At 67.1% G+C, this 57369-nt stretch carries 54 protein-coding genes and 2 pseudogenes (2 of these 56 only partly in view); 30 read left to right on the top strand and 26 right to left on the bottom strand.

Features of this window, described 5'->3' with window-relative positions:
• From ABI214_RS15210 to ABI214_RS15200, 3 genes are all read left to right on the top strand, one after another.
• Positions 1 to 11, top strand: the final stretch of a protein-coding gene (locus ABI214_RS15210) for a protein kinase domain-containing protein (RefSeq protein ID WP_348603360.1). Its footprint begins 3265 nt before the window's first position; 11 of the gene's 3276 nt are visible here — the last part of the coding sequence; its start codon lies beyond the left edge, outside the window; it ends in the stop codon at positions 9 to 11.
• 646 nt (positions 12 to 657) lie between these two features.
• Positions 658 to 1869 (top strand): glycosyltransferase 87 family protein, encoded by a 1212-nt coding sequence (locus ABI214_RS15205; protein ID WP_348603359.1) that lies wholly within the window; start codon positions 658 to 660, stop codon positions 1867 to 1869.
• Positions 1870 to 2008: 139 nt separating this feature from the next.
• Entirely contained in the window at positions 2009 to 2623 is a 615-nt protein-coding gene (locus tag ABI214_RS15200) for a lipocalin family protein (RefSeq protein WP_348603358.1), read from the top strand.
• A 4-nt stretch (positions 2624 to 2627) separates the two neighbouring features.
• Here ABI214_RS15200 and ABI214_RS15195 read toward each other — a convergent pair whose 3' ends face one another.
• A complete protein-coding gene (locus tag ABI214_RS15195) occupies positions 2628 to 3275 on the bottom strand; it encodes a TetR/AcrR family transcriptional regulator (RefSeq protein WP_348603357.1) in 648 nt (215 codons plus the stop codon).
• A gap of 309 nt (positions 3276 to 3584) precedes the next feature.
• Between ABI214_RS15195 and ABI214_RS15190 the strand changes: the two genes are divergently transcribed.
• Positions 3585 to 4778, top strand: a complete 1194-nt coding sequence (locus ABI214_RS15190) for an LLM class flavin-dependent oxidoreductase (protein WP_348603356.1) — start codon at positions 3585 to 3587, stop codon at positions 4776 to 4778.
• Positions 4775 to 5854, top strand: a complete 1080-nt coding sequence (locus tag ABI214_RS15185; RefSeq protein ID WP_348603355.1) for an alcohol dehydrogenase catalytic domain-containing protein — start codon at positions 4775 to 4777, stop codon at positions 5852 to 5854. The genes ABI214_RS15190 and ABI214_RS15185 overlap by 4 nt, the downstream gene beginning before the upstream one ends.
• Before the next feature lie 61 nt (positions 5855 to 5915).
• Here ABI214_RS15185 and ABI214_RS15180 read toward each other — a convergent pair whose 3' ends face one another.
• Complete coding sequence (locus ABI214_RS15180; protein ID WP_348603354.1) at positions 5916 to 7397, bottom strand: SDR family oxidoreductase; 1482 nt, start codon at positions 7395 to 7397, stop codon at positions 5916 to 5918.
• A 24-nt stretch (positions 7398 to 7421) separates the two neighbouring features.
• Here ABI214_RS15180 and ABI214_RS15175 point away from each other — a divergent pair, with 24 nt between their 5' ends.
• Positions 7422 to 8075 carry an alpha/beta hydrolase family protein gene (locus ABI214_RS15175; RefSeq protein WP_348603353.1) on the top strand — a complete coding sequence of 218 codons (654 nt, stop codon included), beginning with the start codon at positions 7422 to 7424 and terminating at the stop codon, positions 8073 to 8075.
• Here ABI214_RS15175 and ABI214_RS15170 read toward each other — a convergent pair.
• On the bottom strand, positions 8065 to 9531 hold the full coding sequence (locus tag ABI214_RS15170) for a DUF4185 domain-containing protein (RefSeq protein WP_348603352.1): 1467 nt from the start codon (positions 9529 to 9531) through the stop codon (positions 8065 to 8067). The two genes, ABI214_RS15175 and ABI214_RS15170, sit on opposite strands and share 11 nt — an antisense overlap.
• A gap of 116 nt (positions 9532 to 9647) precedes the next feature.
• Positions 9648 to 10481, bottom strand: a complete 834-nt coding sequence (locus tag ABI214_RS15165; RefSeq protein WP_348603351.1) for a mycofactocin-coupled SDR family oxidoreductase — start codon at positions 10479 to 10481, stop codon at positions 9648 to 9650.
• 185 nt (positions 10482 to 10666) lie between these two features.
• Between ABI214_RS15165 and ABI214_RS15160 the strand changes: the two genes are divergently transcribed.
• The gene (locus ABI214_RS15160; RefSeq protein ID WP_348603350.1) at positions 10667 to 11785 is read left to right on the top strand and encodes a hypothetical protein; all 1119 of its coding nucleotides are present in this window, start codon (positions 10667 to 10669) and stop codon (positions 11783 to 11785) included.
• 13 nt (positions 11786 to 11798) lie between these two features.
• On the opposite strand, the gene ABI214_RS15155 is transcribed toward ABI214_RS15160, so the two are convergent.
• Positions 11799 to 12542, bottom strand: coding sequence for a Clp protease N-terminal domain-containing protein (locus ABI214_RS15155; protein WP_348603349.1), 744 nt, complete (start codon positions 12540 to 12542; stop codon positions 11799 to 11801).
• Positions 12543 to 13017: 475 nt separating this feature from the next.
• Entirely contained in the window at positions 13018 to 13932 is a 915-nt protein-coding gene (locus tag ABI214_RS15150; protein ID WP_348603348.1) for an alpha/beta fold hydrolase, read from the bottom strand.
• A 255-nt stretch (positions 13933 to 14187) separates the two neighbouring features.
• On the opposite strand from ABI214_RS15150, the gene ABI214_RS15145 reads away from it, so the two are divergent.
• Positions 14188 to 14370 carry a hypothetical protein gene (locus ABI214_RS15145; RefSeq protein WP_348603347.1) on the top strand — a complete coding sequence of 61 codons (183 nt, stop codon included), beginning with the start codon at positions 14188 to 14190 and terminating at the stop codon, positions 14368 to 14370.
• 247 nt (positions 14371 to 14617) lie between these two features.
• Here the strand turns inward: ABI214_RS15145 and ABI214_RS15140 are convergent, their stop codons facing one another.
• Positions 14618 to 15208: a hypothetical protein gene (locus ABI214_RS15140; RefSeq protein ID WP_348603346.1), complete on the bottom strand. Its 591-nt coding sequence runs from the start codon at positions 15206 to 15208 to the stop codon at positions 14618 to 14620.
• An 81-nt stretch (positions 15209 to 15289) separates the two neighbouring features.
• Positions 15290 to 16180: a TauD/TfdA dioxygenase family protein gene (locus tag ABI214_RS15135; RefSeq protein ID WP_348603345.1), complete on the bottom strand. Its 891-nt coding sequence runs from the start codon at positions 16178 to 16180 to the stop codon at positions 15290 to 15292.
• 502 nt (positions 16181 to 16682) lie between these two features.
• Here ABI214_RS15135 and ABI214_RS15130 point away from each other — a divergent pair.
• The 4 genes from ABI214_RS15130 (at position 16683) to ABI214_RS15115 (ending at position 23207) form a co-directional block, all read left to right on the top strand.
• Entirely contained in the window at positions 16683 to 17678 is a 996-nt protein-coding gene (locus tag ABI214_RS15130) for an AraC family transcriptional regulator (protein ID WP_348603344.1), read from the top strand.
• Between the two features lie 310 nt (positions 17679 to 17988).
• Positions 17989 to 19080 carry an IS110 family transposase gene (locus tag ABI214_RS15125; RefSeq protein WP_348603343.1) on the top strand — a complete coding sequence of 364 codons (1092 nt, stop codon included), beginning with the start codon at positions 17989 to 17991 and terminating at the stop codon, positions 19078 to 19080.
• A 950-nt stretch (positions 19081 to 20030) separates the two neighbouring features.
• On the top strand, positions 20031 to 21584 hold the full coding sequence (locus ABI214_RS15120) for a long-chain-fatty-acid--CoA ligase (RefSeq protein ID WP_348603342.1): 1554 nt from the start codon (positions 20031 to 20033) through the stop codon (positions 21582 to 21584).
• Positions 21585 to 21854: 270 nt separating this feature from the next.
• Positions 21855 to 23207: an MFS transporter gene (locus tag ABI214_RS15115; RefSeq protein ID WP_408587035.1), complete on the top strand. Its 1353-nt coding sequence runs from the start codon at positions 21855 to 21857 to the stop codon at positions 23205 to 23207.
• A 211-nt stretch (positions 23208 to 23418) separates the two neighbouring features.
• On the opposite strand, the pseudogene ABI214_RS15110 reads toward ABI214_RS15115, so the two are convergent.
• Positions 23419 to 23622: pseudogene (locus ABI214_RS15110) on the bottom strand (transposase); the annotation flags it as partial.
• 115 nt (positions 23623 to 23737) lie between these two features.
• Between ABI214_RS15110 and ABI214_RS15105 the strand changes: the two are divergent.
• Positions 23738 to 25131 (top strand): annotated as a pseudogene (locus tag ABI214_RS15105) (IS1380 family transposase).
• Positions 25132 to 25336: 205 nt separating this feature from the next.
• Positions 25337 to 26191: an LLM class flavin-dependent oxidoreductase gene (locus ABI214_RS15100; protein ID WP_348603340.1), complete on the top strand. Its 855-nt coding sequence runs from the start codon at positions 25337 to 25339 to the stop codon at positions 26189 to 26191.
• Between the two features lie 16 nt (positions 26192 to 26207).
• On the opposite strand, the gene ABI214_RS15095 is transcribed toward ABI214_RS15100, so the two are convergent.
• From ABI214_RS15095 to ABI214_RS15080, 4 genes are read right to left on the bottom strand one after another with little or no spacing between them, the layout of a single operon-like run.
• Complete coding sequence (locus tag ABI214_RS15095) at positions 26208 to 27194, bottom strand: glycine betaine ABC transporter substrate-binding protein (RefSeq protein ID WP_348603339.1); 987 nt, start codon at positions 27192 to 27194, stop codon at positions 26208 to 26210.
• 1 nt (position 27195) lies between these two features.
• Positions 27196 to 27957 (bottom strand): ABC transporter permease, encoded by a 762-nt coding sequence (locus ABI214_RS15090; RefSeq protein ID WP_348603338.1) that lies wholly within the window; start codon positions 27955 to 27957, stop codon positions 27196 to 27198.
• Complete coding sequence (locus ABI214_RS15085; RefSeq protein WP_348603337.1) at positions 27954 to 29168, bottom strand: ABC transporter ATP-binding protein; 1215 nt, start codon at positions 29166 to 29168, stop codon at positions 27954 to 27956. Before ABI214_RS15085 ends, ABI214_RS15090 begins: the two co-directional genes overlap by 4 nt.
• On the bottom strand, positions 29161 to 29817 hold the full coding sequence (locus ABI214_RS15080; protein ID WP_348603336.1) for an ABC transporter permease: 657 nt from the start codon (positions 29815 to 29817) through the stop codon (positions 29161 to 29163). The genes ABI214_RS15085 and ABI214_RS15080 overlap by 8 nt, the downstream gene beginning before the upstream one ends.
• Before the next feature lie 260 nt (positions 29818 to 30077).
• On the opposite strand from ABI214_RS15080, the gene ABI214_RS15075 reads away from it, so the two are divergent.
• The 3 genes from ABI214_RS15075 to ABI214_RS15065 are packed head-to-tail and all read left to right on the top strand — an operon-like array spanning position 30078 to position 31343.
• Complete coding sequence (locus ABI214_RS15075) at positions 30078 to 30545, top strand: SRPBCC domain-containing protein (protein ID WP_348603335.1); 468 nt, start codon at positions 30078 to 30080, stop codon at positions 30543 to 30545.
• Complete coding sequence (locus ABI214_RS15070; RefSeq protein ID WP_348603334.1) at positions 30542 to 30880, top strand: ArsR/SmtB family transcription factor; 339 nt, start codon at positions 30542 to 30544, stop codon at positions 30878 to 30880. The genes ABI214_RS15075 and ABI214_RS15070 overlap by 4 nt, the downstream gene beginning before the upstream one ends.
• Before the next feature lie 19 nt (positions 30881 to 30899).
• Entirely contained in the window at positions 30900 to 31343 is a 444-nt protein-coding gene (locus ABI214_RS15065; protein ID WP_348603333.1) for an SRPBCC family protein, read from the top strand.
• Between the two features lie 80 nt (positions 31344 to 31423).
• Here ABI214_RS15065 and ABI214_RS15060 read toward each other — a convergent pair whose 3' ends face one another.
• From ABI214_RS15060 to ABI214_RS15050, 3 genes are all read right to left on the bottom strand, one after another.
• Positions 31424 to 31816, bottom strand: a complete 393-nt coding sequence (locus tag ABI214_RS15060; RefSeq protein WP_348603332.1) for an RNHCP domain-containing protein — start codon at positions 31814 to 31816, stop codon at positions 31424 to 31426.
• A gap of 19 nt (positions 31817 to 31835) precedes the next feature.
• Positions 31836 to 32171, bottom strand: coding sequence for an RNHCP domain-containing protein (locus ABI214_RS15055; RefSeq protein WP_348603331.1), 336 nt, complete (start codon positions 32169 to 32171; stop codon positions 31836 to 31838).
• A 260-nt stretch (positions 32172 to 32431) separates the two neighbouring features.
• Positions 32432 to 33025: a TetR/AcrR family transcriptional regulator gene (locus ABI214_RS15050; RefSeq protein ID WP_348603330.1), complete on the bottom strand. Its 594-nt coding sequence runs from the start codon at positions 33023 to 33025 to the stop codon at positions 32432 to 32434.
• 101 nt (positions 33026 to 33126) lie between these two features.
• Between ABI214_RS15050 and ABI214_RS15045 the strand changes: the two genes are divergently transcribed.
• The 5 genes from ABI214_RS15045 to ABI214_RS15025 all read left to right on the top strand — a co-directional run bounded on the left by ABI214_RS15045 (position 33127) and on the right by ABI214_RS15025 (position 38342).
• Entirely contained in the window at positions 33127 to 33945 is an 819-nt protein-coding gene (locus ABI214_RS15045) for an enoyl-CoA hydratase/isomerase family protein (protein ID WP_348603329.1), read from the top strand.
• On the top strand, positions 33942 to 34712 hold the full coding sequence (locus ABI214_RS15040; protein ID WP_348603328.1) for an SDR family NAD(P)-dependent oxidoreductase: 771 nt from the start codon (positions 33942 to 33944) through the stop codon (positions 34710 to 34712). Before ABI214_RS15045 ends, ABI214_RS15040 begins: the two co-directional genes overlap by 4 nt.
• A gap of 113 nt (positions 34713 to 34825) precedes the next feature.
• Entirely contained in the window at positions 34826 to 35617 is a 792-nt protein-coding gene (locus tag ABI214_RS15035; RefSeq protein ID WP_348603327.1) for an SDR family NAD(P)-dependent oxidoreductase, read from the top strand.
• A gap of 52 nt (positions 35618 to 35669) precedes the next feature.
• Positions 35670 to 36971: an MFS transporter gene (locus ABI214_RS15030; RefSeq protein WP_408586911.1), complete on the top strand. Its 1302-nt coding sequence runs from the start codon at positions 35670 to 35672 to the stop codon at positions 36969 to 36971.
• 90 nt (positions 36972 to 37061) lie between these two features.
• Positions 37062 to 38342 (top strand): LCP family protein, encoded by a 1281-nt coding sequence (locus tag ABI214_RS15025; protein ID WP_348603325.1) that lies wholly within the window; start codon positions 37062 to 37064, stop codon positions 38340 to 38342.
• 6 nt (positions 38343 to 38348) lie between these two features.
• Here ABI214_RS15025 and ABI214_RS15020 read toward each other — a convergent pair whose 3' ends face one another.
• Genes ABI214_RS15020 through ABI214_RS15010 form a run of 3 tightly spaced genes read right to left on the bottom strand, consistent with a single transcriptional unit; the run spans position 38349 to position 41264 of the window.
• Entirely contained in the window at positions 38349 to 39092 is a 744-nt protein-coding gene (locus ABI214_RS15020) for an MgtC/SapB family protein (RefSeq protein WP_348603324.1), read from the bottom strand.
• 40 nt (positions 39093 to 39132) lie between these two features.
• Positions 39133 to 40059, bottom strand: coding sequence for an NADP-dependent oxidoreductase (locus ABI214_RS15015; protein WP_348603323.1), 927 nt, complete (start codon positions 40057 to 40059; stop codon positions 39133 to 39135).
• Positions 40060 to 40112: 53 nt separating this feature from the next.
• Positions 40113 to 41264 carry a Rieske 2Fe-2S domain-containing protein gene (locus ABI214_RS15010; protein ID WP_348603322.1) on the bottom strand — a complete coding sequence of 384 codons (1152 nt, stop codon included), beginning with the start codon at positions 41262 to 41264 and terminating at the stop codon, positions 40113 to 40115.
• Positions 41265 to 41530: 266 nt separating this feature from the next.
• On the opposite strand from ABI214_RS15010, the gene ABI214_RS15005 reads away from it, so the two are divergent.
• Both ABI214_RS15005 and ABI214_RS15000 read left to right on the top strand, forming a co-directional pair.
• Positions 41531 to 42343, top strand: a complete 813-nt coding sequence (locus tag ABI214_RS15005; protein ID WP_348603321.1) for an alpha/beta fold hydrolase — start codon at positions 41531 to 41533, stop codon at positions 42341 to 42343.
• 165 nt (positions 42344 to 42508) lie between these two features.
• On the top strand, positions 42509 to 42868 hold the full coding sequence (locus ABI214_RS15000; RefSeq protein WP_348603320.1) for a hypothetical protein: 360 nt from the start codon (positions 42509 to 42511) through the stop codon (positions 42866 to 42868).
• A 21-nt stretch (positions 42869 to 42889) separates the two neighbouring features.
• Here the strand turns inward: ABI214_RS15000 and ABI214_RS14995 are convergent, their stop codons facing one another.
• Positions 42890 to 43855: a DUF2889 domain-containing protein gene (locus ABI214_RS14995; RefSeq protein ID WP_348603319.1), complete on the bottom strand. Its 966-nt coding sequence runs from the start codon at positions 43853 to 43855 to the stop codon at positions 42890 to 42892.
• Between the two features lie 222 nt (positions 43856 to 44077).
• Here ABI214_RS14995 and ABI214_RS14990 point away from each other — a divergent pair, with 222 nt between their 5' ends.
• On the top strand, positions 44078 to 46642 hold the full coding sequence (locus ABI214_RS14990) for a LuxR C-terminal-related transcriptional regulator (RefSeq protein ID WP_348603318.1): 2565 nt from the start codon (positions 44078 to 44080) through the stop codon (positions 46640 to 46642).
• A 44-nt stretch (positions 46643 to 46686) separates the two neighbouring features.
• Positions 46687 to 48312, top strand: a complete 1626-nt coding sequence (locus tag ABI214_RS14985) for an MFS transporter (protein ID WP_348603317.1) — start codon at positions 46687 to 46689, stop codon at positions 48310 to 48312.
• 29 nt (positions 48313 to 48341) lie between these two features.
• Here ABI214_RS14985 and ABI214_RS14980 read toward each other — a convergent pair whose 3' ends face one another.
• The 3 genes from ABI214_RS14980 to ABI214_RS14970 form a co-directional block, all read right to left on the bottom strand.
• Positions 48342 to 49895 carry an acetyl-CoA hydrolase/transferase family protein gene (locus tag ABI214_RS14980; protein WP_348603316.1) on the bottom strand — a complete coding sequence of 518 codons (1554 nt, stop codon included), beginning with the start codon at positions 49893 to 49895 and terminating at the stop codon, positions 48342 to 48344.
• A 162-nt stretch (positions 49896 to 50057) separates the two neighbouring features.
• Positions 50058 to 50384, bottom strand: a complete 327-nt coding sequence (locus ABI214_RS14975) for a branched-chain amino acid transporter permease (protein ID WP_348603315.1) — start codon at positions 50382 to 50384, stop codon at positions 50058 to 50060.
• Positions 50377 to 51111, bottom strand: a complete 735-nt coding sequence (locus ABI214_RS14970) for an AzlC family ABC transporter permease (protein ID WP_348603314.1) — start codon at positions 51109 to 51111, stop codon at positions 50377 to 50379. The genes ABI214_RS14975 and ABI214_RS14970 overlap by 8 nt, the downstream gene beginning before the upstream one ends.
• A gap of 79 nt (positions 51112 to 51190) precedes the next feature.
• Here ABI214_RS14970 and ABI214_RS14965 point away from each other — a divergent pair, with 79 nt between their 5' ends.
• On the top strand, positions 51191 to 51625 hold the full coding sequence (locus ABI214_RS14965; RefSeq protein WP_348603313.1) for an Lrp/AsnC family transcriptional regulator: 435 nt from the start codon (positions 51191 to 51193) through the stop codon (positions 51623 to 51625).
• 459 nt (positions 51626 to 52084) lie between these two features.
• A complete protein-coding gene (locus ABI214_RS14960) occupies positions 52085 to 52930 on the top strand; it encodes a M23 family metallopeptidase (protein WP_348603312.1) in 846 nt (281 codons plus the stop codon).
• Positions 52931 to 53020: 90 nt separating this feature from the next.
• Here ABI214_RS14960 and ABI214_RS14955 read toward each other — a convergent pair whose 3' ends face one another.
• The 3 genes from ABI214_RS14955 to ABI214_RS14945 form a co-directional block, all read right to left on the bottom strand.
• A complete protein-coding gene (locus ABI214_RS14955) occupies positions 53021 to 54559 on the bottom strand; it encodes an acyl-CoA synthetase (protein ID WP_348603311.1) in 1539 nt (512 codons plus the stop codon).
• Between the two features lie 87 nt (positions 54560 to 54646).
• Positions 54647 to 55018: a limonene-1,2-epoxide hydrolase family protein gene (locus ABI214_RS14950; RefSeq protein WP_348603310.1), complete on the bottom strand. Its 372-nt coding sequence runs from the start codon at positions 55016 to 55018 to the stop codon at positions 54647 to 54649.
• On the bottom strand, positions 55015 to 55911 hold the full coding sequence (locus ABI214_RS14945) for a helix-turn-helix domain-containing protein (protein WP_348603309.1): 897 nt from the start codon (positions 55909 to 55911) through the stop codon (positions 55015 to 55017). The genes ABI214_RS14950 and ABI214_RS14945 overlap by 4 nt, the downstream gene beginning before the upstream one ends.
• An 85-nt stretch (positions 55912 to 55996) precedes the next feature.
• On the opposite strand from ABI214_RS14945, the gene ABI214_RS14940 reads away from it, so the two are divergent.
• Together ABI214_RS14940 and ABI214_RS14935 are read left to right on the top strand one after the other, a co-directional pair.
• Positions 55997 to 57208 (top strand): cytochrome P450, encoded by a 1212-nt coding sequence (locus ABI214_RS14940; RefSeq protein WP_348603308.1) that lies wholly within the window; start codon positions 55997 to 55999, stop codon positions 57206 to 57208.
• Between the two features lie 18 nt (positions 57209 to 57226).
• Positions 57227 to 57369, top strand: partial view of a hypothetical protein gene (locus ABI214_RS14935; protein WP_348603307.1) — the 5' portion only. It continues 4 nt past the right edge of the window; 143 of the gene's 147 nt are visible here — the first part of the coding sequence; its start codon is at positions 57227 to 57229; its stop codon lies beyond the right edge, outside the window.

Below are 57369 nucleotides of genomic sequence, written 5' to 3'. Positions count from 1 at the left end.
AGAACTCGTAAACGGGCACTACAGGACCGAGCCGGAGGCGTAGCCTGCCTACCCTCCCTAGGCGCAACTGCGACGCAAAGCTGTTGCAGGCCATGACCTGCCTGCTGCATCGCTGAGAGATCGGCTGCTCCAGTCGGCCGGCCTGTGCCGCTGCGCCCTCTCCCGTAATGTTTCGGCAGCTTCATCTGATATACCGGTTGTCCGTTATGTTTCCGGGGGTAGATCGGTATGAAGCGCTCAATTCTCGCCCGCACCGGCGCGCTGGCGATCGGACTCGTGGCCGGTCGATCCGGGCCTGGGCGCTATCGGCGTCCCCGTCGATGTCACGAACCTCGTGCGGGCAGGCGGATCGGGACGGAAACCCACACAAGCTCGACGCCCCCTTCGACATGGGCGTCTTCGGGTCCCTCGCCACGACACCCGCGACAGGCGTCTTCATCTATCCGGGGATGACCCCCGGTGTGTATCCGAGCAGCCAACATCGCTGAGTGGAAAGGACCGTTCCCAATCCGTTAGCTTTGCTTAGCTTCTAGACCGGGGGAAACGTTCAGGATGAATCTGTCCAGTACGCGCAAGAATCGCCGAGATCTGCAGGTCGCGGATTCAGAGGTGAGGAATGCACAAGGGAATCGTCTGTTGACTGCGAGATGGCCATCGATGGGGGCCATTTCGCTGGCGATGATCGCCGCGACCATTCTGCTGTTCACGACGGTCGATCCGTGGATGCCGTACACCGGCCTGTTCGCAGGGGGCTTCGATCTGGACGTGTACCGGGACGGTGCCCGGCATGCGGTGGCGGGCCTACCGCTCTACACAGATCCGGTGATCCACGGCCTGCTCTATACGTACACACCGTTCTCGACCGTGCTGTTCGTTCCGTTCGGACTGCTCCCGACTGGGACGGACAAGTACATCTGGATGGGGATCAACGCCGCTTTGCTGGCCGCGATCATCGCGTTGTGCTGGCGGATGCTCCGCTACCGCATCACCGTCCGCGTCGTCGCTGTCTCGGTCCTACTCGCGAGCGGCTGCTTGTTCCTCGAACCGGTGCGGACGACGTTGTTCTTCGGCCAGATCAACTTGGTCCTGATGGCGCTGGTGCTCTGGGACGCCTCGCGCGGTGAGCGGAGCCGACTGAAGGGCGTCGGCGTGGGGATCGCCGCGGGAATCAAGCTCACGCCGGCCTACTTCGTCCTCTATTACCTGGTGCTTCGGCAGTGGCGGGCCGCAGCCGTGGCAGTCGTGATGATCGCCGCGACCGTCGGCGTGGGTTGGGCTGTGCTTCCCAGGGATTCGTGGCAGTACTGGAGCGAGACGTTCTTCGATTCCACCCGCATCGCCGACGAGAGTCACGCCGCGAACCAGTCGCTGCGTGGCGCCCTCGCCCGCATCATCGGCGACCCTGCGCCCACGTGGCTGTGGCTTCTGCTTGTCGCAGTGGCGGTCTCGGTGAGCATGTGGGTGGCGGCCCGACTCCACCGCACCGGCGAGACGCTACTCTCGATCACCGTCGCCGGCCTCACCTCTTCAGTGGTGTCTCCGTTCTCCTGGAGCCACCACTGGGTGTGGTTCGTGCCGCTCTTCGTGTACCTCGCGCATCGCGCCCTGAAGAATTCGTGGTGGTGGCTCGCGATAGTCGCGCTCTTCGTCGCCGCGGGATCGTGGTCCTACCGGTGGCCCGACGGCCGAGTTGTGGTCGGCCTCTATCTCTTCCGACCAGCCTGGGCTCCCTGGGACGTTCTCGTGAACCTCTACCTCGTGGCCTACGTCGCCGTCATGGGCGGTGCGGCCGCCATCGCTTTTCGCAGATCACCGGCGACGAGCAAGACCTCTCCGTCCTCAGTCCCCAGCCTTCCCCTGGCAGCGTGAATCCGCGCCGTGTCGACGCTTGACGCGATCATCGCCGGCGCCAACCTGCTGCATCGCTGTTGATCTTCCGTATCCATCCGTTGACCGGAGCGGCACAGAATACTGAGTGACCGCTCCTGTCGACGCTGGAAGGATCACCATGCGCGCCACCCGGAAGCTCACCATCGGGCTGATCGCCGCCGCAGCCATGGCAGCTGTCGCCGTCCCCGCCGCCGCCCTGCCGCCCGGTTCGGCCGATCCGTGGCAGCCACTCCCTCCGATCCCGTTTCTCGACGTCGCCCGCTACGTCGGCACGTGGCACCAGCTCGCGGCAGTGCCGCAGCCGTTCAACCTGAACTGTGCCCGCGACACCCGCGCCACCTACGGCGTGATCGACGCGTCGAACATCAGCGTAAACAACACGTGCACCACGTGGACCGGCGCCGCCGACGGCATCACAGGCAACGCACGCGTCAACGACCCGACGACGAACGCTCAACTGCACGTGAGCTTTCCGTCGGTGCCGATGCAGGACTCTCCCGACGGCCCCACCAACTACGTCGTCACCTACATCGCCGACGACTACTCGTGGGCGCTGGTCGGGGATCCGGCCCGGTTCTCCGGGTTCGTGCTGTCCCGCACCCCGGCGGTGACCGCGCAACGGTGGCAGGAGATCCGCGGCGTCGTCGAGTCGCGCGGCTACAACGCGTGCCTGCTGCTGACCTCGCCCACCACCGGCGGGCGCCCCGACATCGCCCCGCTCTGCACCGTCTGACGCGCTATCGACCGAGGAGACGGTCGACGCCCCCGATCAGGAAGGCGACCTGGTCTTCGTAGAAGTCCACCAGCCATTCGACCGACGGCCCCGACGGCCCCGACGACCCCGGAGCCCAGTCGTCGGCACGACCGAGCGCCTGGATGAAACCCATGAGCGCGATGGCCCAGCGCGATTCCAGCCGTGCCGCGTCGGTGTCCGGGAACGCCCGTCGTACCTGCTCGAGCAACCGGTCCCGGAGATCCTGTTCCGTCGCGTCCAGAGCGGGATGTCCCTGCGGCGCGATCTGCATGACGATCTTCATCCATCGCATTCCGCGAGTGCGGTGCCGCAGCAGCAGATCCCGATACGGGTCGGTGACCGCGCGAATCAGGGACTCGACACCGGGACGCTCGGGTGCCGCGGCGAGTTCGTCGACGTTGACCCGGATCCGATCGCGAACCCCCGCACCCATGTCGAGCAGGACCGCGGCGAGCAGATCGTCCTTGGTGCCGAAGTGATAGTGCACGGATGACGGGCCGAGTCCCGCGGCCGCGTTCACCGCCCGCAGGGACACCGCATCGACGCCGTCCGCGGCGAAGAGGCGCTCGGCAGTCTTCACCAACCGCGCCCGGGTCGCGTCGCCCTGCCGATTCTGCTTGGCACCTGTCATGAGACGAGCTTGGCAGGTGGACCGTGCACCGACCGCACCGAGGGGACTCTCGGAGACGCCTCGTCGGGTCCGCAACAGGGGTCTCCTCGTCGTGCGCACCGGCATCTCATCGCTCCCGGTAAGTGGATCAGTTGATCTAACTAATCTCACACGCCCTCAAGTATGTCAACACCAAAATCCATTGACAGAAAGGATTTACGCGCATCAACTTACGCCGAGCTTTGCCCCTTTCTGGATCAGTTGATCCATGCTAGACATGGCGACCAGAGTGAGTGACCCAGCTCACCCCCTGCGACAGGAGACGTCACCATGTGGTCTGCGGAGTCCATTCGATTCGGAGCCTTCCTCGCCCCCTACCACCCGCTCGACGCCGATCCCGTCCTGCAACTCAGGCGCGACATCGATCTCATGCAGCACCTCGATCACCTGGGATTCGACGAGGCCTGGATGGGTGAGCATCATTCGACCGGCGCCGAGATCGTGCCCGCGCCGGACGTGTTCATCGCGGCCGCCGCCGAACGCACCGAGCGCATCCGGTTCGGCACCGGCGTGATGTCCCTGCCGTACCACCACCCGCTCATCACGGTCGATCGCATCACCCAGCTGGATCTGCAGACCCGCGGCCGGCTGATCTTCGGCACCGGCCCCGGCAAGATCCCTCTCGACGCACACATGATGGGGATCAATCCCTCCGACCAGCGCCGCCGTCAGGGCGAGGCGCTCGAGGCCATCCTCGCGCTGCTCCGCGGCGAGGTCGTCGACATGGAGACCGACTGGTTCACGCTGCGCGACGCCCGCGCCCAGCTTCCGACCTACCACCCCGGTGGCATCGAGACCGTGACGGCCTCCACGATCTCCCCCAACGGCTCGGTTCTCGCCGGCACGCACGGACTCTCGCTGCTCTCGCTGGCGGCGAGTTCGCCCAGCGGATTCGATGCGCTGGACCGCAACTGGGACGTGTACGAGAAGGTGGCCGCCGAGCACGGACACCACGCGGACCGCTCCACGTGGCGCGTGGTCAATCCGATGTTCCTCGCCGAGACCCGGGCCGACGCCGAACGCGCCGTCGCTCGACGCGTCGGATCGATGGCCGCCTACGTGAACCGGCAGACGGGCCAGAACCCGGCGTGGGCCGACACGCCGGCCGGAATCATCGACCAGTGGCGAAACGACACGCTCGGCGAGTTCGGCCAGGCGATCATCGGAACCCCCGAGGACGCCATCGCGCAGGTCGAGCGCCTGATCGAGAAGACCGGCGGGTTCGGCACGTTCCTGATCCTGCACGTCGACATGGCGAACTGGGAGGACACCAAGCGCAGCTACGAGTTGTTCGCATCCGAGGTGGTCCCCCACTTCCGGAAGCGGAACGTCGGACGCGAGGCGAGCCTGCAGTTCGCCGAAGACAATCGCGACTACCTGATCGGCGGGCTGGTCGGCGCCATCACCAAGGCGCACACCGACTACTACGGGCAGCCCACCGCCGTCGGGGGTGCACAGGCATGAGGGCCGCACAGTTCCAGCAGGGAACATTCACCGTGTCCGAGATTGCCGACGCGCCGGCACTCGCACCGCATCAGGTCCGCATCGCCGTCGTCGCCTGCGGAATCTGCGGCAGCGACCTGAGCATGTCGAAGGATCCGTGCCGGTTCGTGGACGTCGCACGGGGTGGCGGCTACCCGCTGGCCACCTTCGATCCCGACCGCCCCGTCGTCCTGGGGCACGAGTACGCCGGCATCGTCTCCGAGACAGGCTCGGCGGTGGACGATTTCGCGATCGGCGACCGGGTGGCGGGGATCGGCCTGGCGACCGACACGAGCACCGGGATCCCGACCATCATCGGCTACTCCAACGAGTACCACGGCGCGTTCGGCGATCACATCGTCGTCGACGCGTACTGGGTGCGCAAAGTCCCCGACAGCCTGTCGCTCGAGCACGCGACACTGGCGGAACCGCTCCACGTCGGCGAGATGCACATGCAGCAGTCCGGTCTGACGCCGGCCGACTCGGCACTGGTCATCGGCTGCGGGACCATCGGACTGGGCGCCATCGTCGCCGCGAAGGCCCGCGGGGCACAGGTCGTCATCGCCTCGGAGCCGTCGCCGAAGCGGCGGGAACTCGCGAAGAAGATGGGCGCCGACATCGTCGTCGACCCGGGCGAGCAGGATCCGATCGAACTGTGGAACCAGATGGTCGCCGAGGGCAACCCGCTCGTGGGCCAGGCCACCGACGGCATCCTCATCGCCTACGAATGCAGCGGCCGGGCAGGGGTACTGGGCGACCTGCTGCACACCTTGCCGTTCAACTCGCGCATCCAGGTGCTGGCCGCGCCGTTCGGGGACGAGACGATCATCCCCGTGGTCGGACAGTTCCGACGGATCTCGATCAACTTCGGTCACGGGCCGTACGAAAACGCGTACGACATCACCCTGCAGCGCCTCGCCGACGGCGAGATCGACGCCGAAGCGATCATCACGGACCGCGTCGGCCTCGACGGGGTCGCGGACGCGTTCACCGCACTTCGGTCCCCCGACGAGCACGTCAAGATCCTCGTGCTGCCGGGGAACGGCACCGGCCGATAGTCCATGCCGGGGCCCGGGTGGCTGGACCGTCCGGGCCCCGGTCGTGTCGTGCGGGACAGCCTCACCCGGCCGCGGTGCACTCACGCGCCGCGGCCCCGGTGATGTTGGCGAGCATGCCCTTGAAGATGATCCCGTGGAACGGCAGGATCGAATACCAGTAGAGCCGCCCGGCAAGACCTTTCGGGAAGAAGATCGCGCGCTGGTCCAGCCGCGAGCGGTTCGGCCCGTCCGCGCTCACCTGCCATTCGAGCCACGCCCCGCCGGGCGTGCGCATCTCGGCCCGCAGCCGCAGCAGTGAGCCGCGGTCGATCCACTCCACCCGCCAGAAGTCCAGCGGGTCGCCGGTGTTGAGCCGGCGGGCGTCACGCCGCCCACGAGTCAGCCCGACACCGCCCACCAGGCGGTCGAGCCACCCGCGAACCACCCAGGCGAGTGGGAAAGAGTACCAACCGTTCTCGCCACCAATGCTCTCGACGACCTGCCACAGCGTGTCGGCGTCCGCATCGCACTCCGCGCTGCGAACGTCCGTGTAGACGGCCTCCTCCGCCCAGTCGGGATCGGACGGCAGCGGATCCGACGGCGCCCCCACCGGCGACGCACTGGCCCAGTTGGTCTCCACCTCGCCGTCCCGGATGCGCCGCAACGCGAGTCGCACCGCCGTCGGATAGGACGTCAGACCTCTCTGCGGCGGCGGGACGACGTCGTCGATGTCGCGGTCGGCAATGACCGCGTCGTCGTGCAGGGATTCGATCAGTGCCCGCCCGAGCACGCTCGGGATGGGGGTGACCAGCCCGATCCACAGGCCCGCCAACCGCGGCGTGAGCACCGGGAGCACCAGCACACGGCGGCGGCGCAGCCCCGCGACCTCCGCGTACACCTTCATCATGTCGCCGTAGGTCAGGACGTCGGGGCCACCGATGTCGTAGGCGCGGCTGCGCGGCAGCGGAGCGTCGGCCGCCCTCACCAGGTAGTACAGGACATCGCGCACTGCGATCGGTTGAATCCGGTTGTTCACCCATCGGGGGGTCGTCATCACCGGGAGGCGGTTGGTCAGATGCCGGATCATCTCGAACGACGCCGACCCCGATCCGATAACCACCCCGGCCTGCAACACGAGGGTCGCTACGCCCGACTCCGTCAGGATGCGGCCGACCTGCGCGCGCGAACGCATGTGCGGGGACAGTTCGGTGTTCTCCGGATGCAGCCCGCCGAGATAGACGAATCGGCCCACGCCGGCCTCGCGGGCGGCCGCCGCCATGTTCGACGCCTCCACCCGCTCGGTCTCCACGAACTCCCGCGCCCCGCCCATCGAGTGCACCAGGTAGTAGACGACGTCGATCCCGGCGGTCGCGGCGCGGAGGGAATCCGGGTCGCCCAGGTCGCCGCGGACGATCTCCACCCGGCGGGCCCACGGAATGTCGCGCAGTTTGTCGGGAGAGCGCACCAACACACGCACGTCATGGCCCGCGGCGAGCAAGCGCGGCGTCAGGCGGCCACCGATGTATCCGGTGGCGCCGGTGACCAGCACCCGCAGCCGCTGCACCTTCCCACGGTAACCTCGATGTTCATGAGTGCGCTGGGCGAACCGTTCCATCTCGACGACGAAGGCGTGCAGGGCTACCTGCACCACCCCGGCGCGGATCCGGTCGGAAAGCTGGTCCTCGCGCACGGGGCCGGCGGCGACTGCGACGCAAAACTGTTGCAGGCCATGGCGGCCGGCTTCGCCGAAGGCGGACTCCTGGTGCTGCGCTACAACCTGCCGTTCCGGCAGCGTCGCGGATCCGGGCCGCCCAACCAGGCCCACGCCGGCCAGGACCGGGACGGCATCGTCGCCGCGGCCGACGCGATCCGCGGCCTCGCCGACGGCCCGATGATCCTGGCGGGCCACTCGTACGGCGGGCGCCAGTCGACGATGCTGGCCGCCGAACGCCCCGACGTCGCGGACGGTCTGGTGCTGCTGTCGTATCCGCTGCACTCGCCGGGCAAGCCGGAGAAGCAGCGCACCGAGCACCTACCGGACCTGCGGACGCCGTCGCTGTTCGTGCACGGCGACCGCGACCCGTTCGGCACGCCCGACGAGATGCGCACCGCGCTCGACCTGATCCCGGCCCAGCACCGGCTGATCCTGATCGAGGGCGGCCGCCACGGCCTCGATCCCGACCGCGCCGACGTCGTCGCGCAAACCGTCGCGGCCGCCGCCGACCTGTTCGCTATTCGTTGATCCGGGCCCGCATCAGGAAGACGTTGTAGTCCGACCACGTCGAGATCGTGAAGTACAGGTCGTTGTCGCGCGACCACGGGTGGATGAAGCCGCCGTAGAGTTCCGGATAGTCCACCACCGACACCATGGGTGCACCGTCGGACCACTCACCCTGAGGCGAATCCGCTTCGCGCAGAACGATTGCCGTCTTCGCGGTGTCGAGGTACGACATCTGCCACTTGTCGGTGGACTCGTCGTAGTGCACCGACAGTTCGGCGACCGGGCCGTGCACGATCGGCGTGGCGGCGGTGTACCCGCCGACGGGAGTCCAGCTCCCGTTCTGCCAGTACTGGTACGCCGACTTGTTCAGCACCTGGTCCTTGGGCACCCGCGCCAGGCCCACCGCACCGAGCCGGGTGTTGGGGGTACCGAACATGTACACGTAGTCCCCAGCCGGCACCATCGCCGCGACCTGGAAGTTGGTGACACCGAAGATGTTGTCCCACTGAGCGTACGGATCCTTCACCCACGTGGAGCCGCCGTCGTCGGAGTAGGCGATGCCGCCGTGGTTGGTCCACCACGTGCCGGGGATGCTGTTCCACGTGCGAATGGACATGTAGCTCATGTACTGCCGGTCACCGATCGCGAACCCCGACGTGGGGATGGTGGTGATCTCGACGTTGTCCATCTTGCGGCTGCTGAGGAGTTCCGCGGCGTGGCACCGGCCGTCCTGCACCATCGAGTCGAAAGTCATTCCGTCCGAAAGGTCCTGGTCGGTGCTGAAAGCGAGGACGTTGCTGCGCCAGTCGTCGCCCTGACCGCCCGGCGGGTGGAACCCCTTGCCGATGGTGTCGCCGAAGGCGATCGCGACCTGCCCGGGCGCGCTCTCCCACATGATGCCCAGGTCGGTGCCCTGCACCTGCCAGCGCTTGTCGGTGCGGTTCACCGAGCCCGCGCCCGTCAGCTTCGCGACCCGGTCCACCTTGCCGATCCGCGGCGTCGGCGGGGCCGGGGTGCGCGGCGCCGACTCGACACCGGGGTCCGCCGGATCCGGCGGCGGGGGCAGCGGGTCGGGGTCCGGCCCCGGGATCGGGATGCCGAAGTGGAACGGGGTCGGCTTGAGCCCGATCTGCGGGATCCCCAGGTCGGTCGACAGCGACGACGGCGGCGGAACCGCGTCCGTCAGATCCGGGCACGGGTCGGCGCACGGATCGTCCGGCAGCGGCTCGGACGCGATCCGGGTGGTCGGCGGCTCCGGGGCCGGGTAGGGCACCGGCGTGATCACCGGATACGGGACCGGCACCTCGAGGCGTTCGGGAATGATCGACTCGAGGTGGTGCGACAGCTCCGACGCGCACGGCCCGGCGCCCGGCGCACCGCCCGGCAGCGGCTCGGCCGTCGCTACCCCCGCGGTGCCCGCCACCACCGCAGATCCGAGCAGCGCGACCGCCGCCACCGCCGTCAGCCTGGTCGACATGGATCCCCCGATCCGTACGCATCGTCATCCGTCGGGCGCGAACCCGACCGCGTCCGACCGGAACATAACACCAAGATCAACGGATGCGTGACCGGCGGCGGGCCCGGAGGCGGAGGTCAGGGCATGAGCGCCGAACTGCCGGCACTGACGTCCAGCGACGTCCCGGTGACGTAGCGCGCCTGCTCCGACACCAGATAGAGGACCGCGTGCGAGATGTCCTCCGGGGCCATCCACGGCACCCGCATCGGCGTGATCGAGGCGTACCGCGATTCGACGGTCTCCCGCGTCGGGTGCTCGATGTCCGGAGCGAACAGTCCGTAGAACGCCTCGTTGTGGACCATCGGGGTGTCGACCGAGCCCGGGCACACCGCGTTGACGGTGATCCCGTACCGGGCGAGTTCCAGGGCCAGGGTCTTCACGAGCCCGATCACGCCCCACTTGGCGGCCACGTAGTGCGACAGGTTCGGGGTGCCCATGTGCCCGCCCATCGACGACGTCGCGACGATGCGTCCGTATCCCTGTTCGATCATGTGCGGTGCCACCGCGCGCAGCGTCTTGAAGACACCGGTCAGGTTGGTGTCGACCACGGCGCCCCACATCTCGTCGGTGAGCTCCCACGTCTTCGCGAACGCACACACCCCCGCGTTCGCGATGCAGATGTCGATCTTGCCGAGCTCGGCGATCGCGGTGGCGACGGCCGCGTCCACCGCCGCCCCGTCGCGCACGTCCACCACCGCGGTCCGGCACCGGACGCCGAGCGCCTCGACCAGCCGGCGGGTCTCGTCGAGTTCGTCGACGGTCGCCAACGGGTACGGCACGGTCGCCACGTCGGCGCAGATGTCGATGCCGAACACGTCGGCGCCCTCCGCGGCGAGGGCGAGCGCGTGCGCCCGGCCCTGCCCGCGCGCCGCGCCGGTCACGAACGCCGTCCTGCCTTCGAGCTGTCCCATATCTCCTCCAAGTCTCAACTGCCCCAGATCATTACCGATCGCACGCGGATGCGGGCCAGGACCTCTTCCATTGAGCGGGCAGATGACCGGGGCGGCCCGAGGTCTCCCGGGCCGCGAACAAACCCCTGCCAGGACGTCGTCCTCCTGGGTACGCTGAAAACGACCAACTACCGGGAGGTCGAGGAATGCTCTACAGCGATATTCCGAGTCATGCCGAGATCCGACGGCTCGCCGGGGTGGAGGGTCCGACCTGCATCTCGATCTACACGCCCACCGAGGACGACATCCAGGATCCGGGTAAGAGCCGACTCGAGTTCACGAACCAGGTCAAGTCCGCGGTCGAACAGGTCGACGACCCGAAGGAACGCGCGGCGTTCGAGCAAGCATTCGAAGATTTGATCAACGACGAGGCGTTCTGGCGCTATCAGGCCCGCTCCCTCGTCGTACTCGCCACCCCGGACCGGCTACGGCGCTATCGGCTACCCAATCGACTCGGATCGACCGTCATCGTCGGCGATCGCTTCTACATCAAGCCGCTGTTGCGGACGGTGACCTTCCCGCAGACCGCCTACGTACTGGCCCTCGCCGAGGGCTCCGTGCGCATGATCGAGGTCACGGCCGATCAGCCACCGACGAAGATCGACGTTCCCGGCCTGCCCTCGGACGCCGCCAGCTACGCGGGGGTGTCGTCGCTCGGGCGCACCCCGCCGGGCCGGGTGCACGGTCGGGTACAGGGCGACGAGGGCCGCAAGCTCCGCGTCCACGAGTACGTGCGCGCGATCGACCACGCGCTCCGGAGCGTGCTGACCGGCCGGGACATTCCCCTGATTCTCGCGGCCGCGGAACCGACCGCCTCGCAGTATCGCGCGGTGAACAACTACCACAAGCTGCTCGACGAGGGGATTCCCGGCAATCCGGAGGAGATGACCGACGGTCAGATCGCGGAGACCTGCCGAAAGGTGCTCGACAGCTACTACGCCCAGCAGCTCGCCGAGACCCGCAAGCAGTTCGACGAACTGCGTTCCAAGGGACGGGCACAGGTCGAGATCTCCGACGTGGCCCGGTCGGCGACGTTCGGCCGGATCGAGACGCTGATGGTCGACATCGAGGGCGTCGTGCCCGGCACCATCGACCCCGACAGCGGAACGGTCACGCTGGCCGAGCTCGACGGCAACCACTCGTACGGCGTGGTGGACGAGATCGCCCGCCGGGCACTGCTGACCGGGGCGAAGGTCCTCGCCCTCCGCTCCGGCGACGTACCGGACGAGGTCCCGGCCGCGGCGATCCTGCGGTTCGCCCAATGACCCTGGCGGAGAACTACTTCTCCTGCTGCTGAGCGGCCAGGAACACAGCGAGGGTTTCGACGACGTACGTGTCGGCGGCCGACTTGTCGAAGCCGAGCTCGGAGAGAACCCCCGCTCCGTGTTCCTGCTCGAGCAGCGCCAGCAGCATGTGCTCGGTGCCGATGTAGTTGTGCCCCAGCCGGAGGGCTTCACGGAACGTGAGCTCGAGGACCTTACGGGCGCCGGCGTCGAACGGAATGAGGTCGGGCAGCTGATCGACCTTCGGCGGCAGCACCGTGAGCACGGCCCGCCGCACCGTGTCGACGTCCAGGTCCTGCGCAGCAAGCGTTTTCACCGCGAGTGCCTCCGGGTCCGTGAGCAGGCCGAGGACCAGGTGCTCGGGCACGATCTGGTCGTTGCCGGCGGCCCGGGCGGCGTTCTGCGCGGCCATCACCGCGTTGCGGGCGCGGGGCGTGAACCTGCTGAAGCCCTGATCCGCGTCGAGGTCGGACGGCTCGCCCGGCCCCTTGGGCACGAACCGCTTCTGGGCCGCCTGCTTCGTGACCCCCATGCCGCGACCGATATCGGTCCATGACGCGCCGGAGCGTCGCGCCTGGTCCACGAAGTGCCCGATCAGGTGGTCGGCGATGTCGCCGAGGTGTTCGGCGGTCAGCACCGCGTCGGTCAGTTGTTCGAGCGCGTCGGTATGGACCTTCTTGATCGCGTCGATCAGGTCGTCGAGGCGGACAGGATTCGTCATGGGCACCGGATTCGTCATACGACAACCGTAGGTTGACGATCCGCGAGCGTCAACCCCAGGTTGTCGATTGCATTCAACGTACGGGCGGGTCCGCCTCCCCCTAAACTAAAAGGCGAATCTCGTTCTTGACACAGTTCAATTCAGGGATGACCTGCCACAATCGCTCGATGAACCGGCGCGTAGTCATTCCGAAGTTCACAAGTATGCCCTCCTCGGTAGCGCCCCCAAAAGGCGCCCACCTGAGGGCGAAGTCGATGAGGTGCTCAACCTCGGCCTCAGGATGGTTGCGCTTGCGGTTGGCTTCGATCCAAGCGGCACGACGCCTATCGCGCCATTGCCGATACTCATGAGAGTTCATGGGAATTCACACATCTAATCGGGACTGCGGAAGCCGTGGGACCTCGCCGAAGCGAGAGAAATACGTGGACCACCAGTCGATCTCGCCTCGGCCGTCAAATTACTTAGGCCAACGCCGGAAGTAGGACACCGAGCATCATCTCCACGCGTGGAACTCGAGGAACGCGTTCAACGTCGCGTCCGGGTCCTCCACGTGCGGATAGTGTCCGATGCCGGGCAGCAGCACGATGTCCGGGTCGGGTACCAGTTCCCGGTACCGCTCGACCATGTGCGCGCCGGAGATCGGGTCCAGCGGGCCATCGATCACGCGCACCGGCACGCCTTTCCTCTGCAATGCACCGACCCACCGCTGCCGGTTCTCCACACGCTCGGTTATGCCCCGGGCCAGCCGGTGCCCGTTGCGGTAGCCCCCGTCATGGGAGAACAACCGCCAGAACTGGTGCATCTCCTGTGACGTCGGTCTGGTCTGCGGGCCGAATACCGCGGCGAGACTGCGGACGAAGGCACGTTCGGTCAACATCGCAGCCACTACGGAGCCGGCCGGGGTGAGCAGCAGCCGTTGGATCAGACGTGGTCGATGTGTCTCGGGAAACAGTCCGCCGTTGAGCAGACATACCGATTTGACGAGCAGTGAATTGTCGCCGGCCCCCCGGCGCTCGTCGTGGCGGGCCAGCAGTTCTTGCGCGACCGAATCGCCGTAGTCATGCGCGAGAATGTGATAGCTTCCTACCCCCTGCTCTCGCAACAGGTTCTCGTGTAGGTCCGCCTGGTCGAAGATCGAGTAGTCGTAGCCGCGAGGCTTGGCCGACCAACCGAACCCGATCATGTCCGGGGCGATCACCCGCCCGAACCGTTCGGTGAGGCCGGGCCAGATCGCATGCCAGTCCCACGACGCCGTCGGAAAACCGTGGATACACACCAGCGTTTCGCCGGTACCGGTTCCGCCATCCCGCCAAAAAATGTTGTGACCGCGGTGACGGTAGCTACTGCCGGATGAGCGCCATGATACGAATTCTTCTACATCATCGTCGATGACGTCGAAACTATTCATGAGAAATTTCCTATCGGAAGTCTGAAATGATACCAGCGGCGGTAGCGCTATATCGACGAAGTGGCTTGTATGCCATCGGATCTCGTGGCCTGTGACATGTTCATTCCGTCACGCAACTGGCGGATCCAGCCTGGATCGATATCGAAGGTGTTCTCCGCCTGCCATGCGGTCCCGACGCCCCACGCGCCCTGCTGCACCGAGCCGTCGGGAGCGGTGCAGCTCATCGTCACGATGTAGTACTGGACCGACGTCGTCGTGGTGGTGGCGGAGGTCCCGCTCGATCCATGGCGTGCGCACCGCCGCCGCGGCGACCCGCTCCACGGGTCCGCCGCTCGGCAGGATCGCGATCCGGGCCGCGGCGTCGTGCCCACGTGGGCAGCCGACGGGCATGCGGGCGTCGTGCACGATCGCGGCGGTCAGCACCGGCGGCTGCGGTGAGCAGCGAAGAAGAGCGTGAGAACCGCCGCACCGGTTGCCGGCGTCGAGCTGTCATCCCGCCCCCCGATTCCTGCGACGTGCGGCCGACTCTGCCCGACGTCGATATGGAGCGAATCACCACCGATACCGGCCGCCACGCGGGAGGCGGGGCCCGAGCGTCCCGGCGGCGACCCGGTGACGCCGGGACGCGGACCGCGACGTCGCCCGCCAACCCTGCCGCCAGCGGGGGTGCGAGGCGGGGAACTCGCTAGAAGGGGCGCGCTGGAAGAGGCTTGATCAGGTGTTCGAGCAGGGGTGCCGATTGTGCACAGGTGAGCACCTCGGACGGGTCGAGCCGGATGTACTCGCGGGTGGACGGGTCGACCTCCCACACGTCCTCACCGACGAGGCGCCCCTGGTCATCGTAGGGCCAGTTCATGTACTGCCGGTTCTTCATCAGGTAGGTGGCCTGCGGATCGACATCGATGCCCTCAGCTGCGAGCGCGGCTCCTGGAGTCTGCTGGTAGAGAACGAAGTCGGTGCAGATCAAATTGTCGCCGACAGCGATTCTCTCGTCTTCGACGTAAAAGATGCACTCCCCGGTGCCGGCCCATTCGCTGTAGACCTTCTTGATCGCATCAGCACCCTCGAGCCTGATCGTGCGCCCGAAAGTGTTGAAATTGTAGACGGGTTCCTCGACCGTCATGTCGGGCGCGAAGATCTCCTCCCACCGGCCGGCGACCTCCAGGTTGCGGTGTCGGTTGTAAGCCTGCAGCAGGTACAGGTGCCGCGGGTTGACGGTCTGCTCGATCAGTTGCGCGACCGCGATATTCGTCTTGGTGACGTCGAACCTACTCATTACTGTTTCCTTCAGGAGCTGAAATTGGGGCGTGGGCTATTCGAGGGTGGGTCCGCAATGCGTAATTCTGCAGGGGATATTTCAGAATGTCCTGCCACCCGCGATTGTCGCACGCTCCATTTTCCGGACGGCCGGCCAGTAGTCCTGAACCGCGTAATGCTGCGTAGATCGATTGTCCCAAATCGCGACGCTATTCTTCGTCCAGGCCCAGCGGACCTGGTACTCGGGGATCGCTGCCCGACTCTTCAGATGCTGGAGCAAATCGTTCGCGCCGGGCGAGTAGTCGGCACCGTAACGAACTCGGTCCGGAGTGTGGAAATTGGTGAAGTGCGTGGTGAAAATATCCACATAGAGGACCTCTTCCCCCGTCTCAGGATGCGTGCGAACCACCGGATGCTCGGCATCGGGGAATTGCTCTTTCAGTTCGTGCCGTACTTCCAGCGGCTTGGAGGCGCCGAACACGGCCTCGAAGCTGTGTCGGGCACGCAAATCCTTGACCTCATCCTTGATGTGATCAGGAAGTTCGCGGTACGCCTCGACCATGTTGGCCCAAATGGTGTCGCCACCAAGTTCCGCCGGTTCCACGCAGCGGAGAACGGACGCTGCGGAGGGGGTCTCCCGCCAACTGGTGTCACTATGAAACGAATTCTCGTAGTGGCCCTCGCTCGACATGTCCTTGTATAGCAGGACAACGCCCGACTCATTGTCGGTGCTGGGGTGGCCATCTTCGAGCGGACCGAATTTCTTGGCGAACTCCACGTGTTGGGCACGTGTCATTTCCTGGTCTCGGAGAAAGAGCACTTTGTGCTTCAGGAGAAGCGACTGCACCTCGGCGAAGAGGGCGTCATCGCGGGTGATGTCGGTAATTTGTATGTCGAGCAGCTCGGCCCCGATATTCCGGGTCAGTTGCTTCACATTGATAAAGGAGGAATTGCCAGCCGGTGCTGATTCCTCGACTTGAAAAGTGTGCATGGGTACCACTCCTTTGTTTTCGGGGTAGAGGGACACTCAGCCAGCTCGGCCGGCGGCGATAGATTCGCTCGTTGGGTGCTCTTCATTTGCGGTCCGGTGAAGCCTGGATCCGAACCTTCAGATACCGAAACTCTAGCGCCCAGACCCGGAAGGGAATTGACCTCACGTTGCACCTTGTTTGACGCGCTATTGCGTCGCCCCGCGGTTACTGCTGGGGAGGGGTCACAGCAACGACCCACTGGCGCATCGGACGTCGATTCAGTTTCGGTGTGGCTCCCCTCGTGGAGGAGGGCGTGAGGGTTTCCGATCCTGTGAGCGGGGACGCTATACGACCGGTCGAATGTAAGGTGTGCACGAGTGCGAGGATGGCGACGCTGCCGCGGATCCCGGCCGAGTAGCAGTGGGATGAGGTCTGTGCCCACAGGAGTCGACCACGCGAGGCATTTACCGTGCGGTGCCGCCCACGATGGCGGTTGCTCGACGAGGATCGAAAGGAGGTTCGATGACTCTCCTTGTTCGTAACGCTGCGCTGACCGGATGCCTGGAGCTCATTCGTTCTCGGGAATGTGACCCACTTCCGTTGCTGAGGTCGGTCGGGCTCCAGGTAGCTGACCTGGACATGCCAAATCAGTGGATCGCCATCGACGCCGCCGCCCAGCTCCTCGAGCTGTCTGCGGACGCAACCGGTCTCGCGGACTTCGGCTTGCGCCTGGCAGAGAACCGTAAGATCTCGAATCTAGGCCCGATCAGTGTCGCCGCGCAGGGCGAACCGGATGTGCGCAGTGTTCTGATGACGCTCAGTCGCTACCGGCACCTTCATAGCGAGGCTATCAACGTGCGGATGGTTGAAGCTGACGACCTCGCGAAGGTGAGGCTTGATTTCGGCACAACCCCGGCCGGCGCCTCCAGGCAGTTCTCCGAGATGATGGTCGGGTCACTTCTTCGGCTGATCAAGATCGTTGTCGGCGGCCGCTGGGCTCCGGCAATCGTGTGCTTTACGCACGCCGCACCGGCCGACCTGACGCTTCACCGCCGCAGCTTGGGCAGTTCGATCCGATTTGGCGAGAATTTCAATGGTTTCGCGTTCTACGCCAGCGATCTCGACAGCCCCAACAACCTGTTCGATCATTCGTTTCAACCGTTCGCGAAGAAATATATAGAAACGATCGCCAGTCCGCGGCCCGTCGATGATCTCGACCGCATTCGCGAACTGATCGAATCCACGCTACCGACGGGGCGGTGCTCGCTCCAACATGTCGCGAAGACCCTGGGGGTCAACCGCACCACGGTACATCGGCTTCTTGGCAGGTCGAACACGACATTCTCGGAGATTCTGAACACCACCCGGGCGGACTTGGCTCGGAGATATGTCACAAACCGGACGAGTTCCCTAACCGATGTTGCTTGCCTGCTTGGGTTTTCCGAACTCTCTGCCTTCTCGCGCTGGTTTCGAAACGAGTTCGGCTCGAGTCCAACGGCCTGGAGGGACGCTCTCTAAATCAGGCGCTAGACGGTATGGAGTGACACGCGACTTGTCGTGAGTTCACTCCAAGTGGTCGGCGTCCCTCGGTTGGTGAGGATGTGGCCCGGCGTGGGGTCGAAGTCAACGTCGTTCATGCTCGCTGCGCTGCGCGTGCTCCACGTTGACATCGACAGCCTGCGCCGGCCGGGTCGGCGGTGATCGAGGGACGCCCCAGAAGGCGACTGTGGACCGCTCTTGCGGGCCGGGACCTCACACACAAGATTCGTGGGTTACCGAGCAAACGAAACTGCCTGCTCGGCCTATCCGACAATTGTGGGAGGCCCCGGTGTTTACCGAGCGTACGAGCGTAGGACTGGACGTGCACGCACGTTCGGTCGCGGCGGCAGCGATCGACAGCGTCACCGGTGAGGTGTTCCAGGCCCGGTTGACCCCGTCGTATGAGCACATCCGGTCCTGGGTCGCGGATCTACCCGGGCCGGCGGCGGCCGTCTACGAGGCCGGCCCGACCGGCTTCGGGTTGTATCGGGCATTGACGGAGTCAGGGATTCGGTGCGAGGTCGCCGCCCCGTCGAAACTGCAGAAACCGTCCGGGGACCGGATCAAGACCGATGCCCGAGATGCGTTGCATCTTGCACGGCTACTGCGCCTCGACGAGATCTGCGCCGTGTCGATCCCAAGCGTGGATCAGGAAGCGGCCCGAGATCTCGTGCGCGCTCGTGAGGACTGCCGCGGTGATCTCATGCGAGCACGACATCGACTGTCGAAACTGCTACTGCGGCATGGCATCGTCTACTACGGCGGCGCCGCCTGGACCGGAGCACACGACCGCTGGCTACGCACCGACGCGGCACCCCAGTTGACCTCGCCTGCGACGCGGATGGCGTTCGACGCCGACTACGACCACGTACTCACGATGCAGGCCAGGCGTGGGCGCCTCGACACGGCGATCGAAGGCATGGAAACCGGCAGTGAGTTCACCCCGACCGTCCGGAGGATGTGCTGCCTGCGCGGGGTGAGCACGTTGACAGGGTTCGCGTTGGCGGTCGAGATCGGCGACTGGAATCGGTTCACCGGCAACACAATCGGATCCTACGTCGGATTGGTTCCGTCGGAGCACTCGTCGGGTTCGTCACGCGCACAAGGTTCTATCACCAAGACTGGGAACACCCACGCACGCAGGCTGCTGGTCGAGGCAGCCTGGCATCACAGGCCGCGGTATCACGTCGGCGCGGTGATGCGTTCGCGGTGGGACCAGGCGCCGGCAGCTGCCCGGGCGCGTGGAGACGAGGGCAACCGTCGGCTGCACGACAGATGGGTTCGGTTCCTCGAACGCCGAAAGCGGTCGACGGTGGCGAACGTGGCGATCGCCCGCGAATTGGCCGGTTGGTGTTGGTCGTTGGCGGTCATGAACGACTGACCGGCCCCACCTGATCTGCTTCCTCCTCGGGGCAGTGGTGGCAGCGCGTGGATCGACCCGCGACACACCTATGAGCAGACCCCCCAAGGGTCGACGCTCGATGCTAGACAAGCGGATCCGATCCAGCCGAAACCCCGTCCTGCGGTAGCCAACCCGCGTATATCAGTCTGACCGCGCGTCGCACACCGACACGCTCACCACGCAGACTCCGGACGAGGAAGCAACGAGGCGCCGTCGGGGTCGCTCCCCGGCGGCGCCTCACCATGGCCTCTTGACAATCTTCTCTACATATCAGTACAGCTAGTCGTCGGGCCGGTGCGCTGTCGGTGCCAAGACCATCGGGATCCTTACCCTCCCGGTTCTCCTGTAATGGTTGGACATTGTCGGTGCGGTGATATTGCCGGCGCGGTTGCGCCGAGTGCACACCCGGTCGCGGTGGGCGCCACATGTTCATCGTCAGGAGGTTCGGGCCCGCGGCGTCCTCAGGTGATGGGGGCTTGAGCCGACGGGCCCGGGCGTGATCAGCGGAGCGCGCCTGATAACTGACAGACCGCGTGCAACAGTATGTCAACCCACCCGCGACACGGGGTCAATCCAATGATGCGCAGGTTCTATAACGTGATGCGCAACATAAGCGCGGTACGAAGTGTCGTACATCATCGGACACATTGCATCGGTGGTGCCTGGGTGAGCTCACCGGACTCCGCTCTCTGCATATGGGTCAATCGGGGCCGGAGCGTGCGAAGGCCGCACACGGCGATTTCGGTCGGCCAACCCGGCTACGCCTTTCGGCACCAAGCCTGGCGAAGCTGCAGATCCACCGCTGGCCGCGACACACCAGCCAGTTCCGTGTTCGGCTGATCCTGACCAACACCCTTACATCACAACATGATCCGCGCACCACATTGCACCCGCCATGACCGCGTTACCACACCGAGAGAGAAAAACACATGCTCAATCTGTCCATGCTCCTGGAGGATTCCGCTCGTCGGTATCCAGACCGTGACGCGCTCGTCCACGGCGAACAGCGATTCACCTATGCCCAGGTCGACACCATTTCGAATCAGGTAGCCAACCTTCTCGTCTCGATCGGGATCCAGTCCGGTGACAAGGTGGCAATTTCCCTTCCGAACGTGCCGTGGTTTCCGATCCTTTACTGCGGAATCCTCAAAGCCGGCGCGGTCGTGGTACCTCTGAATATTCTGCTCAAGGGCCGTGAGATCGCTTATCACCTGACCGATTCGGATGCCAAGGCGTACTTCTGCTTCGAGGACACCTCGGACCTGCCGATTGCCGAGTTTGCCCGGGAGGGATTCGACAACGCCCCGGCCTGCGAGCATCTTTTCGTGGTCGGGGCAGACCGCGTGACTACTGGCGCGGGCATCACCCCGCTGGCGCAGGCGCTGGCCGATCAGCCCAGCGAGTTCGAGAGTTCGCTGCGTGAGGCCACCGACACCGCGGTGATTCTGTACACCAGCGGTACCACCGGCCAGCCCAAGGGCGCCGAGTTGACGCACTCGAACATGGTGCTGAATGCGCTGACGGCCAACCGTCTATTCGACTCGCAGCCCAGCCGGCACGACACGCACCTGACGGCGCTACCGCTCTTCCACACCTTCGGTCAGACGGTGAACATGAATTCGGCGTTCTCGGTGGCGGCGACGTTGATCCTGTTGCCGAGGTTCGATGCTCAGTCCGCCCTGCAGATCATGAACGAACAGGACGTGACTGTCTTCGCGGGCGTTCCGACCATGTACTGGGGGTTGCTCAAGGCCCTCGACACGCTCGACGAGGGAATCGACATCGAACGGATCGCCAAAAATCTGCGCAAGGCGATCTCCGGGGGAGCGTCGATGCCGGTCGAGATCCTCAAGCAGTTCAAGGAGCGCTTCGGGGTTCAGATCCTCGAAGGCTACGGACTCTCGGAAACATCACCGCTCGCGGTGTTCAGCGACTCCGAGCGGGAACCCCGACCCGGGTCGATCGGCACTCCTGTCTGGGGCGTGCAGGTCCGTTTGGTCGATTCCGAGTGGAACACCGTGCTCGGAGAAGACGTAGTTGGGGAAATCGCAATTCGCGGCCACAACGTGATGAGGGGCTACTACAACCGGCCCGGCGCCACTGACGAGGTGATGCGCGACGGCTGGTTCCGCAGCGGGGACCTCGCCCGCCGAGACGAGGACGACTTCTACTACATCGTCGACCGGGCGAAGGACATGATCGTGCGCGGCGGGTTCAACGTGTACCCGCGGGAGATCGAGGAAGTGCTCATGACCCACGAGGCCGTCTCGCTGGCAGCGGTGGTCGGAGTACCGCACGAAAGTCACGGTGAGGAGGTCAAGGCCTTCATCATTCTCGACAAGGATGCGGAAATCTCCGAAGGGCAGCTGATCGACTGGGCCAAGCCGCAGATGGCCGCCTACAAGTACCCGCGTCTGGTCGAGTTCGTCACGTCATTGCCGATGACCGCCACCGGAAAGATCCTCAAACGCAGCCTCGCCTGAAGCCGAGTGTATGCAGGCACACCCCGGCGATTTGCAGCGAACCACGTCGCGATTCTGCTGATCGCTGTCGGTTCAGTTATCAACTCCATTTGGGAGCAAGCCGGCTGGGTGAGAGCGATCCGTTCGCTCCCTCCGATCTCGCACGCCCAGCAGTTGCAAAGATCCCAAGCGTGCAGGTCGAAACGTGCCGAGGCCGGGCAGTGGCGTCGTCCGACGCGGCTGTCTTCTTGCCGGCAGATTCCCTCGACTACATCCCGATTAGGAGCATGCATAATGCTGCCAACCACTTCCGGTGAACACCCGGCTGTCACATCAGTCGCGGGTACGAGGGCCCGGTCGAGCAGGTATCCGTGGATAGTCTTCGCGCTGACCTTCGGACTGATGCTCTCGGACTTCATGTCCCGGCAAGTTCTCAGTGCCGTCTTCCCGTTCTTGAAAACCGAATGGACGCTGACTGATTCCCAGCTTGCCTCGCTCTCCAGCGTCGTAGCGCTCATGGTCGGCCTGCTCGCCCTGCCGTTGTCGTTGTTGGCAGATCGGTGGGGCCGGGTCAAAAGCCTGACCCTCATGGCCGTTCTCTGGAGCGTAGCTACCCTGTTGTGCGCCCTGGCCACCAGTTACGAACAGCTGCTCGGCGCCCGCTTCCTCGTCGGAGTCGGCGAGGCCGCCTACACGAGCGTCGGTATCGCAGTCGTGCTCAGCGTCTTCGCACCCCGACTGCACGACACCCTCAGCGGGGCCCTTTTCGCCGGCGGATCGTTCGGGTCGGTGATCGGCGTCGCCTTCGGGGGTGCCATCGCCGTCCACTTGAGCTGGCGCTGGTCGTTCGCAGCCATGGCGATCTTCGGCTTGATCTTGGTGGCGCTCTATCGTGCCCTGGTCACCGAACGCAAGCTGGCGATCCGCGCCACCACCGACGACGTGGCCGCGGGCACTGTCGCGAAACCGGAGGGATACCGCGCTCCGTTGTCGAGTCTTTTCACCAACCCGGCGGTCTTGTGCGCCTACATCGGTGGCGGACTCCATCTGTTCACCGCTGGAGTGTTGCTGTCATGGCTACCAAGCTTCTTCAACCGCTACTACGGCTTCGCTCCGGCCAAAGCAGGGCTGACGGCGTCAATCTTCGTGTTGCTTGTGGGTAGTGGCATGGTGATCTGCGGCATCATCACCGACCGTGTCAGTCGGACCGACACGAGCCACAAGTGGACCGCAGCCATCGCCTTCTGCGTAACGTCGCTCGTATTCCTGACGGTAGGATTTCGGGTCGGTACAGGGAACACGCAGATGGTCCTGATCGGAATCGGCGCCTTCTTCTCCGGCGGGGCATCCGGCGCATCCGGCGCGATGGTAGCGAATCTCACGCACTCCTCCGTCCGAGCCTCCGCAATGGGTGCTCTCGCCGTTGCCTACAACCTGCTGGGCATGGCACTGGGGCCATTCGTCGTAGGTGTCCTCGCCGATCGTCTTGGTCTGCTCGGGGCTCTGCAACTCTCCCCGCTGGTCTACCTCGGCGCGATCGCCGCATTGGTCGCCGGCAAGCGTCTCTACCCGGCCGGGGTTCGCAAGTTTGACGCGTTGATGACGGGACAAGCGAGCCCTAAAGTCCTGCGCCCAACGTCATGACCGCCTGAGATCGGTCGATACCTCGCGCAGCGACCTGAACGAACCTGCGCACATTCCGGTACGAAACTGTTCCTCCATACCTGAACCATCGAAGACAGACGTCAACGGCGGTAAAGGTTGTGCGCCCCGGCCTGGCTTCCCTCCAGCCGGGGCAGCACGAGGCCATCACTGATTCGAACAGGTGTGGCCGTCCTGACCCTTTGGTGGGCGATTAACGTTGTGGCAAAGCTGGGCACGCCCCTCCTCGTGTCAGTGTCGCCATCGCAATCAAGGCCTCTGGGCTGTGAAATCCGTAGGATCGCTTCGTCAGTGACCGCAGGTGGGTGTTGTTAGCCCCGACGCGGGCATTGGACAGGTCGTATTCGATTGCGTTGAGGATCTCGCGCCGATAGCGAGCGATGCTCTTAGCCTCGGGCTTTCACGGTAGTTCGCAAGGTCCGTTATGTCGTTCATGAAGAAAGGTGCTCTGAACTGCAAGAATATGACTTGCTGAGGGTCATGTTCGTGCGAGTTCGAGGAGCACCTTTCTGGTGGGCAAGTCTACGTCCTGTTACCCGTCGTTGGTCGCAGACGCAGCCGGATCGGGCGTGGTCGCGCACGCCGGAGCGGTGTTGCTGCTGCGGACCGCCGAGAAAACCCGGCTGATCAGCGCGTTGTCGACCGCGTTGTCTCCATGGCGGAAGCCCTTGTCCCGCCACGATCCGGGCAAAATCGTGTTGGATCTCGCGGTCACGCTCGCGCTCGGCGGCGACTGCCTGGCCGACATCGCGCAGTTGCGGGCGCACCCGGAGGTGTTCGGTCCGGTCGCCTCCGATCCGACGGTGTCGAGGCTGGTCACCGCTCTCGCTGCAGACCCCGGCGCCGCCCTCACCGCGATCGAGGGTGCCCGCGCCGAGGCACGACGCGGCGCATGGGTCACAGCCGGAGACCGGACTCCCGATCACGACATCGACGAACGACATCCGATGATCGTCGATCTCGACGCCACCCTGGTGACGGCCCACTCCGAAAAGGAACAAGCCGCACCAACATTCAAGCGTGGATTCGGATTCCACCCCTTGTGCGCGTTCGTCGACCACGGCCCGGACGGCACAGGCGAGCCGGTGGCGATGTTGCTGCGGCCCGGAAACGCCGGCTCGAACACCGCCGCCGACCACATCGCCGTCGTCAAGAAGGCGCTGGCGCAACTGCCCTTCGACCCGGGCTACCGGGTCGGGCGAAAGGTGTTGATCCGCACCGATGGCGCCGGTGGCACCCGCCAGTTCGTCGACTACCTGACCAAACGGAAGCTGTCGTACTCGATCGGGTTCGGGCTTACCGACACGATGACCGCGGCGGTCGAGATGATCCCGAACGACGCGTGGACGCCCGCCTACGACGCCGACGGGCGCGTTCGCGAAGGGGCGTGGTCGCCGAACTCACCGGGCTACTCGACCTGTCGGGCTGGCCGGACGGGATGCGCGTGATCGTCCGCAAGGAACGACCGCATCCCGGTGCGCAACTGAGGTTCACCGATTCCGACGGACTGCGGTTGACAGCGTTCGTCACGAACACCCGCCGCGGCCAACTGCCGGATCTCGAACTACGGCATCGCCGGCGGGCTCGCTGCGAGGACCGGATCCGGACGGCGAAAGACACCGGTCTGCAGAACCTTCCACTCCGCGGGTTCGACCAGAACAGGATCTGGCTCGAGATCGTGCAGTTGGCCTGCGAGCTGACCGCGTGGACACAGATGCTCGCCTTCGACACCGAAGACGCCAGGCGGTGGGAACCCAAACGCCTACGGCTCCGCCTGTTCCACATCGCCGGCCGACTCGCCCGGCATGCCCACCGAATTCACCTACGGCTCTCCTCGAACGCACCCCACGTCGACTTACTGGTCACCGCGATCACACGCCTGACGAAACCGACCTCGGTGACCTGAACAGCGAAAACCCGCCCAGTCGAGACGAAAGGACCACCGACCATCGGAGCCGTGGACCCCGACGCCACCCGACCGCATCGGGCACCTTCTCCTGTCCCGAAGCAGAAACACCCAATCCGAAACCGCTCAGGCCAGCACGCGTGACTCACGAAAGATCGAGGCTAAGGTTGGGAGAGGGGCCTCCGACACCGCGAAGGAGTCCGCAATGCCCGACTACGGCAACGAGATCCGCTTCGGCTGGTTCCTGATCCCGGACGCGCACATGCCCCGGGCCGCGCTCGACACCGCCGCCGTCCTCGACCGCGCCGGCTTCGACCTCGTCGGCGTCCAGGACCACCCCTACCAGCGGGAATTCCTCGACGCCTGGACGCTGCTGTCCGCGATCGCCGCCCGCACCGAGCAACTGTCCGTGTTCCCCGATGTCGCGAACCTGCCCCTGCGCCCGCCGGCGGTGCTCGCGAAGGCGGCGGCCAGCCTCGATCTGATCTCCGACGGCCGGGTCGAACTGGGCCTGGGCACCGGTGCGTTCTGGGACGGGATCGCCGCGATGGGCGGTCCGCGCCGCTCCGCCGGCGAGTCCGTGCGGGCGCTGCGGGAAGCCGTCTCGGTGATCCGGCTGATGTGGAGTGGCGAGCGGTCGATCCGGTTCGACGGCGACTTCTACTCCGTGGACGGGGTGCACCCGGGGCCCGTTCCCGCCCATCCGATCGGTGTCTGGATCGGCGGCTACAAACCCCGCATGCTCCGATTGGTCGGCGAGATCGGCGACGGCTGGCTGCCCACGCTCGGCTACATCGACGACGCCGGAATCGCCACGGCGAGCGCGACTATCGACGACGCCGCCACTGCGGCGGGCCGGGACCCGGCGAGCATCCGCCGGGTCCTCAACGTCGGCGGCGACATCCCCCTCGAGGATCTCCCGCGGCGCCTGTCCTCCCTCGCGCTCGACCACGGCATCGACACCTTCATCCTCGGCGGGCACCCCACCGAGGAGTCACTGACCTACCTCGCGCAGGAGGTCTTCCCCCGGGTGCGAGACGGCGTCGCCGCCGGACGCTGAGGGAAGCGCGCGGGTCTCACGTCTCGGCCGTGACGAACCCCTGCTCGACCAGCCATTGCCGCGCCACCGCCGCGGGGTCCTTGCCCTCGACATCCACCTGGCGGTTCAGTTCGGTGATCGCCTCGTTCGTCAGGATCGCCGAGATCGGCGCCATGACCTGGGCGACCTGCGGGTGGTCCTTCGCGAAGTCCTCACGCATCGTCAGGGCCGGGTTGTACTTCGGGAAGAACTGGCGGTCGTCCTCGAGCACCACCAGGTCCAGCGCCGCGATCCGACCGTCGGTCGTGAACACCTCACCGAACTTGCACTGGCTGCCGTCGGCCGTGGCCTGATAGATGATGCCGGTCTGCAGGATTCGGCGTTCGACGCGTGCAGGGTCGAACCCGTAGGCCGCGGCCATGCCGGGGAATCCGTCCTGCCGGACGTTGAACTCGGTCTCGACGCACGTCACCGCCGCACCCGGATCCCGCTCCACCAGCGCAGCGTAGTCCGAGAGCGTGCGCACCCCGGTCTCGGCGGCGGTCTTCTGGCTGGTGGCCAGCGCGTACGTGTTGTTCATCGGCGCCGGCTCGGTCCACACCATGCCGTTGCGTTCGAGATCCTCGTCGCGGACCGCCTCGAACTGGGCATGCGAATCGGGGATCGGGTGCTCGTGACCGAGGTAGTTGATCCAGCCCGTCCCGGTGTACTCGTAGCTCACGTCGATCTGCCCGTTCAACTGTGCGTCGCGAGTGCTGTTGGAGCCCTGGATGTTGGTGAGGTCCCGGACGTCGGCGCCGGCGGCGGACAGGGCGAACTCGATGATGTAGCCGAGGATGACCTGCTCGGTGAAGTCCTTGGAACCGACGGTGATCCGGACCCCCTCGAGCTCGGACACCGGTTGGATGCTGCCGGGCCCCACCTTCAGCGGGACCGCACCACCGGATTCGAGGCCGCACCCGACCAGCAGAGTCGCGGCGAGGGCGAGCACACCACCCGCGAGCACGTGTCGTTTCACGTTCATGTCAGCGCAGCCCCTTCGGACCGAGGAAGGTCTCCGCGAGCGCCCCCACCCAGTCGACCAGCAGTGCCAGCGCGACGGCCAGGACCGCGCCGACGACGAGGGTCACGTTGTCGCGCAGCTTGTATCCGGTGTCGATGAGGATGCCGAGCCCGCCCGCACTCACCAGGAAGCAGAGCGTCGCCGTGCCGACGGCGAGGACGAGCGAGGTACGCAGTCCCGCCAGGATGTACGGAACGGCGAGCGGGAACTCCACCCGGCGCAGGACCGTCAGCGCCGACATCCCCTGTCCGCGACCGGCGTCGACGAGCGTGGGATCGACCTCCTGGTAGCCCAGGATCGTGTTCCGCAGCACCGGCAACAGCGAGTAGAACGCGATGGGCAGCACGCCGATCCAGAATCCCGTCGTCCGCGTCGCGAGGTAGAACAGCACCAGCAGGCCGATCGCCGGCGCCGCGGCGCCGACATTCGCGATGCCGACGAAAATCGGTGCCAGAAAGGTGAATCCGGGACGGGTCAACAACGTGCCGAGCGGCACGGCGAGCACCAACACGATGAGGACCACGACGACCGTGATGAGCACGTGCTGCCACGTCAGCGTCGCGATGTTGCCGACGTTGATGCTCGCCTTCTGGGTCGCGGTCAGCTCCCGGGTGAACGCCCAGCCCAGCACACCGCCGACCAGCAGGAGCACCAGCACGGGCTGCACGAGCAGCCGCAGGTGTTCCGCCCGTCTTTCCGCCTGCTGCGCTGTCGGAGTCGTCATTTCGACGATTCCTCGGTGACGTCGTCCGACGTGGCCGCGGCGGCGTGATCGTCGGCGTGCTCCTCGCGGACCTCCTGCAGCGTGTGGACGAGCGTGTCGATCGTGACGATTCCGACGTACTCGCCGCGACGACCGGTCACGGCCGCCGACGCACTGGCCTGCATGAGAAGCGCCTCGAGCGCGTCCTGCAGCGTCGACGTCACCGAGACGTTCTCTCCGACCGGATCGCCGACGTCCTCGAGCGATCCCGCCGACGCCAGGTGCTCGGGTGCGACCCAGCGCAGCGGGCAGTCGCGCCGATCCAGGATCAGGCCCCAGTGCGCCTCCTGCGCCGCGAGCTCGCGGCGCAGGTCGGCGACCGAACCGTCCTGATACGCGGTGGGGCACTGCGCCAACTCGATGTCACTCACCCGGGCGAGCGTGAGCTGCTTGAGCGAGGCGTCGGCGCCGATGAAGCCGGCGACCATGTCGTTGGCGGGATTCGCGAGGATCGCCTCCGGAGTGTCGTACTGCATGATGTGGGACTGACTGCCCAGCACCGCGATCCGATCGCCGAGCTTGACCGCCTCGTTGAAGTCGTGGGTGACGAACACGATCGTCTTGCCGAGCTCGGATTGCAGCCGCATCAGCTCGTCCTGCAGCAGACCGCGGGTGATGGGATCGACCGCGCCGAACGGCTCGTCCATGAGCAGCACCGGCGGATCCGCGGCCAAGGCCCGGGCGACTCCGACGCGCTGCTGCTGACCACCCGACAACTGACGCGGGTAGCGGCCGCGGTAGGTGTCGGGGTCCAGGCCGACGAGGTCGAGCATCTCGTCGACCCGCGCGGAGGTCCGCTTCCTGTCCCACCCGACCAGACCCGGCACCGTCGCAACGTTCTTGGCGACCGTGAGATGCGGGAAGAGACCGGCCTGCTGGATCGAGTAGCCGATGCCGCGGCGCAGCCGGTCTGGGTCGATCGAGTGGGTGTCGCGCCCGCCGATCGTGATCTTCCCCGACGTCGGCTCGATGAGACGGTTGATCATGCGCATCGTCGTGGTCTTGCCACAGCCGGACGGCCCGACGAACACGACCGTCTCACCTGCGGGAATGGTCATCGACACGCCGTCGACGGCGGCGTCGGCCTGACCGGGGTACTGCTTGACGACGTCGTCGAGCACGATCTCGACGCCCTTGCCGGTGCGGTGTTCGGCGGGTAGCAGGTCAGTCACGGATCCCCCTCGAAGTGGTGAGGCGCCCGACGAGGACCAGCAGTCCGTCGAGGACGAGCGCCAGGATGACGATGAGAACGGTGCCGGTGAGCGCCTGCGGCACCGCCGTCGGGCTGCCCACGCGGGAGAGCCCGGAGAAGATCAGGTTCCCCAGGCCGGGCCCCTTCGCGTACGCGGCGATCGCGAGGATGCCCATGAGCATCTGGGTGCTCACCCGGATGCCGGCCAGGATCGACGGCCAGGCCAGCGGCAGCTCGATCCGACCCAGCACGTGCAGCCGACCCATGCCGACGCCTTTCGCGGCGTCGGTGATCGCCGGATCGACCGAGGCCAGGCCGATGATCGTGTTCCGGATGATCGGCAGCAGCGCGTACAGCACCAGCGCCGTCACCGTGGGCGGCACACCCAGACCGAGAATCGGGATGAGAAGGCCCAACAGCGCGAACGACGGCAACGTCAGGATCGTGCTCGCGAGACCCGTCGCGACGGCCGATCCGATGGGGCTGCGGTACACCGCGATTCCGATCAGGACCGCGATGACGCCGGCGATGATCACCGACTGCACGACGGCACTGACATGGAGATACGAGTCGGTGAGCAGCTGTTGCCGCCGCTCGGACACGAAATCCCACAAGGTCTGGAAATCCAATCCAGCCCCTCCCTTCAGCCGCGAAAGACCCCAGCAAACAGGGCGTCCGCTCACTGCGGACGGGCCTTCACAGGGCAGCGCGGCGCTGCGCGTGGTGTCCACATTGCCCGGGATCGCACCGTTCTGCACGGGAACTGCGAATCGCGGGTGGCCCGCGCGGCGGTCCACCCGCCGCGAAAAAGCGCAACATTTGGTTGCGCATGCAGCCTCGGGTCGGATAGCCTTACGTGCAACCAAAGGTTGCGAAAGAGGGAGACGACGTGGAGTACGGACGCATCGAGCGCTCGATGTACGTCGAAGCCACGCCCGACGTGGTTTACGAAGTCATCAGCAGTCCCGAGCACTTGAAGGAGTGGTGGCCCGACGAGGTCGTCGACCTGGAGCCGGTCCCCGGCTCCGTCGGCGAACTCGTGTGGGGCGACAGAACCTCGCCCGACGGGCACGTCGCCCGGATCACGGTGGTCGATGCTCAGCCACCCCGGTTGTTCTCCTTCCGCTGGGCTCACCTGACCGACGAGGCGGCGGTCCCCGACAACTCCCTGTTGGTGACCTTCGAGCTCGCCCCCTCGCGAGAGGGCACGACGGTCCGGATGACGGAAACCGGGTTCCGCGAGATGGGTTGGGAGATCGCCGTTCTCGAGGAGCAGTACCACTCGCACATCGAGGGGTGGGACCGGTATCTACCTCGACTCGTCGAGTACGCCGGCCGACAGGGCGCGAGCCGATGAACTCCGTTGTCGACGACGACCTCTGGTCCGCGATAGGGGACCCGACACGGCGGCGAATGCTCGACCTGCTGCTGGCCGACGGCGAGGGGACGGCGACCACCCTCAGCGAGCAGCTACCGGTGACCCGCCAAGCTGTCGCGAAGCACCTCGGCGTTCTCGACCGCGTCGGCTTGGTGCATGCGACGCCCGTGGGCCGGGAGAGGCTCTACCGGGTCGACGACGCACAACTCGCCCGCGCCGTAGCGCAGCTCAATTCGGTGGGGTCGACGTGGGACGCCAGGCTCCAGCGCATCAAGCGGATCGCAGAAGCAATCCAACGCAACAGTCAGAAGTGAGAAGAGAGAGGAACTCGAAATGGTCGACATTCTGCACAGGGTCGGGATCAAGTCGTCCTCTGTCGACGATGTCTACGCGGCGTTGACGACGGTCGACGGGCTTGCCGGCTGGTGGGCCAGCAATACGGACGGCGACCCGAATATCGGAGGGACACTCCGATTCCGCTTCGGAGAGGGCGGAATCGATCTGAAGGTGATCGAGCTCCAGCCCGCGAAACGAGTGGTGTGGGAGTTCATCGAAGGGCCGGCGGAGTGGATCGGCACCCGGGCGGTGTGGGATCTCCGACGCGACGGCGACTACACCATCGTCCTCTTCGCACAGGAGGGATGGAAGGAACCCGTGGAGTTCATGCACCACTGCAGCACCAAATGGGCGCTCTTCCTGATGAGCCTGAAGTCTCTGGTCGAAACCGGCACGGGCGCACCGGATCCCCGCGACGTCAAGATCGACGACTGGAACTAGAGCACGTCTCCAGGAGAGGGTCGTCAGGGGCGGTGTCGAGCTTCACCGGCCGCGCGGCACGGACTACCTCGACGAACGCATCAGCGGATCCGGTCGAGGAGAGACAGCGGGCGCACCGCGATGCGCACCAGTGCGAGCGGATTGTCGTCGCCCGCGGCACGGTTGGCGCCCATCGCACCGCACGCGCTGCACCGGTGGATGATCACCCATTCGCCGCCGCCGCGCACCGAGATCGAGATCGGGTCCATCCGCCCGCCGCACGACGACGCACGGTCGCCGGGCAGATCCCCGTCGACGTGCCTGCTGCACAGGCACGTCGGACAGTGATTACGGTGCGCGGTGCCGGGGACCCACATCGGTACGTCCAATCCGCAACCGAGACAACGAAACGATGTCCCGCGGCGCGCGGGACCGTCCCGGTGTGCGGGTTTGGCACGCTGCGGACGCTCGGTTCTGCCGTTCCTGCGTGACACGTCGATCACCCCCGCCGCGTCAGAGCTGCGCGAGGTGCTCGAGCGGGAACGGCGGCTGCGCCAACGGTTTCACCGCGATGCGGATCAACAGGAGTTGGTTGTCGTCCTCGGCGACCGCGTGGGCGTCGAGGTGATCGCAGCCGGTACACCGGTGGATCAGCATCCAGTCGCCGTCGCGCAGGACGGCCACCGCGATCGGATGCGTGCGGGCACCGCACCGCCCGTGCCTGCCGGCCAGGCAGTTGGGGCAGTGGGTACGGGACCCGACGCTCGGCGCGGCCTCGGACACGGTGAGGCCGCAGCGGATGCAGGTGAAGGTGGACAGGTGTGAAATTGGTGTGCCACTGCGGGACACGGGAGTTCTCCTCTGTGAGATCGATCGGGCGGCAATGTCTGCCGAGCGCAATCGGTCCCGCGGAAGACTCACACCGGACAGGGGATCCGATGTCGGGTACGGATCACCGGTCCGAGCGATTCGCGGGATCGCGAAGAAGCTCGGCGGCTGTCCGGGGCATAGTTCACCACTTCCATGTGCGTAGGTGCCGGCACCGGGCCGGATGCGTGGAACCATAGGCAGTGCGCGTGCCGGCGCGCAATCGAATTACGCCGCCGAGGTCAGGGTGCGGCTATTCCGTCCAGCACGAGTCGGGCGAGGTAGTCCACGAGGTCGCCCTCGCTCCAGTCCGACCGCACGAGGGTCAGGGTCGTGAGCGCTCCGCGCAGCGTGTCCAGCACGAGGCCACCGTCCACGTCCGGCCTGATCTCACCGGCCGCGATCGCGCGGTCGAACACGTCGACGTATCTCGCCCGTACCGGTGCGATGAATCGCCGCTCGGCCTCGTCCTGGAGCGCGGGATCGGCGACCATGTCGGCGATCAGTCCCGGCATGCCACACCGATATTCGGGGAGCAACTGGAGTGCGACCATGTCCCGCACCATCGCGGTGAACGTCTCGGCGAACGGGGCGCCCTCCGGAATGGCGCTCGCCGACAGCGGCTCCCGCCGGAACAGGGTCTCCTGCACAAGCGCCGCCTTGCTGCCCCACCACTGGTACAGCAGCGGGCGCCCGACGTCGGCCCGGCGCGCGACGGCGGCGAACGTGAGCGCCTCGTAGCCGGCCTCGACCAGCAGCTCCGCGGTCGCGTCGAGCACCGCCCGGTGGCGGGCCGGATCGCGCGGCCTCCCCCGCGTGGGGCCGTTCCCCTCCAAGGCGACTCCGTTCTCGAGAACTACTGACAAATTACCTTACATCGTGTAAGCGTAATAGTCGGACGAATCGACGCCCACGTTCCGAACGATGCGGAGCCCGAATGACTTTGATCGACGTTGGACGGCCGGCCCCGGCCGTCGTCACCGTGACCCTCGACCGCCCCGAGCGGCTCAACGCCCTGAGCTTCGCGCTGGTCGAGGAACTGCACGCCGCGCTCACCGCGCTCGAGCGCGACAACACCTGTCGCGTGGTGATCCTCACCGGGGCCGGGCGCGGCTTCAGCGCCGGCCTCGACCTGAAGGACCCGACACGGACGGCACCGACCGCGGACGGCCTCGCGGGGCCCGCGGCCGGGATGCGCACCCAGGAGTACATCGCCTCGCTCGTCCCCCGCCTCCAGCGCCTCCCCCAGACGGTGATCGCCGCGATCAACGGTCCGGCGTTCGGCGGCGGACTGGCGCTGGCGGCCGCGTGCGACCTGCGGATCGCCTCGGCCTCGGCGAGATTCGGCGTGCAGTTCATCAAGATCGGCATCTCCGGCTGCGACATCGGGATCAGCTACACCCTGCCGCGACTGATCGGCGCCGGACGTGCCGCCGAGTTGATCACCACCGCCCGGGAGTTCGACGCCACCGAGGCCGAGCGGATCGGGTTCGTCACCCGCGTCGTGCCCGACGCCGAACTACTCGACGCGGCACTGGAACTCGCGGACACCCTGTGCGGTCACAGCCCGTTCGCACTGTCGATGACCAAGCAGGTCCTCACCGCGAACGCCTCCGCCGGCAACGTCGACGCCGCGATCGCCCTCGAGAACCGCACCCAGATCCTGGCCGGCACCGGCGGCGAGTTCGCCGAGGCCGCCGCCGCATTCATCGAACACCGCGCGCCCGCCTGGGCTCGGACAGGAGACGACGCATGAACCGCGACAAGTTGAACCAGCTCTTCGACCTCTCCGGCCGCACCGCGGTCGTCGCGGGCGGCACCCGCGGCATCGGCTTGGCGATCGCCGAGGGGTTCGCGGCCGCCGGCGCCGACGTCGTCGTCGCCAGCCGCAAGGCCGACGCGTGCATCGAGGCCGCGCGGCATCTGCGGGAGATCGGCGGCAAGGCGATCGGAATCGCGACGCACATGGGTGAACTCGACGATCTCACGGCACTGGCGGAAGGGGCGGCGGCCGAGTTCGGGGGCATCGACATCCTGGTCAACGCCGCGGCCAATCCGCTCACCCTGCCGCTGGGCGAGTTCACCCCGGAAGCCTGGACCAAGTCCTACGACGTGAACCTGCGTGGCCCGGTGTTCCTGACCCAGGCGGCGCTGCCCTACCTCGAGGCCAGCAGACACGCCGCCGTCATCAACGTGATCTCGGTGGGCGCGTTCATGTTCTCACCGAAGGTCGCGATGTACGCGGCCGGCAAGAACGCACTGCTCTCGTACACCCGATCCATGGCCGCCGAGTTCGCCCCGCGGGGGATCCGCGTCAACGCGCTCGCCCCCGGTTCGGTCGACACCCACATGGTCCGCAACAACCCGCCGGAGGCGATCGAGGCGATGCGGCAGATGTCGCTGCAGCAGCGCATCGCGGCCCCGGACGAGATGGTCGGCCCCGCAATGCTGCTCGCCTCCGACGCGGGGAGTTACATCACGGGGCAGGTGATCATCGCCGACGGCGGATCGGTGGTGCACTGACGGCGGTGTGACGCGTACCACTGAGCGAGAACAGCCCTTCCCTTCGGCCGTCGATCGCGCGATGGTCCGTCGTGGGCCGGACAGTCCGGCCTGCAACGGATTTCGGAGGACGCATGGCACGGCTCGATGGCAAGGTCGCGATCATCACCGGAGCGGCGCAGGGCATGGGAGCGGCCACGGCCCGACTGTTCGTCGCCGAGGGTGCGCGTGTGGCACTCGGTGACGTCCTGGAGGAGCAGGGCCGCGCCCTCGCCGAGGAACTGGGCGACGCGGCGTTCTTCGCCCCACTGGACGTGAGCAGCGAAAACGCGTGGTCGACGTTCACCGCGCAGACCGCCGAGCGCTTCGGAGCGATCGACATCCTCGTCAACAACGCCGGCGTGATGCACTGGGCGCCGATCGAGGACATCGACGTGGCCAGGACCGAACGTCTGCTCGACGTCAATGTTCTCGGAAACCTGCTGGGCGCCAAGGCCGTCGTGCCGATCATGAAGAAGGCCGGGCGGGGCGTGATCGTCAACATCTCCTCGGTCGACGGATTGCGCGGCGTCAACGGGCTCGCCGCCTACACCGCGAGTAAGTGGGCGGTGCGCGGCCTCACCAAGGCCCTCGCCTACGAGTTGGGTCCGGCGGGTATCCGCGTGTGCTCGGTGCATCCCGGCGGCGTCGACACCACGCTCGGCAATCCGGGCGGCCTGGTCGGCGACGACCTGCAGAGCAAGTACGTGGGTGTGCCGCTTCAGCGGATCGGCGAGTCGGAGGACATCGCGCGCGCCACGCTGTTCGTCGCCAGTGACGAGGCGTCGTACATCTCGGGCGCCGAACTGGCCGTGGACGGCGGCTGGTCTGCCGGCACCTACTACCCGGGTCTGCCGGGCACGCCTCCGGCGCTGCTGCCGAACTAGTACCTTCAGGCCGACCAGCGCGGTCCCGAGGGCGACCGCCACAATGTACGCCGTGAGTTCCGAGATCGCCCCGCCCCGTTCCACCCCCAGCTCAACCCCCTCCGGGCGCGGCGCTCGGATCCACCCGGCGTGGTACGCCGCGGCGGTCGCCTTCCTGGCGCTGGTGGGTGCCGCCAGTTTCCGGGCCGCACCGTCCGTGCTCATCGACCCGCTGCACGACGATTTCGGCTGGTCGCGGGCGAGCATCTCGGCCGCGGTGTCGGTCAACCTCGTGCTGTACGGACTGACCGCTCCGTTTGCCGCGGCGATGATGGAGCGATTCGGCATGCGGCGCATCGTCGCGTCGGCGCTGGTGCTCGTGTCCCTGGGCAGTGGCCTCACGGTCTTCATGACCACCACCTGGCAGTTGGTCCTGCTGTGGGGCGTGCTGGTCGGCCTCGGCACCGGATCGATGGCGCTCGCATTCGTGGCGACGGTGACCGACCGCTGGTTCGTCGCCCGCCGCGGGCTGGTCACGGGCGTCCTCACCGCGGGTGGTGCGGCCGGCCAACTCGTGTTCCTGCCGGTGCTCGCGATGCTCGCCGAGACCTACGACTGGCAGACGGTGTCCCTGACGGTGGCGGCCGCCGCGCTCGCGGTGGTGCCCCTGGTGCTGATGTTCCTGCGCAACCGCCCCGAGGACATCGGGACGACGCCGTACGGTGCGCCGTCCGACTACGTCCGCCCGGAAGTCCCGGACGCGCCCGGAGGCGCCGTCGGACGCGCCCTCGGGGTGCTCGGGTCGGCCGCGCGGACCCGCGTGTTCTGGCTGCTGGCGGGCACGTTCGCGATCTGCGGCGCCAGCACCAACGGGCTCGTCGGCACGCACTTCGTCCCGGCCGCGCACGACCACGGCATGCCGGTGACGGCCGCGGCGAGCCTGCTGGCCGTGATCGGCCTGTTCGATCTGGTCGGGACGATCGCGTCGGGATGGTTCACGGACCGGTTCGATTCCCGCAAGCTGCTGGGGATCTACTACCTGCTGCGCGGACTGTCGCTGATGGTGCTGCCGCTGCTGTTCGCCGAGACCGTGCACCCGCCGATGATCGCGTTCATCATCTTCTACGGCCTCGACTGGGTCGCGACCGTCCCGCCGACGGTCGCGCTGTGCCGCAGACACTTCGGCGTGGACGGCCCGATCGTCTTCGGCTGGGTGCTGGCGTCGCACCAGATCGGCGCGGGTCTGGTGGCGTTCCTCGCGGGACTCGTGCGGGACCGATTCGGCGGCTACGACGCGGCGTTCTACGTGGCCGGCGCGCTCTGCGCGATCGCGGCCGTGATGTCGCTGGCGATCACGAAGTCGGCACGACGCTGACATAGATGCCCATCCCCGCATTGTGGACAAGTGCGGTGCAGGCGCCGAATCCTGTGAACACCCGGACCGGCGCGGGGCTATGTTTGGGCAGTGCGCTCCGATCGGGATGACACGATCGACGGCCCGCGACCTCGCCGACGGTGGGCAGTCACGGCACTGCGCGTCGCCACGGCCGTGGCGGCGGCCGCGGTGCTGGTGTCGACCGGCCTGGGGTGGGCCGCCCAGCACCAGTTGACGTCGGGGCTCATCCGGTCCGGCGCCCTCGACGTCCTGACCGGCGGCGACCGAACGTCACCGCACGGCGATTCGAACATTCTGCTCATCGGCCTCGACAGCCGAAAGGACATGCACGGCAACGACCTACCGCCGGAGTTCGTCACCGACGAGCTGCACGCCGGGGACAGCGACGTCGGCGGCTACAACACCAACACACTGATCCTGCTGCACGTACCGGGCGACGGCAGCCGGGCGACCGCGGCCGCGATCCCGCGCGACGACTACGTCGAGGTTCCCGGCTACGGCAAACGCAAGATCAAGGAGGCGTACGGGGCGGCGAAGGCCGACGCCGACGCCCAGCTGCAGGCGCAGGGGGTGACCGATCCGGCCGAGCGTGAACAGCGGACCCGCGACGCCGGGCGGCGCTCGACGTTGAAGACCGTGCAGAACCTGCTGCACGTCCCGATCGACCATTTCGCCGAGGTCAATCTCGTCGGCTTCTACGACATCGCCAAGGCTCTCGGACCGCTCGAGGTATGTCTCAACGCGCCGGTCGACGACCCGTACTCCGGCGCGCACTTCCCCGCCGGCAAGCAGTCCCTCGATCCGTCGCAGGCGCTGTCGTTCGTGCGGCAGCGGCACGGCCTCGACAACGGCGACCTCGACCGCACCCGGAGGCAGCAGGCATTCCTCACCGCCGTGATCCGCAATCTCGACTCCGCCGGCGTGTTCGGCAGCGTCGCCAAGATGCGAGGTCTGTTCGACACGGTGAAGAGCGACGTCGTCGTCGACGACGATCTCGATCCGGTCGCCTTCGCCACCCACGCGCGCAACCTCACGAAGGGCGAGCTCGACTTCTACACGCTGCCGATCGAGGGGTACCAGACCATCGACGGCGCGGCCGTCAACATCGTCGACCCGAACCGGCTGCGCACCGAGGTGTCCCGGTTGTTCGCGGGCGAGGGTCCCGCGCCGACGACCACCACGCCCCAGACCACGACGACCACTCCGCCCGCCACGTCGTCGAAGCCCACACGATCGGGATCCCACACCACCACCACGACGACCGAGGACACGAGCACCCCGCTCGAAGCCCCACCGCCGGAGCAGCCGGTGGCAGCCGACGACACGGGCGGCATCCCGTGCGTCGACTGATCGGCCTCACTCGTCGAACTCGGTGAACTCGTCCGTTTCGTCGACCTCGTCGCGACGGCCCGCCGTCACTTCGACGACCCCGTCGATCGACGAGAGCCGGTCCGCCAGACCCGCCAAGCCACCACGGCCCTCGACGTCCATCGTCAGGCGGACCGTCCCGTCGTGCCCGGATCTGCTCGTATCGACATGTGTGACGGCATAATTCATCTCCGTCGCCGTGCGGAGAATCTGCCTGAGCAGGCCGCGACCGTCGACGTACCGCAGGCGGATCGGCTCGCGGCGCACGCGACTGCCGGGCACCCTTCGGAGAAGCGGCGGGTAGGCGTACACGACGACGAAGTACGCGACGGTGACGGCGGCGGCGAGCGCGGGCAGACCGGCGCCGCAGGCGGCACCCACGGCCGCGCTGATCCAGACGGCCGATGCGGTCGTGAGCCCGCGGACGGCGTCCCGCCGCACGAAGATTATTCCGGCACCGATGAATCCGATCCCGGTCACGATCTGCGCGGCAACTCGGGAGGGGTCGAGAACCACACGCCCCGGCTCGAGCACGTCGGCGAAACCGAACTTGCTGACCAGAACGAACAGCGCCGAACCCAGACCGACGATCGCATAGGTACGGATCCCCGCGCTCTTGCGCCGGAATTCGCGTTCCAGACCTATCGCGGAGCAGAGCACCAGCGCGTAGCCGAGCGCGACGAACTGCGCCCACCCCTGACCGCTCGTCTGCCCCCACCAGATGGAGTCCATGAGCGGCGCGTCGACGAGAAAACTCGCGTGGACGGAAGAGCTACGGCACCAGCACGAACTTGCCGCGCGCGTGGGGCTTCCGGAGAGCGCGATGCGCATCGGCCGCCTCGGCGAGCGGGAAGCGAGTGCCGACGGCGACATTCAGTCCGCCGTGGCCTGCCATCTCGACGAGGACCGGGCGCGCCTCGCGACGGATCCGGTCACTGTTCTCGTTTCCCCCGCCGATCCAGAGGAACCCGTCGCGCTGCGCGCGCTCGACCGCCACGATCGTGACGATCCGGTCGCGATCGGCGCCCAGGGCGAGTGAGGCGTCGACGACGTCGTCGGTGCCCACGGTGTCGATCACCGCATCGACGCCGTCCGGCGCGATCTCCCGGATCCGCTCGGGGAGACCGTCTCCGGGCTCCACCGGCGTCGCCCCGAGGCCCCGCAGGAAGTCGTGGTGGCGCTCCCTCGCCACACCGACGACGATCGCGCCGCGCGCCGCGGCGAGCTGCACCACCAGCTCACCGACACCACCGGCCGCACCCTGGACGACGACGACATCCCCCTCCCCGACCCGCGTCACGGTCAACGCGTCCACCGCGGTGCCGCCCGCGACGAGCAGACCCGCGGCCGAATCCCACGGCACCGATTCCGGTTTGGGCAGAACGTCCCCCGCGGACACCAGCACCCGTTCGGCGTAGGCGCCCACCCCCGAGTAGAGGATGACCTCCTCCCCGACTCGGACATCGGTGCCATCCCCGACTTCGACGACAACACCCGACCCCTCGATGCCGGGGCGGACGGGTAACTGCGCCGGATCGGCGCCGAACGCCCCACTGTAGAGCTTGTAGTCGATGGGATTGACGCCGATGGCGCGCATCTCCACGACTACCTGTCCCGGTCCGGGAGCCGGGAGATCCTCGTCGATCACCTCGAGGACCTCCGGCCCACCGTATGCATTGGCTACAACGGTTTTCGACATGACCGGACAACAGTGGGGCGCCCCGCGTTATTCCCGCGGCGGGGGCTCGATCGCTAGTTCGAAGCGGCGATCTCGGCGGCCCGACGCTCCATGTTCTCGGCAACCTCCCGCTTCCACGCCGCGACGGGCTTGGAGGTGTCCATCTCGAACTCGAAGCGGGCCACCATGTCCGGGGTGATGTCCGCGACGTCGACGTAGAACTGCTCGTACCAACGGCGCAGCTGGTAGACCGGGCCGTCCTCCTCGCACAGGAGCGGGTTCTCGATGCGGGTCTTGTTCTTCCAGATCGCGACATCCTGCTCGAACCCGATGGTGATGTACGACGCCATCGTCTTCGCGAGATCCTGAGCCTTCTCGCCCTGGATCGCGTCGGTCTGCTTGACCTTGATGCCGTACATGAGGACGAACTTGTTCGGCGCGATCGGGTAGTGGCAGTTGATCAGGATCGAGTCGATCGAGAAGTCGGGGTAGTGGTAGGCGAGCTCGTCGATCATGAAGGACGGGCCGTAGTAGGACGCCACCGAGTCGTTGCCGGTCGCGGCGGGCTGCTTACTGGTGGCACGAACCATGTCGTCGCGGCCGACGCCCTCGTAGTACTGGGTCGCGATGTGCCCCTCGAAGACGTTCTTGAACTTGATCGGGAAACCGTAGTGCACGTAGAAGAAGTGCGCCATGTCCACGACGTTGTCGATGATCTCGCGACAGTTGGTGTCGATGGTGATCTGCTTCCAGACCCAGTCGGTCCACTCCTCGCCCGGCTGGCTCATGTCCGGGATCGTGACCTCCGGCGGCGGCGGGTTGCCCTCCGGGTCGTGCCACACGAACAGCAGGCCGTCCTTCTCCATGGTCGTCCAAGCGCGGGTCTTCGCGAGCGGCGGCACGCGGCGGGCGTAGGGAATGTCGGTGCAGCGGCCCTTGCCGTTCCAGCGCCAGTCGTGGAACGGGCACGCGACCGCATCGCCCTTGATCTCGCCCTGGCTCAGATCGCCGCCCATGTGCCGGCAGTACGCGTCGAGCACCTGCAGTTCGCCCTTGCTGTCGGCGAAGACGACCAGCTTGGACCCGAACGCGTGAATCGAATGCGGCTTTCCGTCGCGGAGTTCACGTGTCAAACCCACGCAGTGCCAACCACGGGCGAATCGAGCCGGAGCCGCGCCGGCGTCGATCATCCGAACTTCCTCGTTGTCCGTCTCCATCGTCGTCATGACAGTTCCCCGAGCCCCTTCCAGTGAAAACGTCCGATTACTCGGATCAACCATTCGTTTGATCATGTGTTCTGCTTCACACTGGAACACGTGTCAGTCGAGGGTGGCACGAATCTCACTGAACGGGACCGAATCGGACCCTTTGTCCGCGATTGGTGACCAAAGTCCATATTGTTACAGCGAATTGCGGGCCTCGGGCCAGCCCGAGAGGCATGGTGAGGAGCGAGTACTGGGTACCCGTTCCACGATCCGGAAGGACGCGAACCATGCCCGACACCCCGCCTGTGATGTTCATCCACGGCCTCTGGCTGGCCGCGTCGTCCTGGGACCCCTGGCGAGCGAAGTTCGGGGCGGCCGGATTCCGGACCGTGGCGCCCACGTGGCCCGGCGAGGCCCCGAGCATCCCCGACACCCGCGCGCACGCCGAGGACCAGGCCGGCAACGGCATCGACGAGGTCACCGCGCACTTCGCCGAGGCGATCGCTCCACTCGGCCGCAAACCGATCGTCATCGGTCATTCGTTCGGCGGCCTGATCGCGCAGAAGCTGCTGGCCGCCGACGTCGCCGCGGCCGCCGTCGCGATCGACCCCGCGCAGATCCAGGGCGTGAAGGCGCTGCCGTTCGCGCAGTTACGGTCCTCGTTCCCCGTGCTCGGCAATCCTGCGAACGCCCGGCGGAGCGTCGCCCTCACACCGGACGCGTTCGCGTACGGCTTCGGAAATGCCCTCGGCCGCAGCGAGTCCGATGCACTGTACGAGCACTGGGCCATCCCGTCCCCGGGTCGTCCGCTGTTCCAGGCGGCATTCGCGAACTTCGTGCCGGGATCACCGGCGCACGTCGACACGAACGTCGAGCGTGGACCCCTGCTGATCCTCGGCGGCGGCCAGGACCACACGGTGCCCGAATCGGTGAGTCGCTCGGCGCACCACCGCTACCACAAGGCCAATACCGACAACGACTACGTCGTGTTCGCTGACCGCGGGCACTCGCTCACCATCGACCACGGCTGGCCGGAGGTGGCGGACACGATCCTCGAGTGGTTGGCGGAGAAGGGGTTCGGCGCTCCGGTCAGCCACTAGCCGGCACCACCCCACCGCGCCCGAGCCGAACGGCCTGCGGTGCACAGGAGATTCACAAACTCGTCACAGGGTCGGCTCGAGGTGCAGGAATCTACTGGAACGTGCAGCACCGACCGGTGCAGATCGAGATCACGACATGGCGCAGGCCACGGAAGGATCGAAGAAATGAGCACGTTCACGAAGTCACGTCGCGTCGTGACACGAGTGGCAGTCGCGGGGGTTCTCGTCGCGGTGCCCGCAATCATCGTCGTCGCACCCGCGCTCGCGGACCCACTACCGCAGTCGAGTCCGGCCGCCCAGAACTGGCAGAACGACGGCGGGCAGGGACAGCACGACGGGCACGGACACCACCGGGGCCACCACCGCGACGGGGATCAGGGCAACCAGTGGCAGGACCCCGGGCAGTACAACCAGTGGCAGCAGGGACAGAACGGCCAGAACCAGGGGCTGTTCGGTGGCGGCAACCCGCTCGGGAACCTCGGCGGGCTCGGCAGCCTGGGCAATTCGGGAGGCCTCGGCAGCTAGCGCTGCGACCCCGACATCGCCTCAGCGGGCGATGCTCCGCAGCAGGTCGTTGAGGTGGGTGCAGGTGTCCGCGCCCCGCAGTTCACGACGCACCCACCCCTCGACCCGGTCGAGCGTCATGCCGACCAACCGTCCGGCACTCGCCACCGCGGCCGGACAGTCGAACCACGGCAGCACGCGCGGTGTCGCGACGGCCTCGCGGATCACGCCCGTCCCCTCGTCCGCGACCACCGTCAGTTCGTACTCGTGGATCACGGTCTCGACGCTGTCGGCGCGACCGTACGTGTCGCGGAACATCGCGTCGACGTGGACCGCGCCGTCGGCCGTCCACCGGTCGATGCGCCGCCGCCGCCGCATCGAGTGGACGGCCAGCGGCCCCGGTGATCGCCCGAAGGCGTCGTGCAGCGGCGGCGCGTCCGGCCCGTCGGCGACGGGACTGCGTCCGCGCACCCCGATGGTGGCGATCAACGCCCCGCTCGCGGAATAGCCCGCGCACTGGTCGCCGACGGGGACGTACCCGGAACCGGCGGTCACATCGTCATCGTCCGATTCGCGGGCGGCGGACACCGCGTGCCCGGAGATCAGGGTCCCCATCGGGACGTCGTCCAGCAGCAGGGCCAGCGGCGAGGACACCCCCACCGCCACGTCGGCCACGCGGCCACGGAACCCGGCGATCGCGGAGTGACCGACCAGGGAGGCGAGCCCCGGCACGACCGGTGAGGTCTCGATCCGGGTCAGGGTGCGGCCGCGGTGGTAGTCCACCGAAGCTCGCAGCGCGACGGTTTCGCGCACCGATGGCTGCCGGTACGCGTCGACCTCGAAGTCCCACGCGCGGCCGTGGAGTTCGAGCGTCCCACCGGCTCCGTCCGGCCGGTCCATGTCGAGGCACGCGACGCGCCGACTCGAATTCGGACGCACCGCCGGGGAATCGATCCGCGGCCCGCGCACCGAGCCGTGCAATGCCGGGTCCGGTCCACGCTCGCTCATGTCGACGACGGTGCACCAGGGCGGCCGGGCGGGCAATACACGGTCTCACCCGTCGGGAACCACAGGCCACGACGGCACCCGAAACCGTAGTTTGCGATGATCGAGATCGAATAGGTTGATGGAGCGACTGTTCCGCCCGCCGTTCCACAAGGCGGGCTCAGCCATGACCGAGCCGGGGGGTGCTCATTGACGAGACGGCGAGACGACCGCAGTTCGAGCCCTGTGCCGAACCGCAATGCCGCATGGGCACCGCCACGCAAGCGGCTCCTCGACCGGCTGGATCGGAACTCGCCCATCACCGTCATCAGGGCGCCCCGCGGATTCGGCAAGACCGAACTGATCACCTCGTGGCTGGAGGCGACACGATCGGACTTCCGCGCGGTGCTGTGGATTCCGGCAACCGAGGGCTTGACCGATTCCGAGATCTATTGGCACTCGGTGGCCGACCGAATTCGCTCTTCGGGAATCGTTGCCGGAGAGCCGATTCCGAGTACACCATCCGGATCCGGAGCCGAGGAGGTCCGCGAGTACCTCGCCCGCAGCGGCGCACCGGTCCTGCTGATGCTGGATCGCATCGACATGGTCGAGGACGAGCGGATCGAGGAGGAGATTCTCCACCTCCTCGATCGCTGCCACAACGTGAACATCGTCGCCACGGCGTGTGGACGCTCGCTGTTCGGTGATCCGATCCTGATGGAGCCGACGCACGAACTGATCCTCGCCCGCGATCTGGTGTACACGCTCGCGGAGGCAGAGGAACTGTTCGCACGCGCCGAAATCAACCTCAAACCCGGTGAATTGGAGTACATTCTCGCGCGCGTCTCGGGCATGCCGGCCCTGATGCGGATCGCGGTCGTCGTCGCCAAGAGCCTCCCCAGCGTCTCGGATCGCCGCGCGCTTCTCGCGCATCGGCTCGACACCGCCATCGACCGATTCGTGCAATCGGCTGTCCTCCAACATCCTTCGATTGACGCCGATCGCGATTTCGTCATCGGCGTGGCTGCCGCACGACTGATCACACCCGAGGTTGCACGACTGTTGACCGGCGTCGGCGACGCCGCCGGACGCCTGGCCGTTCTCGAAACCGCCGGAATCGTCAATCATTGCGACACAACGACGGGCGACGCCTGGGAGCTCACGCCGGCCGTTCGCGAACGTCTCCTCGCCCTCCAGGAACGAACCGGACTCGGGCCGGCCCGCCGGCTGACCGCGCTCGCGCGCCACGCAGCGGCCCGGGGCGAGGTCGCCGAGGCACTGTCCTACGCCGTCGAGGCGCGCAACTGGGAACTCGCGATCGAACTCCTCGAGGAACACTGGGTCCGCCTCGTCGGCAGTCATTTCGCCCTGCTGCGTTCGGCACTGCGCGAGCTTCCGGAAGATCTCGTCGAGGCGCGTCCCGTCATCAAGGCCGGGCGCGATCTGTTCGTCCTCCTCGGCTCACATCCGACGATTCCCGCCGATGCGCTGCCGCAGGATCCGGCGGCGCTCGAGAAGCTCGGGACGACCGACGAGGCAAGCGATGCCCTCGCGATCGGCTGTGTCCAGTCGCTCATGTTGCGCCTGGCCGGTGAGCACGATCGGGCTGCCGAGATGACCCGACGCCTGTCGCACCTCGTTCGCGGGGCGCTCGAGGCCCGACCGGCCGACGTCGGCCCTCAGTTGCCTATCATGCGGCTGCAGTGGGGCATCACGTACCAGCTGGCGGGCGCCTTCACGGAATCGGCGGTGGAACTGCGGCTGGCCCACCGCGGCGCGCTGGGGCAGAGGGTCGACTTCGTCGCCCGGAACGCGGCCGGCAATTCCGCGATGAACTGGGCCATCATCGGCGAACCGAGGCGAACCGAGGAGTGGCTCGAGCTCGAGGACGCGCACCCGGACCCGGACGGCTGGCTCGAACCCATGGTCAAGGTGGGTGGGTTGGTCGCACGCACCCTCGTCGCGCTCGACCAGCTCGACTTCGCGGCCGCGGGACGATGGCTCGACGAACTGGGGGAAGCGTCCGAGCGCGAGGAGCTGTGGCCGTACATCACCTATGCGCACTGCCGCTACGCGCTGGCGACAGGGCAGGCGTACACCGGCATGGCCGTACTCCAGCGGGCCGTCACGTCGCACTCCGCGGCGATCCGCAACGGTTCCGCGATCGCGCGACTGATGACCTCGCTCGAGATCGACCTGCGGTTGGCGCTCGGCGAGGGCAATCGCGCGCTGGCGACCCTCGAAGCACAGACGGTCGAAGCGCCCCTGATCGTGGCCACCGCCGCCCGTGTGCACCTGCTGACCGGTACACCCGCCACGGCGCTGGCCCTGTGCCGCAAGTGCGACTGGTTCAGCCATCCGTTCACCCGCACGCAGCTCGAGGTCCTGCTCATCGAGGCGGCGGCCCACCGCACCCTGGGCGAGAAGGCGGCGGCCGCGCGGTCGTGGGCCCACGCCGCTGCCATCGTCGACCGCACCGGCCTCCTCGGCACCCTCGCGACCGTGCCGCGGGATCTGGTGGCCGGACTCGATGCCGCGGCTCCCCTGCCGTCGGCGGCCGCTGCGACCTTCCTCGCGTCCGATGTGCCCGAGATCTACCCCGCCGCGGTGCATCACGTCGAGCTGACCGAACGGGAACATGCGGTGCTCGTCGAGCTGGCGCAGGGATTGTCGACGCTCGAGATCGCACGAAAGCTGTTCGTGTCGACCAACACCGTCAAGAGCCAGCTGCGGTCGCTGTACCGCAAGATCGGTGCGCACTCGCGGGACGAGGCACTCGAGATCGCCTATCGGACCGGTTTGATCGACTGAGCCGATCGGCCCCGGCCGACCCCCCGTTCCTGTTTCAATCAGGTATGCAGGCCGACACCGAGTCGCGGGCCGGGGGGCGGGCGACGCTCGTGCTGGCGACGCTGTCCGCCGGGCAGTTCCTGATGACCCTCGACAGTTCGGTGATGAACGTGTCGATGGCGGTGGTCGCGTCCGACCTGGGCACCACCATCACGGGAATCCAGACCGCGATCACGCTGTACACGCTCGTGATGGCGACGCTGATGATCACCGGCGGCAAGGTCGGCAGCATCATCGGGCGGCGACGGGCGTTCGCGATCGGGCTGGTGATCTACGGTTCGGGTTCGTTGACCACCGCCCTGGCCCCCAATCTCGCCGTCCTCCTGATCGGGTGGTCCCTGCTCGAAGGAATCGGCGCAGCGCTGATCATGCCGGCGATCGTTGCGCTGGTGGCGTCGAACTTCGCACCCGAGAGACGTTCGAGCGCTTACGGATTGATCGCGGCATCGGGAGCGATCGCGGTGGCCGCCGGACCGCTGATCGGCGGGGCCGTGACGACGTTCGCGTCGTGGCGGTACGTCTTCGCGGGCGAGGTGGTGCTGGTTCTGGTGATCCTGCCGGTGCTCCGCAAGATCGAGGACGCCCCGCCCAAGCGGGTGCGGCTCGACCTCGTCGGGTCGCTGTTGTCGGTAGTCGGTCTCGGACTCGTGGTCTACGGCGTGCTCCGGTCCGGCGAGTGGGGATGGCTGCGCGGTCGCCCCGGCGGACCGGAGGTGCTGGGACTGTCACCGGTGGTCTGGCTGGTCCTCGGCGGGCTCGTCGTGGTCTACACGCTCACGCGATGGGAGGCCTACCTGACGCGCCGCGGCCGGGAACCCTTGCTCGACACCCGCCTGTTCGACAACCGACAACTGTCCGGCGGGCTCACGATGTTCTTCGCACAGTTCATGATTCAGGCCGGCGTCTTCTTCACCGTTCCGCTGTTCCTGTCCGTCGTGCTCGAGCTGACCGCCCTGCAAACGGGTGCGCGGCTGCTGCCGCTGTCGGTGGCACTGCTGGCGGCCGCGGTGGGGATCCCCAAGCTGTGGCCGCGTGCGATGCCCCGGCGCGTGGTCCGCCTCGGGCTGGCGTCGATGACCGTCGGCATTCTCGTTCTCGCCGCGGGCATGGATCCCGGTGCCAATGCCGGGATCGTCGCGGTCCCGATGCTGCTGATGGGTCTCGGGCTGGGGGCGCTCTCGTCGCAACTCGGCGCGGTCACGGTCTCCGCGGTACCGGACTCGCGCAGCGCCGAGGTCGGCGGACTGCAGAACACCGCAACCAATCTCGGGGCCTCGCTCGGCACGGCACTGATCGGTTCGGTGCTGATCGCGACGCTGGGCGCGTCGATCGTCGCCGGAATCCAGAACGATCCGCGGGTGCCCCCCTCGGTGCAGGAACAGGCCGCCGTCGACCTCGCGAGCGGGGTGCCGTTCCTCAGCGACACCCAACTGCGCACGGCCCTGGACGACGCGCACGTGGAGCCCTCCGTCGCCGACGCGGTGGTCGCCGCCAACACCGACGCCCGCCTCGAGGCCCTGCAGAGCGCGCTGTCGGTGGCGGCGCTGCTGGCCGTCGGCGCCCTGTTCTTCACCGGACGGATTCCGCGCAGGCCCGTGGGCGAGCGGGACGAGGAGCCCGAGTCGCCCTGAGCGCGTCACGGAATCCGTTGGGGAGGAGGTCAGTTCGGACGCATCGAGCCCGTCTCGAGGAATCGCTGGTGGAACGACAGCGCCTCGCCCAGCAGGTGCGGGGTCTGCCCGGCCGACGGATACGCCTCGGCGCGGTCGACGTAGTCGAGCAGCATCGCCCGGAAGTCGGGGTGCGCGCACTTGTCGATCACGACGCGCGACCGCCGGCGCGGGGACAGCCCGCGCAGGTCCGCGAGACCCTGCTCGGTGACGAGGACCTGGACGTCGTGTTCGGTGTGGTCGACGTGGGGGACCATCGGGACGATCGACGAGATCGCGCCGCCCTTCGCGGTGGACGGGCTCAGGAACATCGACAGGTAGCCGTTGCGCGCGAAGTCGCCCGAGCCGCCGATACCGTTCATGATCTTGGTGCCCATGACGTGCGTCGAATTCACGTTGCCGTAGATGTCGGCCTCGAGCATGCCGTTCATCGCGATGATGCCGAGTCGGCGCACGATCTCGGGGTGGTTGCTGATCTCCTGTGGACGCAACACGATGTGCTGGCGGTAGAAGTCGATGTTCGACACCAGTTCGTCGATGCCGGCCTCCGACAACGCCAGCGACGTCGCCGACGCGTACCGCACGGTGCCGTGCTTGATGAGGTGCAGCATCCCGTCCTGGATCACCTCGGAGAAGCAGGTCAGTCCCTTGTGCGGGCCCGCATCCAGGCCCTGCAGCACCGCGTTCGCGACGTTGCCGATGCCGGACTGCAGCGGCAGCAGGCCGTCCGCGGGCAGTCGTCCCTTCGCCACCTCGTGCTCGAAGAAGTCGATCACGTGCGCCGCGATGGCCTGGCTGATCTCGTCGGGCGGGGTGAGCGGGCTGGCGCTGTCCCGGGCGTCGGTCTCGACGACCGCGACCACCTTGTTCGGGTCCACCTTCAGGGTCGGCTGACCGATGCGGTCCTCGACCGACGTGAGCTGGATCGGCTTGCGGTGCGGCGGCAGCGCGGTGCCGTAGTAGACGTCGTGGATGCCGGCCATCGCCTCGGGCACCCACGAGTTGACCTCGAGGATGACCTTGTCGGCGACGTCGAGCCAGGTCTTGTTGTTGCCGATCGACGCGGACGGGATCAGCTCGCCGGCCTCGGTGATACCCGCGACCTCGACGACCGCGACGTCGACGTTGCCGTAGTAGCCCTCCCACACCTGCTGCGCGACGTGCGACAGGTGGATGTCGACGTAGTCCATGCGGCCGCTGTTGATGTTGCGGCGCGCGGTCGGCTCGGCCTGGTACGGCATGCGCAGCGAGATGCCGTCGACCTCGGCCAGCAGGCGCTCGGTGCCGGTGGACACGGAGGCGCCCGTCAGCAGGTTGATGGTGAAGTTCGACCCGGCGCCGCGCACGGCGTGGATGCGCTCGGCGAGCGCGGGGATGACCGCCTTGGGCGTGCCGGCGCTGGCGAAGCCACTGATCGCGACGGTGTCGTGGGGGTGGATGAACTCGACGGCCGCCTGCGCGGAGGTCACCTTGTTCCGGAACACCGAGTTACGAATCCTGGTCGGGGCGGCCAGCGATCCGGGGTCATCCACGTGCGACGTCACAGTGACAAGGCTAACGCCGGACACGCCGGTGAAATGTCGTCCACAATCAATCGAAATTCCTCTGACATGCGGTTTCCGTCACAAATCGGGGATTCGGATCGGTGACGTGACCGAAATGTGCGACGAGCGCGCTGATCGACGCGACGAGCTGCGTACCCCGGTTCAGCCGAACACGGAGTTCACCAGAACCATGTATGCGCCGGTCCCGCCGAGGATGCTGAGCAGCGCGTGCCGACGCCAGAGGTGCAGGCCGATCGTGACGGCTAGCGCGGCGACCGCGGGCCCGAGCGACGCCGGCGCGATCGAGACGTTCCGGAGCGTGTAGACCGCGAGGATCAGCATGATGCCGACCGGCATGTGCGCGCCCAGGTAGTGCACCAGCGCGGACGAGCGCAGCGGCGCGATCACCGCGAACGGCACCGCCCGCAGCGCGAAGGTGACGGCCATGATCACCGCGAGGGCCGCCAGGATGTACGACACGTCAGGCACGCGCGTGCCTCCGCCGGTCCAACGCGAACCGGAGCAGCAGCGCCACCACGAACACCGTCATCGCGACCACCAGCATCTGATCGCGCGCGACCACGAGCGCGACGAGTGCGCTCAGCAGCGCCAGGATCGGCGTGGGCACGTCGGGGCGCACCCGGTAGGCGTCGATCGCCAGCACCACGAACAGCGCGGTGAGCGCGAAGTCGAGACCGACGAGCTGCATCGGGATCACCTGGCCGACGACGGCGCCGACGACACCACCCAACACCCAGTACAGCTGGCAGAACACCTGGATGAAGAGGATGCGCCGGCTACTCAGCGAGCTCGGATCCTTGGCCGCGGTGACGGCGTACGCCTCGTCGGTGAGCGCGTACATGCTGTAGAGCCGTGCGGCCGGTCCCTTCACCCGATGCAGTGGGAAGGACAGGCCGTAGAAGACGTGGCGGAAGTTGACGAGGAACGTCGTCATCGCCACCGAGGCGAGGGGCGTGACCGCGAGCACCAGCCCGATCGCGAGGAACTCGAGCGAACCCGCGTAGATCGTCAGCGAGAAGATCGGTGCCCACCACCAGTGGAACCCGGACTGGACGAGCAGCAGACCGAACGCCAGGCCGAGCGGGAACAGCCCGAACCCGACCGAGACGGTGTCGCGGGCCGCGGCGCGGACGTCGGACCGGCGCGACTCGGTGCGGGCGGCTCGGAGGCCCTCTTCGGAAAACGCGCTGGTCACGAGGCAATAATAGTGCCGAACCACTGGCATTTGATTGCCGGATATTGCCTGAACGGACGGTTCGGCGCAATATTCTGCTGTGGATGATCTCGATCGCGCAATATTGCGTGAGTTGCGCGCCAACGCCCGGCTCACGAATGCCGAACTGGCCGATCGTGTCGGACTGACGCCGTCACCGTGCCTTCGGCGAGTACGACGTCTCGAGGCCGACGGTGTCATCGTCGGCTATCAGGCGATCGTGGATGCCGACGCGGTCGGACGCGGGTGCGAGGTGATCGTCAACGCCGAGATCGTGTCGCAGGACCGCAAGACCGTCGAGCAGTTCGAGAACGAGGTGGGCGCCTTCGACGAGGTGGTGGAGTTCCGCCGGATGATCGGCCTGCCCGACTACTTCATCCGCGTCGCGGTCGCCGACCTCAACGCGTTCGAGGTGTTCCTGCGCACCAAGCTGATGGAGCAGCCCGCGATCTCGAAGATCGAGTCGCATCTGACGATGAAGAAGTTGAAGGGCTAGCTCCAGCTCGATCTTCCGGATCGCGAGATCCGTTCCCGCTCCGGGACTGCGGTTCGGGAGATAGCCGTCACAGAGTCCCCGCGGAAGTTACCCGAAACCGGGCGTCGTCGATCTTGGTTTCGCCCGCCCTTCGGGCGGACCTCACCTGCGCCCACGTCACAGTGACGTAATTTGACCGCCATCACAGGCCAATCAGTTCCCTACCTCGACATACCGCCGTCCAGCATGGTGGAACCAACCAGTCGGCATGGCGTGCTTATCGACCGGCGATCCGCCTGAATTGGGGCCTGCGGGGCTTCGACCAGCAGCTTTCCTCGAAACCGGTTGGTTCCATAAACCATGAAGGTAAAGATTCGGTCACGCTAGACGTGTCGATACCCCTTTGTTACCTTTCCGTGACGAAAGATCCGAGGTTGCGTCCCGCAGGACCGACCAGAGACCACAAATGAGGTAACCACTGTGGCCAATCACCACAGGACGCTTAGTTCCGAATTCCAGGCTGCCACGACCGTCCGCGGTCACCGTTCGCTGAAGGCCGCGGCCGTCGCCGTCGCAACCGGCGCGCTGCTCGCAGGAAGCGTGCAGATCGGCGCCGCCACCGCGTCCGCCGCGCCCCTGCGCCTGCCCGACGCCGGCAACGTCCAGCTCCAGCTGCCCGCCGGCCAGTTCCTGCCCGGCATCAACATCGCGGCCCTGTCCGACAGCGCACAGCAGGCGTGGACACCGCCGTCGGCCGGGCAGTGGACGCCCGCACCGAAGCTGATCGCACCCGCGGCCGCGCCCGCGCCGCAGTCGGCGCCGATGCCCGCCCTACTGCTCGACGCCGCCCCGGCACCGGCCCCGGCGCCCGTACTCGAGGCAGCACCGGTTCCCGCCCCCATGCCGGCCCCGTTCATCGCGCCGCCGCCGCGCGCCCTGTTCGTCCAGCCCGTGTCGGGCTTCCTCACTTCCACCTACGGCCCGCGCTGGGGAACGCATCACAACGGCATCGACATCGGCGCCAACCTGGGCACGCCGATCTTCTCGGCCGCGGACGGCATCGTCATCAATGCGGGCCCGGCGTCCGGCTTCGGCCAGTGGGTCCGCGTCCAGCACGACGACGGCTCCATCACCGTGTACGGCCACGTCGACACCTTCACCGCCGACGTCGGTGACCGCGTCGTCGCCGGTCAGCAGATCGCCACGGTCGGCAACCGCGGGCAGTCCACGGGCCCGCACCTCCACTTCGAGACCTGGGATCCGGACGGCTACCAGGTCGATCCACAGATCTGGCTGCGAGACAAGGGCGTTGCCCTCACCTGGTGAGTGACGCTCGCCGAACACCACGACGGCAGACGCCGGCGGCCCGGCCCCACCACATTCGGTGGGACCGGGCCGTCGGCACACTGACTCCCGTCAGACCGGATCGAGCTCGCCCCGCAGTTCGCGCTTGAGGAGCTTGCCGCTCTGGTTTCGCGGCAGGGCCGACACGAAGCGAATTCGCTTGGGCACCTTGAAGGGCGCGATATGCTGCCGGACGTGCTCGATGAGCACGTCGGCGGTGACCGCGTCCGGGTCGGCGTCGTCGCGCAGCGCGACGACCGCCGTCACCGCCTCGATCCACTTCTCGTCGGGAATGCCGATGACGGCGACCTCCGCCACCGCGGGATGCGTGTAGAGGGCGTCCTCCACCTCCCGTGACGCGACGAGGATGCCACCGGTGTTGATCACATCCTTGATGCGGTCCACGACCGTGATGTACCCCGCGGGGTCGCGGGTCACCATGTCGCCGGAGTGGAACCAGCCGTCGCGGAACGCCTCCGCGGTGGCCTCCGGGTTCTCCCAATACCCCTGGCACAGCTGCGGAGAGCGGTAGAGGATCTCCCCCGGCTCGCCGTCGGGCACGTCGTTGCCGTCGGCGTCGACCACCCTGGTCTCGACGAAGAACACCGCCCGCCCGCACGACGACGGACGCTCCTCGTGGTCCGCGGGTCCGAGCACGGTGGCGAGCGGCCCGATCTCGGACTGCCCGAAGCAGTTGTAGAAGCCGAGATCCGGGTACCGCTCCCGCAGGCGGTTCAGCACGGTGACCGGCATGATCGACGCACCGTACTGCGCCTTCTTCAACGACGAGAGATCGCGGGTGTCGAGATCCGGGTGGCCGGCGAGCGGGACCCAGACCGTCGGCGCGAGGAACAGCGAGCCGATCCGGTCCGCCTCGATGCGACGCAGGATCTCGGGGATGTCGGGCGCCTGCATCAGGTGCACAGTCGCCCCCACCGACAGGTAGGGAAGCATGAACACGTGCATTCCCGCCGAATGGTAGAGCGGCATGCAGATCAGCGGGTTGTCGTCGGCGTTCAGCCCCAGCGCGATCACCGACGACACGTACTCGTGGACCAGTGCGCCGTGGGTCATCATGGCGCCCTTGGGCTTCGACGTCGTTCCGGAGGTGTAGAGCAGCTGGACCAGGTCACCGCTCGACGCACCCGCGGTCAGCTGCGGGACGTCGCCGGCCAGACCGGACTCGAGCAGCGATCCGGAGGTGTCGCGCAGCGGGACGACGTGCTCGACGTCGAGCTCCGCGCGCACCGATTCGAGGTTGGCCGCGAGCGCGGGGTCCACGAGCACGGCCCGCGCTCCGGACTGCGTCAGCAGGTACCGCAATTCGCTGCCGGTGAGCGCATAGTTCACCGGCACGTGGACCAGGCCGGCGCGGGCGCAGGCCAGGAAACCAATGACGTGCGCGTCGGAGTTGACGCCGTACCCCGCCACCCGGTCGCCGGGTGCGAGCCCGAGTCCGAGCAGGCGCCCGGCGGCGCGGGTGACGGCGTCGTCGAGTTCGCGGTACGTCCAGGTGCGGTCGTCGAATGTCAGGGCAGTGCGGCCGGGCTGCCTGGCGGCGGCCCGCCGGAGCACTCCGTCGACGGTGTCGATGCGCGGATCCTCATCCATGTGACGCAGGTTATAGGACGTCCAACTATTGCGTAAGGGCTGTTTTTTTGCGCGCGGATTGTGTAGTTTCGCGCATCCGCGCGAAGATCAGCCGCCGAATGCCGCGGTGACTGCCCCCATGTCGAAGTAGTCGCGCCAGGCTGCGATCTTTCCGTCGACCACCTCGAACACACCCATGACCGGCAGCGGGGTCTCCTTGCCGAGCCCGCGGAGCACGTCGGTGCGTTCGTTCATCACGACACCGCCGGCCTCGACCTGCCGGTGGATCTGGAAGTCGATGCCGTCGAACGTGGCCAGGAAGCCCTCGAGAAACTCCCGGATGGCATCGCGACCCTTCACTGGATCCATCGGAATATTGTGGTACACAGCGTCTTCGGTGAAGTATTCCGCAATCACGGCGGGGTCCGGGTCGGACCACAGACCACAGAACTCCGTGACCAGGTCGGCAGCAGCACTCATGTGTTCACTCCTGTTCTCGTATCCAGTTCCCGAGCGGTTCGGGTCAGTTGTTCGATGTAGTGTGCACGTTCCTCGGGCGTGACCGCGGAACGCAACGGGCCGATCTGCAGTTCCCACACAGCGCAACCGTCGGAGTCGAACACCGGCGCGACGAGATAGCTGATCGGCAGGGCGTCGTCGCTGTCGAGATCCATTGCACTGTAAGGGCGTCCACTGATTCCCGCGAGCAGGGCCAGGACTCTTGCCCGGAGGGTGTGCTGCGACGGATCCTCGGCGAGCAGCTCCACCACGTCGGTGAGGATGTCGAGCGTGCCGGGGTCGGCGGCGCCGATGCCCCACACACCCACACCGGCCGTCCGGATCCGTTCGAGCACCGCCGCGGTCTCGGCCTGCGCCTCCCGCGGCACAGTCCCCAGCCAGCGCCGCTGCCGAGCCTCGTCCGCGAATGCGATGACGGCCGCGCCCGCGGGTGCCCGCAACGGCAGCCGCGTCCCTGCGGCGATGCCGGCGGGGAGCCGCCCCCGCCCCGCGTCGACCGCCACGAAGGTCAGTTCGGTCGCGGACACCACACCGAGCGCCGCCCCGCAGTCGACCTGCGCGGCCAGGCGCGCCAGGGCGTCGTCGAGGCCGGGCGGTGCGCCCATCGCCGCGCGCGCCGCCTCGGCGACCCCGGCCAGCCGCGAACCCAACCGATACCGCAGATCCGGCCCCCGCTGCACCCAGCCGTGCGTGTCGAGCGCACCGAGCACCGCGCCGACGGTCGAGCGGCTCAGTTGCAGCCCGTCCGCGATCTCGGCGATGGTGCAAGGCATCTCACGCCCGGCCAGCAGTTCGACGACCGCCACGACGCGATCGGTCGGCGGCGATCCACTCCCACCCTTGTCACGGTCCATGTTTCCTCCTACCCTCGGCACTGTAACCGATATTCGGCTCACGTGACACGAATATTCGTGTCACCTGTTGGAAGGGTTCCGACCGATGACCGCTCCGTCCCTGCTCGACACCGTCGACATCGAGGGGGTCGACTTCGCGTTCCAGGACGCACCGGAGGTGCACGCGATCCTCGAGCGCCTGCGCGCCGAGAAGCCTTACGCCGTGGTCCCGTTCGCCGGGGTCAAGGCCGTCCTGTTGCTCACCCACGACCTCGTGTCGGCCGCCTTCAAGGACGAGGAGACCTTTCCCGCCTCCGCGATCTATCCGATGACCACCGGCCCGGTGCTGGGGAAGACGTTGCAGTGCATGGCCGGCCGCGAGCACAGGGTCAGCCGCGCGATCGTCTCGCCGCCGTTCCGCCGCAGCAGGATCGCGTCCTACATCGAACCGATCCTCGAACCCCTCGCGCACGAGTTGATCGACCGGTTCGCCGATCGCGGCACCGCCGATCTGGTCGCGGAATTCACCACCCGCTACCCCGTGCTGATCATCAGCCGCCTGCTCGGGCTGCCCGTCGAGGACGAGGCGACCGTCCACCGCTGGGCGCACGACCTCTTCTACTTCCCCCTCGACCCCGAGGCGGCCGTGCGCGCGTCCCGGGAGTTCACCGACCACGTCACCCCGATCCTCGCCGAACGGCGGCGCAACCCCGGCCACGACCTGATCTCGATGCTCGTCACCGAGTCCGCGGAGGGCGAGACACTCGACGACGAGCAGATCCTGTCGTTCCTGCGCCTGCTGTTCCCGGCCGGCGCCGACACGACCATGCTCGCCCTCGGGAACACCCTCTCGGCGCTGCTGACCCACCCGGAACAGCTGGACCTATTGCGGTCGAACCCGGCCGAGCACGTCCAGTGGGCGATCTGGGAGGGCCTGCGCTGGGAGCCGCCGGTGGGCCTGCTGCCGCGCGCGTGCCCGGAGGCGACCACCTGGAACGGGATCGAGATCCCGGCACTGACACCGATGATCTTCTCGATCAACGCGGCGCTACGCGACCCCGCGATCCACGCCGATCCGCACCGGTTCGACATCACCCGCCGGAGCACGTCGATGCTCGCGTTCGGGCAGGGCCCGCACAGCTGTGCGGGCAGCTGGCTGGCGCTCGCCGAACTGAACACGGCCCTGACCATCCTGCTCGACCGCCTGCCCGGCATGCGTCTACAGGAAGGCGCGGCCGAGCAGGCGCGGGTCACGAGCCAGGTGGGCGTCGCCCTGCGCGGACCCAATTCGCTTCTGGTGGAGTGGGATCGCGGATAGGGCGGCAAGATTGGTCGCATGAGCAGTCACAGCCGGATCGTTCTCGTCCTCGGAATCGCCGTCGCCGGCGCCTGGTTCGCCCGGCGCCGGCTGCGATTCGACGCCCCGCTCAGCGCGCGGGAATGGCGCGAAGATGCGATCGGCCCGGACGATCTGGCGGG

Origin of the sequence: Prescottella soli, from assembly GCF_040024445.1 — a bacterium.
GTDB classification, from domain to species: domain Bacteria; phylum Actinomycetota; class Actinomycetes; order Mycobacteriales; family Mycobacteriaceae; genus Prescottella; species Prescottella soli.
The sequence above is the reverse complement of the archived record's forward strand: the minus strand, read 5'-3'. Positions and strand labels throughout refer to the sequence as shown.

Bases quoted from the DNA above. Each gene is read 5' to 3' on its own strand.
- ABI214_RS15205 (WP_348603359.1), top strand. From the start codon at position 658: ATGGGGGCCATTTCGCTGGCGATGATCGCCGCGACCATTCTGCTGTTC.
- ABI214_RS15200 (WP_348603358.1), top strand. From the start codon at position 2,009: ATGCGCGCCACCCGGAAGCTCACCATCGGGCTGATCGCCGCCGCAGCC.
- ABI214_RS15195 (WP_348603357.1), bottom strand. From the start codon at position 3,275: ATGACAGGTGCCAAGCAGAATCGGCAGGGCGACGCGACCCGGGCGCGG.
- ABI214_RS15190 (WP_348603356.1), top strand. From the start codon at position 3,585: ATGTGGTCTGCGGAGTCCATTCGATTCGGAGCCTTCCTCGCCCCCTAC.
- ABI214_RS15185 (WP_348603355.1), top strand. From the start codon at position 4,775: ATGAGGGCCGCACAGTTCCAGCAGGGAACATTCACCGTGTCCGAGATT.
- ABI214_RS15175 (WP_348603353.1), top strand. From the start codon at position 7,422: ATGAGTGCGCTGGGCGAACCGTTCCATCTCGACGACGAAGGCGTGCAG.
- ABI214_RS15170 (WP_348603352.1), bottom strand. From the start codon at position 9,531: ATGTCGACCAGGCTGACGGCGGTGGCGGCGGTCGCGCTGCTCGGATCT.
- ABI214_RS15165 (WP_348603351.1), bottom strand. From the start codon at position 10,481: ATGGGACAGCTCGAAGGCAGGACGGCGTTCGTGACCGGCGCGGCGCGC.
- ABI214_RS15160 (WP_348603350.1), top strand. From the start codon at position 10,667: ATGCTCTACAGCGATATTCCGAGTCATGCCGAGATCCGACGGCTCGCC.
- ABI214_RS15155 (WP_348603349.1), bottom strand. From the start codon at position 12,542: ATGACGAATCCGGTGCCCATGACGAATCCTGTCCGCCTCGACGACCTG.
- ABI214_RS15150 (WP_348603348.1), bottom strand. From the start codon at position 13,932: ATGAATAGTTTCGACGTCATCGACGATGATGTAGAAGAATTCGTATCA.
- ABI214_RS15140 (WP_348603346.1), bottom strand. From the start codon at position 15,208: ATGAGTAGGTTCGACGTCACCAAGACGAATATCGCGGTCGCGCAACTG.
- ABI214_RS15135 (WP_348603345.1), bottom strand. From the start codon at position 16,180: ATGCACACTTTTCAAGTCGAGGAATCAGCACCGGCTGGCAATTCCTCC.
- ABI214_RS15130 (WP_348603344.1), top strand. From the start codon at position 16,683: ATGACTCTCCTTGTTCGTAACGCTGCGCTGACCGGATGCCTGGAGCTC.
- ABI214_RS15120 (WP_348603342.1), top strand. From the start codon at position 20,031: ATGCTCAATCTGTCCATGCTCCTGGAGGATTCCGCTCGTCGGTATCCA.
- ABI214_RS15100 (WP_348603340.1), top strand. From the start codon at position 25,337: ATGCCCGACTACGGCAACGAGATCCGCTTCGGCTGGTTCCTGATCCCG.
- ABI214_RS15095 (WP_348603339.1), bottom strand. From the start codon at position 27,194: ATGAACGTGAAACGACACGTGCTCGCGGGTGGTGTGCTCGCCCTCGCC.
- ABI214_RS15090 (WP_348603338.1), bottom strand. From the start codon at position 27,957: ATGACGACTCCGACAGCGCAGCAGGCGGAAAGACGGGCGGAACACCTG.
- ABI214_RS15070 (WP_348603334.1), top strand. From the start codon at position 30,542: ATGAACTCCGTTGTCGACGACGACCTCTGGTCCGCGATAGGGGACCCG.
- ABI214_RS15065 (WP_348603333.1), top strand. From the start codon at position 30,900: ATGGTCGACATTCTGCACAGGGTCGGGATCAAGTCGTCCTCTGTCGAC.
- ABI214_RS15045 (WP_348603329.1), top strand. From the start codon at position 33,127: ATGACTTTGATCGACGTTGGACGGCCGGCCCCGGCCGTCGTCACCGTG.
- ABI214_RS15040 (WP_348603328.1), top strand. From the start codon at position 33,942: ATGAACCGCGACAAGTTGAACCAGCTCTTCGACCTCTCCGGCCGCACC.
- ABI214_RS15035 (WP_348603327.1), top strand. From the start codon at position 34,826: ATGGCACGGCTCGATGGCAAGGTCGCGATCATCACCGGAGCGGCGCAG.
- ABI214_RS15020 (WP_348603324.1), bottom strand. From the start codon at position 39,092: ATGGACTCCATCTGGTGGGGGCAGACGAGCGGTCAGGGGTGGGCGCAG.
- ABI214_RS15015 (WP_348603323.1), bottom strand. From the start codon at position 40,059: ATGTCGAAAACCGTTGTAGCCAATGCATACGGTGGGCCGGAGGTCCTC.
- ABI214_RS15010 (WP_348603322.1), bottom strand. From the start codon at position 41,264: ATGACGACGATGGAGACGGACAACGAGGAAGTTCGGATGATCGACGCC.
- ABI214_RS15005 (WP_348603321.1), top strand. From the start codon at position 41,531: ATGCCCGACACCCCGCCTGTGATGTTCATCCACGGCCTCTGGCTGGCC.
- ABI214_RS15000 (WP_348603320.1), top strand. From the start codon at position 42,509: ATGAGCACGTTCACGAAGTCACGTCGCGTCGTGACACGAGTGGCAGTC.
- ABI214_RS14995 (WP_348603319.1), bottom strand. From the start codon at position 43,855: ATGAGCGAGCGTGGACCGGACCCGGCATTGCACGGCTCGGTGCGCGGG.
- ABI214_RS14985 (WP_348603317.1), top strand. From the start codon at position 46,687: ATGCAGGCCGACACCGAGTCGCGGGCCGGGGGGCGGGCGACGCTCGTG.
- ABI214_RS14955 (WP_348603311.1), bottom strand. From the start codon at position 54,559: ATGGATGAGGATCCGCGCATCGACACCGTCGACGGAGTGCTCCGGCGG.
- ABI214_RS14950 (WP_348603310.1), bottom strand. From the start codon at position 55,018: ATGAGTGCTGCTGCCGACCTGGTCACGGAGTTCTGTGGTCTGTGGTCC.
- ABI214_RS14945 (WP_348603309.1), bottom strand. From the start codon at position 55,911: ATGGACCGTGACAAGGGTGGGAGTGGATCGCCGCCGACCGATCGCGTC.
- ABI214_RS14940 (WP_348603308.1), top strand. From the start codon at position 55,997: ATGACCGCTCCGTCCCTGCTCGACACCGTCGACATCGAGGGGGTCGAC.